The 56,936-nt window shown below is 59.0% G+C and carries 53 protein-coding genes, 1 tRNA gene and 1 pseudogene (1 of these 55 running past the window's edge); 34 read left to right on the forward strand and 21 right to left on the reverse strand.

The genetic code is table 11. The features are described from left to right. The first annotated feature begins 247 nt into the window (after positions 1–247). The 5 genes from QO005_RS17460 (at position 248) to QO005_RS17480 (ending at position 2,742) form a co-directional block, all read left to right on the forward strand. A complete protein-coding gene (locus QO005_RS17460; RefSeq protein ID WP_307159349.1) occupies positions 248–466 on the forward strand; it encodes a toxin-activating lysine-acyltransferase in 219 nt (72 codons plus the stop codon). Between the two features lie 336 nt (positions 467–802). Then, the gene (locus QO005_RS17465) at positions 803–1,450 is read left to right on the forward strand and encodes a hypothetical protein (protein WP_307159351.1); all 648 of its coding nucleotides are present in this window, start codon (positions 803–805) and stop codon (positions 1,448–1,450) included. Beyond that, positions 1,447–1,728, forward strand: coding sequence for a hypothetical protein (locus tag QO005_RS17470; RefSeq protein WP_307159352.1), 282 nt, complete (start codon positions 1,447–1,449; stop codon positions 1,726–1,728). Before QO005_RS17465 ends, QO005_RS17470 begins: the two co-directional genes overlap by 4 nt. A 193-nt stretch (positions 1,729–1,921) precedes the next feature. Then, positions 1,922–2,569 (forward strand): hypothetical protein, encoded by a 648-nt coding sequence (locus tag QO005_RS17475; protein ID WP_307159353.1) that lies wholly within the window; start codon positions 1,922–1,924, stop codon positions 2,567–2,569. Continuing rightward, entirely contained in the window at positions 2,566–2,742 is a 177-nt protein-coding gene (locus QO005_RS17480) for a hypothetical protein (protein WP_307159354.1), read from the forward strand. Before QO005_RS17475 ends, QO005_RS17480 begins: the two co-directional genes overlap by 4 nt. Before the next feature lie 81 nt (positions 2,743–2,823). On the opposite strand, the pseudogene QO005_RS17485 reads toward QO005_RS17480, so the two are convergent. The 6 genes and pseudogenes from QO005_RS17485 to QO005_RS17510 form a co-directional block, all read right to left on the reverse strand. Next, positions 2,824–3,129 (reverse strand): annotated as a pseudogene (locus QO005_RS17485) (integrase core domain-containing protein); the annotation flags it as partial. 247 nt (positions 3,130–3,376) lie between these two features. After that, positions 3,377–4,138, reverse strand: a complete 762-nt coding sequence (locus QO005_RS17490; protein WP_307159355.1) for an ABC transporter permease — start codon at positions 4,136–4,138, stop codon at positions 3,377–3,379. Next, positions 4,135–5,064 (reverse strand): ABC transporter ATP-binding protein, encoded by a 930-nt coding sequence (locus QO005_RS17495; RefSeq protein ID WP_307159356.1) that lies wholly within the window; start codon positions 5,062–5,064, stop codon positions 4,135–4,137. The genes QO005_RS17490 and QO005_RS17495 overlap by 4 nt, the downstream gene beginning before the upstream one ends. 148 nt (positions 5,065–5,212) lie before the next feature. After that, a complete protein-coding gene (locus QO005_RS17500) occupies positions 5,213–6,583 on the reverse strand; it encodes a GGDEF domain-containing response regulator (protein WP_370878103.1) in 1,371 nt (456 codons plus the stop codon). A gap of 162 nt (positions 6,584–6,745) precedes the next feature. Further along, positions 6,746–7,579, reverse strand: a complete 834-nt coding sequence (locus tag QO005_RS17505; RefSeq protein WP_307159358.1) for a response regulator — start codon at positions 7,577–7,579, stop codon at positions 6,746–6,748. A 141-nt stretch (positions 7,580–7,720) separates the two neighbouring features. Beyond that, positions 7,721–8,470: a helix-turn-helix transcriptional regulator gene (locus QO005_RS17510; RefSeq protein ID WP_307159359.1), complete on the reverse strand. Its 750-nt coding sequence runs from the start codon at positions 8,468–8,470 to the stop codon at positions 7,721–7,723. A gap of 158 nt (positions 8,471–8,628) precedes the next feature. Here QO005_RS17510 and QO005_RS17515 point away from each other — a divergent pair, with 158 nt between their 5' ends. Beyond that, positions 8,629–9,414, forward strand: coding sequence for a class I SAM-dependent methyltransferase (locus QO005_RS17515; protein WP_307159360.1), 786 nt, complete (start codon positions 8,629–8,631; stop codon positions 9,412–9,414). Positions 9,415–9,426: 12 nt separating this feature from the next. Here QO005_RS17515 and QO005_RS17520 read toward each other — a convergent pair whose 3' ends face one another. The 4 genes from QO005_RS17520 to QO005_RS17535 all read right to left on the reverse strand — a co-directional run bounded on the left by QO005_RS17520 (position 9,427) and on the right by QO005_RS17535 (position 13,823). After that, positions 9,427–11,916, reverse strand: coding sequence for a mechanosensitive ion channel domain-containing protein (locus QO005_RS17520; RefSeq protein ID WP_307159488.1), 2,490 nt, complete (start codon positions 11,914–11,916; stop codon positions 9,427–9,429). 218 nt (positions 11,917–12,134) lie between these two features. Then, positions 12,135–12,836: a retropepsin-like aspartic protease family protein gene (locus tag QO005_RS17525; RefSeq protein ID WP_307159489.1), complete on the reverse strand. Its 702-nt coding sequence runs from the start codon at positions 12,834–12,836 to the stop codon at positions 12,135–12,137. Then, positions 12,833–13,033 (reverse strand): DUF1289 domain-containing protein, encoded by a 201-nt coding sequence (locus QO005_RS17530; RefSeq protein WP_307159361.1) that lies wholly within the window; start codon positions 13,031–13,033, stop codon positions 12,833–12,835. Before QO005_RS17530 ends, QO005_RS17525 begins: the two co-directional genes overlap by 4 nt. Positions 13,034–13,040: 7 nt before the next feature. Beyond that, positions 13,041–13,823 carry an adenosylcobinamide-GDP ribazoletransferase gene (locus QO005_RS17535; RefSeq protein WP_307159362.1) on the reverse strand — a complete coding sequence of 261 codons (783 nt, stop codon included), beginning with the start codon at positions 13,821–13,823 and terminating at the stop codon, positions 13,041–13,043. Between the two features lie 132 nt (positions 13,824–13,955). On the opposite strand from QO005_RS17535, the gene cobT reads away from it, so the two are divergent. Continuing rightward, positions 13,956–14,978 carry a nicotinate-nucleotide--dimethylbenzimidazole phosphoribosyltransferase gene (gene cobT / locus QO005_RS17540; protein WP_307159363.1) on the forward strand — a complete coding sequence of 341 codons (1,023 nt, stop codon included), beginning with the start codon at positions 13,956–13,958 and terminating at the stop codon, positions 14,976–14,978. Positions 14,979–15,181: 203 nt separating this feature from the next. On the opposite strand, the gene QO005_RS17545 is transcribed toward cobT, so the two are convergent. The 3 genes from QO005_RS17545 to QO005_RS17555 all read right to left on the reverse strand — a co-directional run bounded on the left by QO005_RS17545 (position 15,182) and on the right by QO005_RS17555 (position 18,166). After that, positions 15,182–15,421 (reverse strand): DUF378 domain-containing protein, encoded by a 240-nt coding sequence (locus tag QO005_RS17545; protein WP_307159364.1) that lies wholly within the window; start codon positions 15,419–15,421, stop codon positions 15,182–15,184. 277 nt (positions 15,422–15,698) lie between these two features. Further along, positions 15,699–16,256, reverse strand: coding sequence for a sigma-70 family RNA polymerase sigma factor (locus QO005_RS17550; RefSeq protein WP_307159365.1), 558 nt, complete (start codon positions 16,254–16,256; stop codon positions 15,699–15,701). A gap of 842 nt (positions 16,257–17,098) precedes the next feature. Further along, a complete protein-coding gene (locus QO005_RS17555; protein ID WP_307159490.1) occupies positions 17,099–18,166 on the reverse strand; it encodes an aldo/keto reductase in 1,068 nt (355 codons plus the stop codon). Positions 18,167–18,261: 95 nt separating this feature from the next. Between QO005_RS17555 and QO005_RS17560 the strand changes: the two genes are divergently transcribed. After that, the gene (locus QO005_RS17560) at positions 18,262–19,194 is read left to right on the forward strand and encodes an AraC family transcriptional regulator (protein WP_307159366.1); all 933 of its coding nucleotides are present in this window, start codon (positions 18,262–18,264) and stop codon (positions 19,192–19,194) included. A gap of 261 nt (positions 19,195–19,455) precedes the next feature. On the opposite strand, the gene QO005_RS17565 is transcribed toward QO005_RS17560, so the two are convergent. Together QO005_RS17565 and QO005_RS17570 are read right to left on the reverse strand one after the other, a co-directional pair. Beyond that, positions 19,456–19,529: transfer RNA gene (locus tag QO005_RS17565), tRNA-Cys, on the reverse strand. A 163-nt stretch (positions 19,530–19,692) separates the two neighbouring features. Continuing rightward, the gene (locus tag QO005_RS17570; RefSeq protein WP_307159367.1) at positions 19,693–19,956 is read right to left on the reverse strand and encodes a hypothetical protein; all 264 of its coding nucleotides are present in this window, start codon (positions 19,954–19,956) and stop codon (positions 19,693–19,695) included. 177 nt (positions 19,957–20,133) lie between these two features. Between QO005_RS17570 and QO005_RS17575 the strand changes: the two genes are divergently transcribed. The 7 genes from QO005_RS17575 (at position 20,134) to exoR (ending at position 30,249) form a co-directional block, all read left to right on the forward strand. Then, positions 20,134–20,787, forward strand: coding sequence for a protein-L-isoaspartate O-methyltransferase family protein (locus QO005_RS17575; RefSeq protein WP_307159368.1), 654 nt, complete (start codon positions 20,134–20,136; stop codon positions 20,785–20,787). 383 nt (positions 20,788–21,170) lie between these two features. Next, complete coding sequence (locus QO005_RS17580) at positions 21,171–22,586, forward strand: TolC family outer membrane protein (protein WP_370878098.1); 1,416 nt, start codon at positions 21,171–21,173, stop codon at positions 22,584–22,586. A 303-nt stretch (positions 22,587–22,889) separates the two neighbouring features. Continuing rightward, positions 22,890–23,597 carry a PopZ family protein gene (locus QO005_RS17585; RefSeq protein ID WP_307159369.1) on the forward strand — a complete coding sequence of 236 codons (708 nt, stop codon included), beginning with the start codon at positions 22,890–22,892 and terminating at the stop codon, positions 23,595–23,597. A gap of 333 nt (positions 23,598–23,930) precedes the next feature. Then, positions 23,931–26,774, forward strand: a complete 2,844-nt coding sequence (locus QO005_RS17590; protein WP_307159370.1) for a valine--tRNA ligase — start codon at positions 23,931–23,933, stop codon at positions 26,772–26,774. Positions 26,775–27,219: 445 nt separating this feature from the next. Then, entirely contained in the window at positions 27,220–28,464 is a 1,245-nt protein-coding gene (locus tag QO005_RS17595; protein WP_307159371.1) for an outer membrane protein transport protein, read from the forward strand. 710 nt (positions 28,465–29,174) lie between these two features. Beyond that, positions 29,175–29,444 carry a hypothetical protein gene (locus QO005_RS17600; protein ID WP_307159372.1) on the forward strand — a complete coding sequence of 90 codons (270 nt, stop codon included), beginning with the start codon at positions 29,175–29,177 and terminating at the stop codon, positions 29,442–29,444. Beyond that, entirely contained in the window at positions 29,431–30,249 is an 819-nt protein-coding gene (gene exoR / locus QO005_RS17605) for an exopolysaccharide production regulator ExoR (RefSeq protein ID WP_370878099.1), read from the forward strand. The genes QO005_RS17600 and exoR overlap by 14 nt, the downstream gene beginning before the upstream one ends. 17 nt (positions 30,250–30,266) lie before the next feature. Here the strand turns inward: exoR and xth are convergent, their stop codons facing one another. Both xth and erpA read right to left on the reverse strand, forming a co-directional pair. Next, complete coding sequence (xth, locus tag QO005_RS17610) at positions 30,267–31,052, reverse strand: exodeoxyribonuclease III (protein ID WP_307159373.1); 786 nt, start codon at positions 31,050–31,052, stop codon at positions 30,267–30,269. A gap of 159 nt (positions 31,053–31,211) precedes the next feature. Beyond that, a complete protein-coding gene (gene erpA / locus QO005_RS17615) occupies positions 31,212–31,544 on the reverse strand; it encodes an iron-sulfur cluster insertion protein ErpA (protein ID WP_307159374.1) in 333 nt (110 codons plus the stop codon). A 247-nt stretch (positions 31,545–31,791) separates the two neighbouring features. On the opposite strand from erpA, the gene QO005_RS17620 reads away from it, so the two are divergent. The 13 genes from QO005_RS17620 (at position 31,792) to QO005_RS17680 (ending at position 46,958) form a co-directional block, all read left to right on the forward strand. Continuing rightward, positions 31,792–33,009, forward strand: a complete 1,218-nt coding sequence (locus QO005_RS17620; protein WP_307159375.1) for a deoxyguanosinetriphosphate triphosphohydrolase — start codon at positions 31,792–31,794, stop codon at positions 33,007–33,009. A 64-nt stretch (positions 33,010–33,073) separates the two neighbouring features. Beyond that, on the forward strand, positions 33,074–34,831 hold the full coding sequence (gene argS, locus QO005_RS17625; protein ID WP_307159376.1) for an arginine--tRNA ligase: 1,758 nt from the start codon (positions 33,074–33,076) through the stop codon (positions 34,829–34,831). Positions 34,832–34,894: 63 nt separating this feature from the next. Continuing rightward, complete coding sequence (locus tag QO005_RS17630; RefSeq protein WP_307159377.1) at positions 34,895–37,528, forward strand: SPOR domain-containing protein; 2,634 nt, start codon at positions 34,895–34,897, stop codon at positions 37,526–37,528. A gap of 130 nt (positions 37,529–37,658) precedes the next feature. Then, positions 37,659–38,675, forward strand: coding sequence for a beta-N-acetylhexosaminidase (gene nagZ, locus QO005_RS17635; protein ID WP_307159378.1), 1,017 nt, complete (start codon positions 37,659–37,661; stop codon positions 38,673–38,675). Then, positions 38,675–39,535 (forward strand): segregation and condensation protein A, encoded by an 861-nt coding sequence (locus QO005_RS17640; protein ID WP_307159379.1) that lies wholly within the window; start codon positions 38,675–38,677, stop codon positions 39,533–39,535. The genes nagZ and QO005_RS17640 overlap by 1 nt, the downstream gene beginning before the upstream one ends. Beyond that, a complete protein-coding gene (gene scpB, locus QO005_RS17645; protein ID WP_370878100.1) occupies positions 39,532–40,245 on the forward strand; it encodes an SMC-Scp complex subunit ScpB in 714 nt (237 codons plus the stop codon). The genes QO005_RS17640 and scpB overlap by 4 nt, the downstream gene beginning before the upstream one ends. 161 nt (positions 40,246–40,406) lie before the next feature. Continuing rightward, positions 40,407–40,601 carry a twin-arginine translocase TatA/TatE family subunit gene (locus QO005_RS17650; protein WP_307159380.1) on the forward strand — a complete coding sequence of 65 codons (195 nt, stop codon included), beginning with the start codon at positions 40,407–40,409 and terminating at the stop codon, positions 40,599–40,601. 123 nt (positions 40,602–40,724) lie between these two features. Further along, on the forward strand, positions 40,725–41,525 hold the full coding sequence (tatB, locus tag QO005_RS17655; protein ID WP_307159381.1) for a Sec-independent protein translocase protein TatB: 801 nt from the start codon (positions 40,725–40,727) through the stop codon (positions 41,523–41,525). Next, complete coding sequence (gene tatC, locus QO005_RS17660) at positions 41,522–42,343, forward strand: twin-arginine translocase subunit TatC (RefSeq protein ID WP_307159382.1); 822 nt, start codon at positions 41,522–41,524, stop codon at positions 42,341–42,343. Before tatB ends, tatC begins: the two co-directional genes overlap by 4 nt. Before the next feature lie 93 nt (positions 42,344–42,436). Further along, positions 42,437–43,720, forward strand: a complete 1,284-nt coding sequence (gene serS, locus QO005_RS17665; RefSeq protein ID WP_307159383.1) for a serine--tRNA ligase — start codon at positions 42,437–42,439, stop codon at positions 43,718–43,720. A gap of 7 nt (positions 43,721–43,727) precedes the next feature. Next, complete coding sequence (gene surE, locus QO005_RS17670; protein ID WP_307159384.1) at positions 43,728–44,489, forward strand: 5'/3'-nucleotidase SurE; 762 nt, start codon at positions 43,728–43,730, stop codon at positions 44,487–44,489. A gap of 15 nt (positions 44,490–44,504) precedes the next feature. After that, the gene (locus tag QO005_RS17675) at positions 44,505–45,146 is read left to right on the forward strand and encodes a protein-L-isoaspartate(D-aspartate) O-methyltransferase (protein ID WP_370878104.1); all 642 of its coding nucleotides are present in this window, start codon (positions 44,505–44,507) and stop codon (positions 45,144–45,146) included. Between the two features lie 198 nt (positions 45,147–45,344). After that, positions 45,345–46,958 (forward strand): peptidoglycan DD-metalloendopeptidase family protein, encoded by a 1,614-nt coding sequence (locus tag QO005_RS17680; protein ID WP_307159386.1) that lies wholly within the window; start codon positions 45,345–45,347, stop codon positions 46,956–46,958. Positions 46,959–47,053: 95 nt separating this feature from the next. Here QO005_RS17680 and QO005_RS17685 read toward each other — a convergent pair whose 3' ends face one another. Continuing rightward, positions 47,054–47,923, reverse strand: a complete 870-nt coding sequence (locus QO005_RS17685) for an ATP-binding protein (RefSeq protein ID WP_307159387.1) — start codon at positions 47,921–47,923, stop codon at positions 47,054–47,056. Between the two features lie 208 nt (positions 47,924–48,131). Between QO005_RS17685 and yajC the strand changes: the two genes are divergently transcribed. From yajC to QO005_RS17710, 5 genes are all read left to right on the forward strand, one after another. Continuing rightward, positions 48,132–48,476 carry a preprotein translocase subunit YajC gene (gene yajC, locus QO005_RS17690; RefSeq protein ID WP_307159388.1) on the forward strand — a complete coding sequence of 115 codons (345 nt, stop codon included), beginning with the start codon at positions 48,132–48,134 and terminating at the stop codon, positions 48,474–48,476. Between the two features lie 86 nt (positions 48,477–48,562). Next, the gene (gene secDF, locus QO005_RS17695) at positions 48,563–51,112 is read left to right on the forward strand and encodes a protein translocase subunit SecDF (RefSeq protein WP_307159389.1); all 2,550 of its coding nucleotides are present in this window, start codon (positions 48,563–48,565) and stop codon (positions 51,110–51,112) included. Then, positions 51,066–51,500 (forward strand): Mth938-like domain-containing protein, encoded by a 435-nt coding sequence (locus QO005_RS17700; RefSeq protein ID WP_307159390.1) that lies wholly within the window; start codon positions 51,066–51,068, stop codon positions 51,498–51,500. The genes secDF and QO005_RS17700 overlap by 47 nt, the downstream gene beginning before the upstream one ends. Before the next feature lie 2 nt (positions 51,501–51,502). Then, positions 51,503–52,357 carry a phytoene/squalene synthase family protein gene (locus QO005_RS17705; protein ID WP_307159391.1) on the forward strand — a complete coding sequence of 285 codons (855 nt, stop codon included), beginning with the start codon at positions 51,503–51,505 and terminating at the stop codon, positions 52,355–52,357. 305 nt (positions 52,358–52,662) lie between these two features. Beyond that, the gene (locus QO005_RS17710; protein WP_307159392.1) at positions 52,663–53,121 is read left to right on the forward strand and encodes a hypothetical protein; all 459 of its coding nucleotides are present in this window, start codon (positions 52,663–52,665) and stop codon (positions 53,119–53,121) included. A gap of 23 nt (positions 53,122–53,144) precedes the next feature. On the opposite strand, the gene trmFO is transcribed toward QO005_RS17710, so the two are convergent. The 3 genes from trmFO to QO005_RS17725 all read right to left on the reverse strand — a co-directional run bounded on the left by trmFO (position 53,145) and on the right by QO005_RS17725 (position 55,397). Then, on the reverse strand, positions 53,145–54,566 hold the full coding sequence (trmFO, locus tag QO005_RS17715) for a methylenetetrahydrofolate--tRNA-(uracil(54)-C(5))-methyltransferase (FADH(2)-oxidizing) TrmFO (RefSeq protein ID WP_307159494.1): 1,422 nt from the start codon (positions 54,564–54,566) through the stop codon (positions 53,145–53,147). 181 nt (positions 54,567–54,747) lie between these two features. Then, entirely contained in the window at positions 54,748–54,891 is a 144-nt protein-coding gene (locus QO005_RS17720; protein ID WP_307159393.1) for a DUF1127 domain-containing protein, read from the reverse strand. A gap of 356 nt (positions 54,892–55,247) precedes the next feature. Then, positions 55,248–55,397 carry a DUF1127 domain-containing protein gene (locus tag QO005_RS17725; protein WP_307159394.1) on the reverse strand — a complete coding sequence of 50 codons (150 nt, stop codon included), beginning with the start codon at positions 55,395–55,397 and terminating at the stop codon, positions 55,248–55,250. Between the two features lie 609 nt (positions 55,398–56,006). On the opposite strand from QO005_RS17725, the gene QO005_RS17730 reads away from it, so the two are divergent. After that, on the forward strand, positions 56,007–56,936 hold the 5' portion of the coding sequence (locus QO005_RS17730) for a DUF2157 domain-containing protein (RefSeq protein ID WP_307159395.1). 168 nt of this gene lie beyond the right edge of the window; 930 of the gene's 1,098 nt are visible here — the first part of the coding sequence; the start codon lies at positions 56,007–56,009; its stop codon lies beyond the right edge, outside the window.

The following is a 56,936-nucleotide window of genomic DNA, read 5'->3' on the forward strand; positions in this document are numbered from 1 at the left end:
TGTTGATGCCGCGCGTATGGCTTGAATGCCTGACGACAGGTGGCAGGCTGGATTCCTGGCAATTTCCCACGGAGGAATACGCTTCCCCTTCTCGGGGGTGGACGCTTCGACCAATCCAAGGCAGCTCAACGGGGATTTTGCAACGGACCCAAAAATGTTCTGTCTCGCGCATTGGGACTTGACACTTTAACCGTTGTCATTGACTTACTAAGTGTCCGTGGGGGACGGTAGTTCATGTCCGAAATCCGTGTTTACATCTGAGGCACTTGCTACTTGGGCCACCGTCTCAGATGAACTCGAAGCTAAGATTCGTGAACAAATCAAGGCTGCCGTCTTTCCGGTCCGACTGAAATCAGCCGACTGGAGAAGCGGTGACAAGGTCTGGTTACTGGACGTGATTGCACCGTCACGGGAGCTGGCCACGATGGTGCTCAAGAGTTTGAATCATGTCGCGAAGACTGGCTAGGTCAGGATTCAACCTGTTGCTGCGCAGCTGGTCGATCGTGAGGTTCTGAAGCAATTGGTCTCTGTAAACGCACCAAGTTCTGATATTGATCAAGCCAAGACCATAAATTGAGATGCCACTGGGGAGGCAGCGTTTAATGCTGACGGTATCGGTAGCGACGCCAGACCGCATGAAACCCGCTAACTCCGTGACATCTGCACGCGCCGAGTTTCCGGTGAAACGGACTGCTTTCCGCGATGCGGATCAGGATGCAGGGGCAGTGACGTGAGACGGATAAAAATACATCTGCCGCTTGCTCTCGGTCTTCTATCTCTCGGGCTCCTTTCGGGATGCAACATGTTCGGCTTTCACGAATGGCGGTGGCACCAGAAGTTGACGGTCACGATTGATACGCCAGATGGTTTAAAGACCGGCAGCGCCGTTACCAGCGCCCGTTTTTCTGTTTCGCCAGAATGGTGGGGATTGGGAGATTTTGCGGGTAGTGCGAGTAGTAGTTTGTCAGGAGAAGCAGTAACAGTCGATCTCGGTAGGGGCCGTTACTTGTTCGCGCTGCTGCAAGATTACGGTGTCGAGACGGCTCGCAAAAGTTTCCTTCCGAAGGAGGAACAGCCAGGGGATCGCGCCCAACTTATCGAGGTTTATGATCGCCTTGAAAGTATCCGTGGATCGCGTCAACTTTCAAGAGATCTGTATCCGCCGCTGGTGACCTTCGACAACATCAACAGTCCCGCAAGTGTTCACCTAGTAAATCCGGATGATCTGTCGGTTAACTTCGGCCCCGGCTATCGGATCAGTTCGATAACCCTGTCGATCACCGACGAACCTGTGACGCAGGGAGATGTAGAGAGGGCACTGGTGTGGTTTTACCAAGTGCGTCGCTTGATCCCGACTAACCAGAAGCCTCGTCTGGCTAAAGACCGCACCGTAGAACAAACCGTGACAAAACTCGATTTCATTTCCCCTGATCAATGGAGAGATCTATGAGTATTTCATCTGAGCTTTTCATGGCCATTCTCTCCATGGATGCGTACAACAGAGGCTACCATAAGGGTTATTCTGTTCCCGGCAATCAGGTGGGTGATGCCTCGGTAGTTCCTCGAGATACCTACTTCGACGATATTAAATACGCGGCGTGGCAAGCAGCCAGTTTTTATGCCGTGGCTTATGACTGGAATGGCGAGACTGAAGTGCTCCCCGATTATGGGCTAGCGGGAGCTGGAATTTTCCGGAGTTTTGGCTCAGGTCGGCGTGGGTGCCGATGAGCCGTTCTCAGCGAAATCGGCACCTTGTTGCCAATCGCGCTGTGTGGCCGGAACTCGTTATAGTTTCCGCTGGAACGGACTGCTGTCCGCGCGATGCGGACCAGGATGCAGGGGCGGTGACGTGAGATGGATAAAAATACATCTACAGCTTGCGCTCGGTCTTCTATCTGTCGGGCTCCTTTCGGGATGCGACATGTTTGGTTTTCGTGACTGGAACTGGCACCAGAAGCTGACGGTGTCGGTGATGACGCCAGATGGATTGAAAACTGGGAGTGCGGTGAGTGCTGTAGAACTGACCAAATCACCACGCTGGTGGGGTGTCGGTGATAGTGCAGGCGCGAGCACCACCGGCTTATTGGGAGAAGCGGTCACGGTTGATCTGGGCCACGACCGTTTTCTCTTTGTGTTATTGGATAAATACAGTCTCTCTACTGCGCGCATGGCTTTCTTCCCGTCCAAACGGGCAGAAAACCGTGATGAGAACAATGCCATCTATGATCGCCTTGAAGCGCTTCGTGCGACAATAAATGTGCCGCGTGAGAAATACCCGCTGTTTGTGACGTTTGAGGACATCCATAATCCAGCCAGCGTCAAGCGGGTTGATCCAGACAATCTGGAAGCCGCGTTCGGCCCTGGTTTTCACCTGAGCGCCGTTACCATTGCGATTACCGATGAACCCGTGACCAAAGGACGGGTTGAGGAAGTATTGCCTTGGTTGGAAAGAGTTGGCCGGGAACGTCCGACCCTTATTCCGAATCCACCGCGTCTATCAACAGACGCTCGCGATCCCGACATTCAGTACCTGACGCCAAGACGATTTTCGACGGAGCTTTACAAATGAGCATGACGCAAGACCTGTTTATGGCTATTTTGGCGATGGCTTCCTATAATCGCGGTTATAACTCAGGCATGGGAGATGCTGTCTCAGGCCTTGGTACGAATGGGAAAATCGGTGAAGCTGACATTTTAACCTTCGACGATATTGGTTTGGGCGAAGACGTTTGCAACGAATAGCAGTCGTCAGGTTTTTACGCCGTAGCTGACGTGCTCCCCGATTTTGGGCCAGCGGGGGCTGGAATTTTCCGGAGTTTTGGCTCAGATCGGCGTGGGTGCCGATGAGCCGTTCATGAGCGAAATCGGCACTTTGTTGCCGATCGCGCTGTGTGGCCGGAACTCGTTGTAGTCTCTACGCCAATCCTCCATCTTTGCCCGCGCGTCGTCAAGGCTCATGAACCAGTGGGCGTTCAGGCACTCGGCGCGGAACTTGCCATTGAAACTCTCGATGTAGCTGTTGTCGGTCGGCTTGCCTCGTTGTGAGAAGTCGAGCACGGCACCCTTGTGATAGGCCCATAGATCAAGGTCTCGCGAGATGAATTCGCTGCCATTATCGACGCGAATGGTCCCAAGCTTTCTTCTTGCATGACAACCATTGCGCCGTTTCGTTGAAAAAATGTCATCGGTTCTGGTTGTGTTCGCTGTGATTGACGCGTTGTTCTCTTGATGTTCCGAAGTTCCCCCGCAAAATAGCTGTGGATTGCTGTGGATAACGTTTGACCTTCTGGGTCATCGCAAGCGAGGCGTCTGATTCTTTGCAAGAAAAAACCGGCAGAAGGCTCTACCGGTTTTTTATTTTTATTTTTGTCGCCGTTCAGCTCTTCAAACGGTAGCCGGTGCGGAAGATCCAGGTGAGAACGGTGACGCAGACGAGCAGGAACAGGCTGATCATGCCAAGGCTGATCAGCGGGTTGATGTCGGCGGCGCCGAAGAAGCTCCAGCGGAAACCCGCGACCAGGTAGAAGACGGGGTTCAGGTGGCTTATGGCCTGCCAGAAGGGGGGCAGGGCGTTGATGGAGTAGAAGGTGCCGCCGAGGAAGGTCAGGGGCGGCACGACCAGCATGGGCACAAGGCTCAGTTGCTCGAAATTTCGCGCCCAGACACCGATGATGAAGCCGGCGAGGCTGAAGGACAGCGCGGTGAGCGCCATGAAACCCAGCATCAGCACCGGATGGTCGACGCGCAGGTCGACAAACAGTGTCGAGGTTGCCAGGATGATCAGGCCGACGATCATGCCCTTGGTGGCCGCTGCCCCGACATAGCCGATCAGGATCTCCGCCATGTCGATGGGCGCGGAGAGGATTTCATAGATGGTGCCGGTGAATTTCTGGAAATAGATGCCGTTGGCGCCGTTGGAGATGCATTGCGTCACCAGCGCCAGCATGATCAGCCCCGGCGTGATGAAGCCGCCATAGCCGACATTCATGCCGGTATCCATGCGGGAGCCGACGGCTGCACCAAAGACGATGAAATAGAGGGAGGTGGATACCACCGGCGAGATGACGCTTTGCAAAAGCGTGCGGCCCATGCGGTGCATTTCAAAACGGTAGATGGCTGAAATCGCCTGGAGGTTCATGGGGTCTTGTCTCCGATCAGCGACACGAAAATGTCTTCGAGCGAGGTTTGCCGGGTGGAAATGTCGGTGACGGCGATGCCGGAGGTTTCCAGCGCCGTCAGCAGCTTCATCAGCGCGCCCGGATCGGCCTGAGGCGTGTAGTCATAGACAATCTGCCGCCCTTCCTGCGTCAGGGTCAGCTTCCAGTCATCCAGGCGGCCCGGCAGGCTTTTCATCGGCTCGGCCAGATCCAGCAGCATCTGCTTGCCGCCCAGCTTGCGCATCAGCGCCGCCTTTTCCTCCACCAGCAGCAAGGAGCCCTTGTTTATGATGCCGATCCTGTCGGCAATCTCCTCTGCCTCCTCGATATAATGGGTGGTGAGGATGATGGTGACGCCGGTGGCGCGCAGTTCCTTGACGAGCGACCACATATCCCGCCTCAGCGCCACATCGACGCCCGCCGTCGGCTCATCGAGAAACAGAACTTTCGGCTCATGGGAGAGCGCCTTGGCGATCAGCACCCGTCGCTTCATGCCGCCGGAGAGCTCCCGCAGTGTCGAGTTGCGCTTTTCCCAGAGGCTGAGAGCCCGCAATATCCTCTCGATATAGGCGGGGTTGGCCTTGCAGCCGTGCAGGCCGCGGGAAAAGCGCACCGTGTTCAGCACGGTCTCGAACTGGTCCGTCGTCAATTCCTGCGGCACCAGTCCAATCATGCTGCGCGTCTTGCGGAAATCCTTGACGACATCATGGCCGCCGACGCTGACGCTGCCGGACGTGGCGTTGACGATGCCGCAGATGATCGAGATCATCGTTGTCTTGCCCGCACCATTCGGCCCAAGAAGCGCGAGAATCTCGCCTTCCTCGATATCGAGAGTGATGTCCTGAAGGGCGGTAAAGCCCTTGGAATAGGTCTTTCCGAGATTTTTGATGGAGATGATGGGTGTCATTCTATCCGCATAGGCCTGTCCGGTTTCGAAGGCCTATATAGAGCATTTCCCGGAAAAGTGTAATTTTAGCGATGGATCTCGACTGGCACGAAAACAACGCTTTCTCCGTATTGGGTGACGCGGTCGACAGGGGCTCCGCCGAGATGATTCAGCCCGCCGCCTGCTGCTCGGGCAGCACGGAGAGGTCCGAATAGACCTGGTTTCTGCCGAACCGTTTGGCGAGGTAGAGAAACTGGTCGGCGGCATGCAGGTAATTGTCGAAGGATTCCCGTCCTCCGATTTCCGCAAGCCCTATGGAGACGGTGACAGTGGTTTCACCAGCGGGCAGGGGCACCGTCAGAGTGGCAATGTCACCGCGGATGCTGTCACAGAAGCTTAGCGCCTGCCGCAGGCTCATATTTGGCAGGATCATGCCGAACTCCTCGCCGCCCAGACGGCCAAGCAGCGCGCCATGCGGACAGCAGACGCCTTTGAGGTAATCAGCGACGGCTTTCAGCACCACGTCGCCACTGTCATGGCCGAAGCTGTCATTGAGCTTCTTGAAGTGGTCGATATCGAGGATAGCCACGCTGCACGGCTCCACGCGCATCAGGCAGCGTTCCACCAGGGCAGGGCCTTCGCGGAAGAAATAGCGGCGATTGTAAAGTTCGGTCAGATAGTCCTGGAAAGCAGCGGCGCGCAATTGCCGGATCTGCGACAGGGCCTGAACATGCAGATTGATACGGCACTGCAATTCCTCCGCCACATAGGGCCGGTAGACGAAATCGCAGGCGCCCGCCTTCAGGAAACTTGCCGACAGCAGCCGGTCCGAGGAGGAGGAAATGCCGATGATCCGCAACTCGTCGCTGGCAAAGCGCTTGCGGATCAGGCGCGTCAGTTCGTAGCCGTTCATGTCCGGCATGTGGTAATCTGTCAGGATCAGGCAGATATCACGGTCCTGATCCAGCGCTTCCAGCGCCTGCTGGCCCGTGCGGGCCTGAATGACGTTGAAACGTTGCAGGCGCAGAAGCTCTACAAGACCCTGGCGCGCCGATCTGACGTCATCGACCACCAGAACCTTCACCAGCGCATTGTTCAGCAGCCGCTCTACCGATGCCACGACCATGTCCAGTGCCCGGTCATTGTCCTTGATGATGTAATCGGCAACCCCGCGCTCCACCACTTTCTCGCGCAGGTCCAGATCGAAACGGGCGGTGAACACCACGGCGGGAATGCCTTGCGCCACGACGCTGTTCAGGATTTCCCCGTCCGAGGCGCCCGGCAGGTTGAGATCGACAATGGCGACATCAAAGCGGCGGCTTTTGTCAGCCAGCGCTTCATGGCAGGTTTTCGAGGTGAGGCAACAGGTGATCTCCGCATCAAGAGCAACTTGCAATTGATGGGCCAGCGCACGGGATATGGAGCGCGAATCCTCGATCAGGAGGATATGCTGCCTGCCGCCTGACGAAAGGGCGGAGCGGTCCCGCCGCTCATGCTGAGGCGGGAGGGTGGCAGGGGTCTGGGGGGCGGGCAGACTCATGTCATTCATGGGCGTTGCGAGGGTTCCTGTGGGCACATGCCCGTTGAAAATGCTGCTTTCGGTCGCTTGATGGCCGACTTCGCTTTAGCGGCATCCTGTTCGATCAGGTTTGAAGGCGCTGCGATCCCTCACGCTCGCATGCGCCTTTCCGGCTGCGGCAGGTCAGGCGGCGGCCTGGCTCCGGCTTCGTCCGGCGCGGATCTGCACCAGCGTATCCAGGTTCTGGTTCACGCGGCAGTAAAACTCCTCGTCGATGAAGGGCCGCAGCATGAAGTCGTTGCCGCCAACCTTGAGGAAGCGGGCCGACAGCAGGCGGTCGGTGGAGGAGGAAACGCCGATGATGCGCAATTCGTGCGAGCCGCGGACGGCGCGAATGCGGCGGGTCAGTTCGAAGCCGTCGATGTCCGGCATGTTGTAATCGGTCACGACAAGGCCGATATCGGCATTGGCTTTCAGGATTTCCAGCGCCTTGGAGCCGCTTTCGGCCATGCTGACGCGGAAATTGTAGCGCTTCAGGCGGCTGGACAGCAGTGCGCGCGCCGTCGGGCTGTCATCGACGATCAGCACGTGGTGACGATGGTTGGTGAGAAAGCGGCAGACGGATTCGGCCAGCATTTCCACGGCAAACACATTGTCCTTGAGGATATAGTCCACGATGTCCTTCGCCAGCAGTTTTTCGCGCGTCTGCTCATGGAAGGTGCCGGTGAAGACGATGGTGGGAATATTGCAATCGATCAGATATTCCAGCGCTTCGCCATTTTCAGCGCCTGGCAGGTTGATGTTGGAAATGGCAAGCTTGACTGGTTCGTCAGACAGCTCGTTTGCCATCATCAGATCTTCATAGGTACGGCAGATTTCTACGTCGATATTGAAAATTTCCTTGAGCCGCTGACGGATCATCGACGTAAAGACGTTGGAATCCTCAGCGACAATAATACGAACATCAGGAAATGTTTCGCCGGAATACTGCATACCGGAAATACCGAGATAGGTCATGGCTTGCCTTCAAGAAAAAGTGGACTGCCATGACTATAGACATCACCAATTGCTGAAATATTAATCGCGCAAACGTGACTGGTGACCTATGATTAACGAATGTGAAATTTAATTTTTGAATAAAAATGATATTTATTAATTCTATAGTGGAAACAGCAGGACCAGCTTGCAATCCGGCCTGTCGGTCGGGCGGTAGTTGAACTGCCGGAAATTCAGAATGCCGCGTTCGGGGTGGCGAAAGCTGCGCTCGCCGCCGCCGCGCTCCATCACCGAATGTTCCTGCCAGGCGGTGTCAAACAGCGGGCTTTCCTGGCGCAAGGTTTCAACGAGTTCCTTGAACACAGGATCGCGCAGCGAGTGGCTGAAATCGGCTCGAAATTCCGCCAGCATGCTGCGGGTGCGCGCCTGCCAGTCAATCAGGTTTTGGCGGGCGATCGGATGGGTGAAAACGAAGCGGATGGCATTGCGCTCTGTACCTTCTTCTCCCAGCCAGTGCGGGAAAAGGGCGGCGGCGGCCGAATTCCAGGAGCAGGCATTCCAGTAACGGTCCAGCGCATACGCCGGATGAGGCACGGAGGACACGGCGGCAATCAGGGAGGCGGGCGCATCCTCCAGGGGGCCATCATCGCTGTCTTCCGGGTCGCGCCGGTCGGCAAGCTCGAACAGATAAGCGCGCTCGGCCCTGGTCAGTTCCAGCGCATTGGCCAGCCGGGCCAGCGCCTGTGGTGAAGCCTGCACCTGCCGCCCTTGCTCGATCCACGCACACCAGGTGGAACTGATCCCCGCTCGTTCGGCAAGTTCCTCGCGGCGCAGTCCCGGCGTGCGACGGCGCCCGCCGGGCTGTTCGGGGGTGAGTTTTTCGCGATGAGCCCGGACGAATTCTCCAAGCAATCTTCTTTGTTCTAGGTCTAGCATGGCATGAATTATAACAGGATAACTGCTTATCTTGTACTGGTATTATTTTGGGGCATTCTGCCTTGGTCGGGCCTCCCGATCAGGAACATTCGCTTTCCTGGAAATCGTTCTTTTTTATTAGCAGGAATAAATCCATGGTAACACCAACCCCAAATGACAAGGTCCGGGATCACGACCGAAACGTGCAGGCGCAGTTCGGCCCCCGGGCAGAGGCCTATGTGGCCAGTGCCGTTCATGCCTCCGGTGCTGATCTGGACAGGATTGCCGCCCTGGCTTCAGCCGCATCGCCTTTATCCGCACTGGATCTGGGCTGTGGCGGCGGGCATGTGGCCTATGCGCTGGCGCCCCATTCCGGCACTGTCACAGCTGTCGATCTGTCTTGCGAAATGCTGGAGGCCGTGCGGGCGACGGCGGCGGGCAGGGGCTATTCAAATCTTCGTATTGAACAGGCTTCCGCCGAAGCTCTGCCCTTTGCCGCTGAGACTTTCGATTTTCTTGCCAGCCGATTCACGGCCCACCACTGGCATGATGTCGATGCGGGATTGCGTCAGGCGCGCCGGGTGCTGAAGGCGGGAAGCCCAGCGGTATTCGTCGATGTCATCGCGCCGGGCGTGCCTTTGCTCGATACGCATCTCCAGTCGGTCGAACTGTTGCGGGATACCTCGCATGTTCGCAATTACAGCCTGGCGGAGTGGACGGAAAAGCTGACGCGAGCAGGCTTCCGGGTCGAGGCCTGTCGGCATTTCCGCTCCCGCATGGAGTTTGCAAGCTGGACGGCCCGCATGGCGACACCTGAGCCGCTGGTTACGGCAATCCGCGCCTTGCAGCAGGCCGCGCCATCCCCCGTCAAAAGCCATTTTTGCATTGAAGAGGATGGCTCCTTCATGCTCGATATGGTGCTGATCGAAGCGGCGGCTTGAGCCGCCGTCTCGTCAGGAAAGCTTGCTCTTGTCCGGGTTTGCGTCCTCGGGCAGGCTTTTCTCCTCGATCTCTTCCGCCTGCTCTTCGACAGGCGGAGGCGTTTCCTCGCGGATGATCCCTTCCTTCTTGAAGCGTTCGAAAATGCTCAGCCGCAATTCGTTGCGCACCGAAAGGCCGGAGAGAATATCGGCCACATAGACCCGCACTTCGAATTGCAGTTCCGCATCGGTGAAATCCTTGAAGACCACCACCGGTTCGGGATTGCGCAGCACGCCCTGGGTGGAGGAGGCCACGTCCTTCAGCACGGCCACCACATTGCGCGGATCGCAGAAGGATTTGGCCGTGACTGCTACGTCAATGCGCCCGAGCTTGTTGCGGTGGGTCCAGTTGCCCACGGAGGCATTGATCAACTGCGAATTGGGCACGATGATCGATTGGCGCTGGAAGGTTTCGATTTCGGTGGCGCGGACGGAGATGCGGCGCACGAAGCCTTCGCTGGTGCCGGTGGCCACCCAGTCGCCAACCTTGAAGGGACGTTCCATCAAAAGGATCAGCCCTGACACGAAGTTGGAAATGATGTTCTGAAGGCCGAAACCGATACCGACCGACAGGGCACCGGCCACCAGCGCGAGGCTGGACAGGTTGATGCCTGCTGCCGAAAGCCCCATGATGCCCGCGACGATGGCGCCGAAATAGCCGACCGAGGTCTTGACCGAATTGCGCACGCCGGGATCAACCTGGGAGCGGGCCATGACATTGCCGTCCAGCCACTTCTCGAACCAGCGGGTGAAGACGACGCCGATGAGAAAAATGGCGATGCCGCTGATGATCCCGACGATGGAAATGCGGATGCCGCCGATATTGATCTCGATGAAGAGATTGTAGAACCATGTCTGGATATCCGGCGGCTGGAAGCCCCAGGTGATCAGGATGAGCGGGATGCCGAGGACGAGCGCGAAGATGTAGATGAGAAGTCCGGCGGCAATGCCGATCTGGTCCAGCGCCACCGCACCCATATTGTAGCGGCGTTGCAGCGCACGTCCGATAATGGTTTCGGCGAAGCGGTCCCGCTCCGAGACGGCTTTGCCGGAGCGGATGCCGATATACATGGTGGCAATCACGCCGCCCGTCAGGATGATCTGCGTGGCGATGAAGCGGGCAAGGCCGACAAAGCCGGTAAAGCTTGCCAGGATGATGCCGATCCCGAACAGCCGCAGCGCGATCGAGGTGTGGCGGTGCCAGGGACGTCCGCCGCTGGCGCTTGCATCCTTGCCCTTCGGCACCAGAGGCCGGGCAAAGGAAACCGCCAGCAGGATGCAGCCGACGAGGGTGGAGGAAATGAAGCTCTTCAGCACCGTCAGATCGACCGGAGAGCCGAGCGTCTCGGTTACCGATCCCAGCACATAATCCAGGCCGTTGATGACCGACATGGCGATCAGCGCATTCTGCAGATGGCGCGCGCCCTTGTCGGACAACCTGACCAGCCGCCATTTCGGCGCTTCCGGATTGAACAGGGCATGGCCCAGGCATCTGACGAAATAGACGAGGCCTAGAAAGCTGAACAGGCTGCCGATGATCGGCGCGATGTCCGGCCGCATCACATTGAAGGTATCGAGAAAGAAGAAGCTGCTGGCCAGGAAGAAGCTGAAGGCCATGGTCGGCATGATCGTGACCCAGAAGGCCACGGAAAACCGGCTCATATAGGAGGGGTTTTCCTCCAGTCGACCACGCTCGATAATGGGGCCGAAAATGCGTGACAGCGTGATACGCATGCCGAAGGCAAGCGCCAGCGATAGCAGGAAGGCCGAAGCAAGCTGCACCTTCTTGAAGCGCCAGGCAAAGCTGATCCATCCATCGATCAGGTCGGTGAAACGCTGGGTTTCCGGTCCGATGGATTGAACCGCCGAGGTGACGCGGTCGAGCGATATTTCCGTATGCGCCAGCAATTGCCGGGTGAAGAGATCGCGGCGAAGGGCGGTGACCTTGGCGGAGAGATCGCCTGTCGCCTTGGAGAGATCGTCCAACTGGCCGAGCACCGAGGCGATCTGTGTCTTCTGCCCGTTCAACTTGTTGCGCTGCTGCGTGACCTCGGCGGCTTCCGGCGGTTGACCGTCCTTGGGTGGATCGCCGATTTCCTTCAGCCGCGCGGCAATATCGTCGGCGCGCGGGGCAATCGAGGCGCGATAGGCCAGGATTTCGCCGGTCAGGTCGTCCAGCTGGGATTTATAATTGATCAGGTCGCGATCGTTTTCGGTGTTTTTGGAGATTGCAGCGGTAATGCTGTCGATCTGCTTCTGGCCCTTGGCAATCAGTTTCGGCGCCTGATTGATCGGATCGTCGGGCGCAAACAGCGCGTCCTGAGATTGCGCCTGAGTTTGCCCCTGGTCTTTCGCAGGGGCCTGATCCTGAGCAAAAGCGGATTCGGGCGGAAGGGATAAGAGTGAAGACACTCCGGTTACCAGCCCCAAACCGAGCATGATTGTAGCGATAAATCTCTTCATCACGTCCAAGAAGCAGTCCTCATTTATGTTACCCAGCCGCGATGCCTGAGCAATCCGGCCAATACAAGGCGCGCTGATACATGATTCGCCTGTCGCAAGCTGTGCCTTGCCGGATTAGAGCATTTCCAGGAAAAGTGTAGTCACGGTTTTCCGTCCGGAAATGCGTAAAAACAAAAGCTTAGATCACGTCCGGTGAACTCGTGTTCACCGGACGTGATCTAGTCGCGCAGTCGCAACTCGTCGGAGCGGATCTGTACTGTATCGAGGGTGGAGAGGAAACTCATGCCGAGCAGGCTCTGGTCCAGCCGCCCGCGCTCGGCCACCAGCCCGTCGACATTTTCGCGGACGATGGGGCCGATTTCCACGCGCTTCAGCCGCACGGGTGCGGCCATGGCGCGACCATTGGCTGTCAAAACCGGCATGCGGTAATCGAGGTCATCCGGATGGAGGCCCGCCTTGGAGGCATCTTCGGCGCGCAGCACAACGGCGCTGGCGCCGGTGTCCACCATCATGCTGATCGTGGCGCCATTGGTGGTGACATTGGCGACGAAATGGCCGCCGAGGCCCCTTTGCAGCAGCACTTCCGACGTGCCATCGCTGGCTTGCGTGACGATGGCCCGCCCCGGCACCAGCCCGGCCATCACCCGGTTACCGATGGTCGCAAGATCCTGCCGATACTGATAGCCGGTAACGAGCAACAGAGCCAAAAGCACCCATCCCGCCAGAAAGCGCAGATTGGTGCTGAGCCTGCTTCTGTTGGTGAACAGACCAGCCATCAGCAGCAAGGCAAAGGGCAGAAGCGCCAGAAACCGGGCAAAGTCATCGTTTTCCAATCCGAAGGTCTGGCCGGTGTCCCGGTTGACGATGAGAAGGCCGGTGCCGAGCACCAGGATGAGCAGAACCATTACGAAGCCCATCAGCCCGTCTCTCCCATACTGGCTTTTCGCTGTTCCAAGCCTGCCATGATCTTCAGCCTTTGCGTTTCGCTCATCCTGCCCCAGCCCGCGATCTCCGCCAGCGTGCGGCCACAGCCAGCGCAGATGTTCTGCGGCGCTTCGATCCGGCAGACACCGGTGCAGGGGGTGGAAATGAGCTTGGAGGCGGTAAGTTCCGGCATGTCTACCTCAGACCGTCGCTGCAAGCGTGCCGAGGGCAACGATCTCGGCGATCTGCTGCATGGCGCCGATCGTATCCCCGGTTCTGCCGCCCAGCCGCCGTTCGACAAAGGCATTGACGGCATAGGCCGAAAGCGCCGTCGTGACCAGCGCGATGGCAAGCGGGGAGAGCGAGGTGGCTGGTCCGATGGTGATGACTGCCAGCGCCACCCCGAGAAACAAGGCGGCATGGAGTGATTTTTCCGTGGGCTTTCCCAGTGACGCCGCCAGCCCTTCCGGACGCGCCGAGGGCAGCGCCTGCCAGTGCCACACCATCAGCGCCCGGCTGGCCGCGCCCACGCCGATCAGGCACAGCGCCGCATCCATGGGGGAGAGGTGGTTGACCAAGGCTGCGATGGCCGTGGCGCGAAGACCGAGCGAGAGGATGAGCGCCACAACGCCATAGGTGCCGTTGCGGCTGTCCTTCATGATCTGCAGCGCCCGCTCGCGTTGATGGTTGCCGCCAAGGCCGTCGGCGCTGTCGGCCAGCCCGTCCTCATGCAGCGCGCCTGTGAGCATGATTTGCAGCGTCAGCGCCGCGATGGCGGAAAACAGCGCACCGGCATGCGTGGCCGAGACGAGCGCCAATAGGAGCCCCACCGGGGCAAGAAGAACGGCCCCCGCCAGCGGAAAGGCGCGGACCGTGCGGTCCATGCTGCCGTCATGGCCGCGAAAAAACCGTGAAGAGACCGGCAGCCTGCTGAGAAAGGCGATCGAACGGGCTAGATCCACGATCCATTCGTTCTCTTTCATCCGGTTCTCCTCGCCTGTCTGTTTCATGCCCGATCCGATTTTTCAGAAAAGCCGTTCCCACTTTTCGGCGCGATGCTGTAAGAGAGGCCAACCAAAGCCTGATTTGCCCAAAAAGACAAGAAAGCCTTCGTAATGACCGTAACCGGCTTGCCGTTCGATGATTTCCGCACCCTGCTCAAGGAGCTTCCCGGGCCTGATACCCATGCGCTGGCAGCGGCGCGGGCGCGGGACCGGCAGTTGACCAAGCCGCCCGGCGCGCTGGGCCGGCTGGAAGAGATTGCCATGTGGCTGGCTGCCTGGAGCGGACGCTCGCCGCAGGTCAACCGTCCGCTGGTGGCGATCTTTGCCGGTAATCACGGTGTGGCCCGTCACGGCATCACGCCATACCCGCCGTCCGTCACCCAGCAGATGGTGGAGAATTTCGCAGCCGGTGGTGCGGCCATCAACCAGATCTGCGTGACGCATGATCTCGGCCTGAAGATTTTCGATCTGGCGCTGGATTATCCGACAGGTGACATCACCTGCGAACCGGCGCTTTCCGAGCGGGATTGCGCCGCCACCATGGCCTTCGGCATGGAGGCGATTGCCGGCGGCACCGATCTTCTGTGCATCGGGGAAATGGGCATTGGCAACACCACCATTGCCGCCGCCATCAATCTGGCGCTCTATGGGGGCGAAGCCGAGGACTGGGTGGGGCCCGGCACGGGGTCCGATGGCGAGATGCTGAAGCGCAAGATCGAGGCGGTGCGCACGGCGGTCGCTTTCCACCGCGATCATCTCTCCGATCCTCTGGAAGTGCTGCGACGGCTGGGCGGGCGTGAAATCGCCGCCATGGCGGGCGCCATTCTGGCCGCGCGGGTGGAGCGGATTCCAGTGCTGATCGACGGTTATGTCGCAACGGCTGCCGCTGCCATCCTGAAGGCTGCCAACCCTTCGGCGCTCGATCATTGCCTGATCGGTCACGTCTCCGGTGAACCCGGCCACCTCAGGGCCATCGACAAGCTCGGAAAGACACCGCTTCTGGCGCTGGGCATGCGGTTGGGCGAGGGGACGGGCGCTGCATTGGCGGCGGGTATCGTCAAGGCTGCCGCCGCCTGCCATGCAGGCATGGCCACTTTCGAGCAGGCGGGCGTGACCAACAGTTCGACCCATTGATCAGGCGCAATCCCCATAAAGCAGCCCCCGCGACACGGCGGGGGCTGGTCGATCTGATGAGCGCAGAGTTTTGCTGCTCATACCAAGGCCCGAAGATGCTAATACATCCTCGCCTTGAAAGAATTTCGAATATCTCAAATGCATCAAGGGCTTGAGATATTCGAAAGGGGAATACGAAGAGTCATTTTCAATGACTCTTCGTATTACGCGCGGTAGGAGGTGTTGGCCTCGGCAGCGTTTTCGCCGACGGACAGGGCGCGGACGAACGGCATGATCTGCCACAGGGCCGAAAGCCCGACCAGCACGTAAACGACCGTTGCAAGGGCGGCTTCCCGGCCACCGAACAGGGTGGCCACGAGATCAAAGTTGAAAAGGCCGACCAGCAGCCAGTTTACCCCGCCGACAATCACGAGCAGAAGGGTGATCAAATTCACGACACGCATGGCTTTCTCCCTGAATGGTTGCGTAGGGGTCCAACTCGGAAAAGATGTGCGTGTTCCTCGGCTGTTTGGCATTTCCCCCAAAAACTGAAATTATTTCGGGTATTTAGAGCATGTCGCGCAAAAGTGTGCAGCGGTTTTGCGAGAACGACATGCGTTCAAACAAGAACGTAAGGCACGTTGCAGGAGGCTGATAAGCCGCAACGTGCTTCAGAGCATTTCCAGCGAAAATGGAAATCGGTTTCCCGGCCGGAACTGCGCAAAAACAAAGATCTCGATCCTATGCCGAATGGATGGTGGCGTTCGGCCAGTAGCCGCCGACGGTGTTGAGATTTTCATCCTCGGTTTCATTCAGAGCAATCAGCAACTGCCGTCTTGCGCGGTTCAGGCGGCTTTTGACCGTGCCGATCGGGCATCCGCAGATGGCGGCGGCGTCCTCATAGGTTTCGCCCAGCATCAGAACCAGCACCAGAATTTCCCGGTGATGCATGGGCAGACTTTCAAGAGCGCGGCGCACCTCTTTTGCATGCACGGACCATTCCTGCCCGGGCTGCGACACCAGCCGGTCCGCCATTGCATCGTCAATGCCGACACTCTCCCGTTTGTTCTTCTTGGCCTTGGTGCAAAACGTGTTGCGCATGATGGTGAAAAGCCAGGATTTCATGCGGGTGCCCGGCTCGTATTTATCAAGATTGGAAAGCGCCTTGACCAGCGTTTCCTGAACGAGATCGTCAGCTTCTTCCGGCTGGCGGCAAAAGGTGCGGGCAAAGGCTCTGAGGGCTGGTATATATTCCACGACGTCGTCTCGACTGCTGTCGTCTGGACGTTGATAGGACATGAGGGCGGTCCTTCCAGATATAGGATGGGTTAACAAACTGAATGCGGGAGAGGCTGGATTGTTCCTGAAAGGGTATTTTTAGGCCGGAACCTGAAGTGTTTCCGTGCTTCACAGAGGCACGAAATTCATCTAACTCTTTGTTTTTATGCGGTCTGGATGGAAAGCCGGTTTCCACTTTTCCTGGAAATGCCCTAGCGGCCTCTGTGATATCTGCGGGCACTCTATGGCCCGCCAGTACGCCGACTGGCCCGCACTCATTGTTCTGCCGAAGATTTGCAGGCGTTGACCCGTTGTTGGAGACCTTGCTCGAGTTGCCGCGCCAGATCTCGCAGTTGGGCGGATATCGGCACCCGCTCCATATCGTGGAAAAACACGATCAGCCTGCGTTTGAGCTTTCGATATTTCAATAGATAATCCCGCATCCGTCCAAGCGCTGCCGCGGAGCAGGGCTCCCCACGAACATGCTTCCGCTCCATTCATCAAATCAGACCCGGGCCGCCGGGCATGGGTTTCACGCTCCTCTGCATTTCCCGGTTCAAACTCTCTTCATCGCGTTTTGTTCGCGCAGAGGGCTGTACCGGGGGCGCTTTTCGAGCTTGGCGGGAAAATATCCGGTCGGGAGACGGACGATCTTTGTGCAGGTGTCATGCCAAGGGCCTTTGAACGTGACCCTTGGTAACGCATGTTCGGATACCGCAAGCCTTTGAGGCCATTGAGATATTCAAGATGTTTAGAGCATAATCCGACCGGAGTGAAACGAGGATCGACAAGCGCTGTAAGGCGTCGGAGTGATAGTCTTCTTCGCGCTTTTGGTATTTCTTGGCTCGCGATCAGGCGCGAGTTCAGACCGGCCGTTCACCCAAGGACCAGCTTGCTCCGTCGTATTCGTAGCCCTGAGGCACGCGGGCCTTTGCATTGTAGGTTTGAATCCATCCGGGGTAGCGCGCCGGTAAACGGCTGACTTCATCAAGGGCCTTTAAATCGTCATCGGACAATTTGATGTCGAAGGCTTTGAGGTTATCGGCCAACTGTTCGGGTTTCTTGATGCCAACAATCACACTCGTCACCACCGGACGCGATAGCAACCAGGCAAGAGCAATTTGTGCCGCGCTCGCGGAATGCCGGGCTGCGATGGTCTTCAGCGACTCGATAACATCGAATGCCTTCTCTTGATCGACCGGGGGGAACTGAATCTTTGCCCGACGTGAATTTGCATCTGTCGAGCCGCTACGATCGAATTTTCCTGAGAGCAGGCCGCCTGCAAGGGGGCTCCAGCAGAGCAGCCCGAGGCCAGCGTCAGTGATTGCCGGCACGAGTTCATCTTCGATATCGCGACCTGCCAGCGAATAAAAGGATTGTACCGAAACAAAGGAAGAGAGTTTGTCGCGGCTTGAAATCCCAAGGCTCTTCATCAATTGCCATGCGGCCAGATTGGAACATCCGATATAGCGGATCTTGCCCTGCCTGACCGCGTCGTCAAGCGACCGCAGCATTTCTTCCAACGGCGTAAGAGGATCGAGGTTGTGGATCTGGTAAAGATCAATGTGATCCGTCTGGAGACGATGAAGGCTTTCTTCCAGAGACCGCATCATGTGCAGGCGTGATTGGCCCACCTGGTTCGGGCCGGGGCCGGTCCGTCCGCTGAATTTGGTCGCCAGAACCACGTCGTGACGTTTGCCTTTCAAGGCTTGGCCCACCAGCTTTTCGGAATTGCCGCCGCCATAGACATCTGCCGTATCAATGAAATTGATGCCCGCATCCAGAGCCTGACCGACGATGGCATCTGTTTCCGTCTGATCCAGCCGGCCGATGGCGTTTCCCGCGGGATTGTCTGCGCCGCCAAACGTCATTGCGCCCAGGCAGAAGCGGGATACGAAGACGCCCGTATTTCCGAGTTTTGCGTATTGCATCTTGATGCTCCAATTTTTCAGTTCTTCCGATATGGCTTTTTTCGGCTGCTCCATCTATGAGCTAAAAAGCCGATTTCCTTTGCGAGAGTTCAAAATTGGATCCCTTATCCGACATCCTGAGATTGCTAAAAATTGAAAGCGTGCTTTCGTCCCGCATGGAAGTTCGGGGGCGTCACGCGATCCGTTTTCCGGCTTATCGCCATATGAAGTTCGGCACGATTATTGAAGGGGCCAGGTTTGTCCGGGTGGACGATGAACAGCCCATCTATCTTGGAGAGGGTGATTTCTACCTGTTGACCAACGGCAAGTCCTATTGTGTCGGGTCCGATCCGGATCTGGAGCCTGTTGATGGCCTCCGCGTATTCAAAGACCATATGGGTTCCGACGGCATTGTTCGTTATGGCGAGACAGGCGATCTCACTGTCGCCGCGGCAGGCAGATTTTCCTTTGCCGATGATCGCGTGGCGGACCTTCTGAGCTTTCTTCCGTCTCTTGTTCACATTCCAAGGGGAAGTCCTGGAAGTGAGGTCCTTGCCAGTTTGCTGCCTTTGTTGCGTCTGGAAAGCGGGTCGGCCAGTGCTGCAGGTGCCGTGGTTGCTGCTTCAAGCCTCGCCAATCTGGTGCTGGTCCATATTATCCGCGCTTATATGGCCAGGGGAGACTTTGCCCAGGGATGGCTCCCGGCGATGAGTGATCCAAAAATCGCGGCTTCGTTGTCCTTGATGCACGGCGATGTAAGACGACGCTGGACGGTTGATTTGCTGGCTCAAGCGGTAGGCATGTCGCGAACGGCCTACTGCGTAAAGTTCAAGGAGCGGGTGGGCAAGACGCCGCTGGATTACTTGACGCATTGGCGCATGATGCTGGCCGCCGACTCTCTGGAAAATGAGCGGTTATCCATAGCTGAAGTGGCTTATTCGGTCGGTTACAGTTCTGATACGGCCTTCAGCGTGGCATTCAAGCGGATCATGGGGACAAGCCCGTCCAGCTTCCGGTTGCGCTGGGCAAGCCCTGAGTCATCAACCTAGAGCATAATCCGACCGGAGTGATACGAGGACCAATAAGATTATGCTTCAACAAGAGAACCTTACAGCGCCGTGCGTTTTATCAAACGCACAAAGGACGCTGTAACGCTTTAAATCTGCTGCATAATTTTATCCTTAAATCGATTCCGATTTAAGGAATTATGCAGTAGAGGAATAGCCTTCTAGACAAGTGACCGCCATTGATTGCGACACACAGGAGGCAGCAAAAAAATCAAGGAACTACGGCAATCTTCAAGAAGGGAATGGAGGCCTCGCCCGGAATCGAACCGGGGTGCAAGGATTTGCAGTCCTCTGCGTAACCACTCCGCCACGAGGCCATTCCAAAGTTTTAAAGCGTGTGGTGACGGGGCGTTTAGAACGGATCAAATCGAAGCGCAAGCCCCTTCCTACGAAGCGGGCATAATTTTCTCGATCCATTTCCAGCGCAGCCTCCGGGAGGCTGTTGAAAAGGTATTTTGGTGATGATGGCGGCCCCGGAGCCTATAGCAATTGTCCCCAGTTCTCCTGCCAGCGCACCCCCTCCGTCAATTCCACATAGATTGGCGCCTCACCCTCGCTGTGTTCACGGGCGAGGCGGAAGGCCTTTTCCGGCTCCATTTCTTCGCCCGGGAAGATGGTGTCGTCTTCTGCTGCTGCCGCGATTTTGCGCACATAGCCGCGAATCTCGGGCCCGGAGTGGTAAAGTTTCACGACAATGGCCTCGGGGGCGGGTTGATCCGGTCTGTAGCGGTGAAATTCGGACATGAAGGCCTCCTGCTTTTTCTCGCCAAACCCGATGAGGTTTTTGATGTTCCGTTTGTATCGTTCTATGGCTGGAAAGCGCGATATCCTCAGGCTATGGAAGACATCTCTTGAAAGCCGGACCGTCGCCGATTAAACACGATGGTCGAACGCAACCCATGCTTAAGATCGGGTACCGTAATGATCGACTTCGAAGCAGCCCGCGTGAAGATGGTGGATAGCCAGATACGCACGACGGACGTCACCTCTCATTCCGTTCTTTCGGCTTTTCTCTCCGTGCCGCGCGAACTCTTCGTGGCGGATCATCTGAAGCCCGTCGCCTATGTCGATGAGGATCTGGAGATCGCGCCAGGCCGCTACGTGATGGAGCCGTCGCCGCTGGCCAAGCTTCTTCAGCTTGCCGAGATCACCAAGCAGGACCGTGTGCTGGAAATCGGCACGGGCACGGGGTATGTGGCCGCTCTTTTCGCCCGGCTTGCGGGGGAGGTCGTGGCTCTCGAAAGCGATGAGACGCTGGCCGTGGCCGCCAAGGCCAATCTGGCTTCGCTCCACTGTTCCAACGTTTCCGTGGTCACGGGTCCGCTTGAATCGGGCTGGCAGAAAAACAGCCCTTATGATCTGATCTTCATCAATGGTGCGGTGGAAGAGGTTCCCGAAGCGCTGTTTGCCCAGTTGCGGGAAGGCGGCCGTCTTCTGGCCGTGGTGGGCTACGGCCACGCGGCGCGGGCAACGCTTTATGTCAAGGCTGCCGGTTCCGTGGCGGGAAATCCCGCCTTCAATGCATCGGTGCGCCCGCTTCCGGGCTTCCGCAAGGCCGCAGAATTCGTTTTCTGATTCTCACGCCCCGTGGCAAACAAGGCGCCTTGCGGATTGATCCTGCCAAACCCGGCTTTTCATCGGGTTTGGCCTTATTTTTGAAATATGTTCTTTAAATCAGTGCTTTAAATGAAAAGCCGCTGTTGTGTTCAGCGTATCTCCCGCTTGTCAAACTCTCATGCTGCAAGCTTCGCGCAATCTGCGCCCTGCATGGTGATGATGTCTCTCATGTCTGGCTAATGCAGGTGTTGCTGAATTCTGGTGATTACCACAGGTCGTAGGTTTGCCTGCGTTGACAGTACAAGAAGGGCGGAGTTTCAATTCGTAAAGGGCGAGTCTGCGCTACGCAATGAATGCGAGTCGGGCGATCCTGAGATCCACCATGAAGGTTGGAGAAGTCTGTGGCTGGCTTGTTTTTCAAATCTCTTTCCGCAACGCGTCTGCGGCAGTCCTTTTTGGCTGGCTGCGTTGTGCCTATCGCCTTTTTTACACCTTTGGCCGCTCAGGCCGAAACCATTTTCGGGGCCATGGAAAAGGCCTATGTCAACAATCCGGATCTGAATTCCGTCCGCGCTGCCTTGAGGGCCACGGATGAGAATGTCACCATTGCCAAGGCGGGCTACAGGCCGCAGCTGAGTGCTCAGGTCAATGCCACGCAAACCTCCACCGGCAACTTCAAGCCCTATGCTGCCGGTCTCGCCAACGATTATTATCAGGTGGACAATGAGCTTGTTCTGACCCAGATGATTTTCGATGGCTTCCAGACGCTGAACAATGTGCGCTCCGCCGAAGCCAATGTGCTTTCCAGCCGTGAAAGCATGCGCGCCAATGAAATCCAGATCCTGCTGAGTGCTGCCCAGGCCTATGCCGATGTGGCGCGCGACCAGCAGATTCTGGTGATCCGCAAGCAGAACCTGCAATTCTTGCAGGAGCAGTTGCGGGCGGCTCAGGCCAGGTTGCAGGTGGGTGAGGGCACCCGCACCGATGTGGCCCAGGCCGAGGCGCAATTGGCGGGCGCGCAATCATCGCTGGCCTCCGCCATTTCGCAGTTGAAGCAGAGCGAGGCTGCCTATGTGCAGGTGGTGGGCGAAGCGCCGAAGGGCGTGAAGCAGCCGCAGAAGGCCACCAAGGCCATGCCCGCCAATCTCGGCATTGCAGTTGCCACCGGCATGCGCGAGCATCCGACCGTTCTGGCCGCACAGCATGCGGTTTCCTCGGCGCAATATCAGGTGAAATCCGCCGAAGGCTCCATGCTGCCGGGCGTGACCATTCAGGGAACGCTGGACCGCCACGTCACGGATGACCGGCCATCCTCCGACCGTGACTATTCCGCGGCCGCCATTACGGCGCGGCTGACCATTCCGCTTTATCAGGGTGGCGCGGAATATGGCCAGATCCGGAAGGCCAAGGAAAATGTCGGCGCGCAGGAATTGCAGGTGGATGTTGCGCGGCTCAGTGTGCAGAAGCAGGTGACGACCGCTTATGCCCAGATGGATGCCGCCTCGGTGGCCATCGTTTCCTCCCGCAAGCAGGTGGAGGCGGCAAAGCTTGCCCTGCAAGGCGTGATGGAGGAGCGCAATGTCGGCCAGAAGACCACGCTCGACGTGCTGAACGCCCAGCAGGTTGTGCTCGATGCCCAGGAAAGCCTTGTCGGATATCAGCGCAATCAGGTGGTGGCCAGCTATTCGGTTCTGGCGGCCACCGGGCAGTTGACGGTGAAAAGCCAGGGCTTGCAAGTGGCGGAGTATGATGCGGAAGCGCATTATGAGGCCGTCAAGGACAAGTGGTTCGGTCTGCGCACCACCAGCGGCAAGTAACGAGAGCCCCGGCCAGCCGGTGATAAACCTGTGCATTGCGGCTGTTGCTGCGGGAGAAGCGATTTCCTTGCGCCAGCGCCTATCCTACAGTGTCGAATAGACATCTGCATGATGGCAGGTGGATAGAGTGTTTTCCTTGAGAAAAGTGGGAGCCGGTTTTCTCGTCTGGAAACACGTAAAGACAAAGATTGGCCTCAAGCTGCGAACGGTTTGCCGGTCTGCAATGTTTGAGTGAATGAGCCTGAAGCTTGCCGCGCCCGTGAAGAGGAGCGGCAAGCTGTCATTGAGCACACGGGGAATGGAATGGCACAGCCCAATGTATCGCGTGAACCGTCCATGGAGGAAATTCTGGCCTCCATCCGCCGGATCATCGAAAGCAACGAGGCGCCGTCCGGTCGCCCCTATGATGCCGCCTCCGCTTTCGAAAGCGATATGGCCGGTCATGAGACCGATGATTTTGCCTCAACCCCCATGGATCTGCCGGTGCCGGCCAATCAGCCGGGCCCTGCCTTCGGTGCAGAGGCTCAGCCGCACCAGCAACCTCAGCAGAAGAATGTGTCGCTTGCCGATCTGGCGGCGCGCGTTCGGGCTGCCTCCGAGCGCGGTGAAGACGACATGCAGGATCTGCCGCAGCCGCCAGCCTTGAGGCCGGTTTCCGCGCCGTCTCCGGAGCCCTATCAGGCTCGGGAAACAGATTTCGGCGGCGCCCAGCCTTTCAGCCAGCCGCGGTTTGCCGAGCCTCCGGCGCCGCAGCAGGCCGAGGAGCCTATGCCGCAGACGGAGCCTGAAAATCGTGGCCTGTTGTCTTTGCAGGCGGGCGCGCAGGTGGCGCGTTCCTTTGAGGAACTGGCGGCGGCAGTGGATGGCCAGCAGCGGCGCTCTCTCGATGAAATCGCCCAGGAGATGTTGCGGCCTATGCTGCAGGATTGGCTGGATGATAATCTTCCGACGCTGGTTGAGCGTCTGGTGCGCGAAGAGATCGAACGGATCGCCCGCGGCCCGCGTCGCTGATAAGGCCGGGAGTGCGCTTTGCGCCTCTGGCTGTCTCCTGAACATACCCATGCCGCGCTTGTCCGCGCGGCTTTCTTGTTTAGAGCATTTCCGCCCGGAAATGCATCAAAACAGATGCTTGGAGATATGCGATGAACCGGTTTTCACCGGATATGCTCTAAAGCACGTTGAGGCTTATCAGCCTCACTCAACGTGCTTTACCTTCTTCTTTTAACGCATGTCGTTCTCGCAAAACCGCTGCACACTTTTGCACGACATGCTCTAGTGTCCTTGACACTGCCGGATCGCTCCGGTTTACACGGGGACTGATTTCCACGAACGTCTGGTCATAAAATGCTCGATAAGACCTATGATTCCGCTGCCGTCGAACCGAAGATCGCCAAGTCCTGGGACGAGGCGGATGCCTTCCGCGCCGGTGCCAATGCCAAGCCGGGCGCAGACAGCTTCACCATCGTGATTCCGCCACCGAACGTGACCGGCTCACTGCATATGGGCCACGCGCTCAACAATACGCTGCAGGATATCATGGTGCGCTTCGAGCGCATGCGCGGCAAGGATGTGCTGTGGCAGCCGGGCATGGACCATGCGGGCATTGCCACCCAGATGGTGGTCGAGCGCCAGTTGATGGAACGGCAATTGCCGGGCCGTCGCGAGATGGATCGTGATGCCTTCATTGACAAGGTCTGGGAATGGAAGGCCGAATCAGGTGGCATGATCTTCAACCAGTTGAAGCGCCTGGGCGCCTCCTGTGACTGGTCGCGCGAGCGCTTTACCATGGACGAGGGCCTGTCCAAGGCCGTTCTTGAAGTCTTCGTCACGCTCTACAAGCAGGGCCTGATTTATAAGGACAAGCGGCTGGTCAACTGGGACCCGAAGCTCCTGACGGCGATTTCCGATCTGGAAGTCGAGCAGCATGAGATCAACGGCAATCTCTGGCATCTGCGCTACCCCCTGGAAGAGGGTGTCACCTACCAGCATCCGATTGCCTTCGACGAGGATGGCAAGCCGACGGAATGGGAAACGCGCGATTATCTGGTGGTTGCCACCACCCGTCCGGAAACCATGCTGGGCGATACCGGCATTGCCGTTCATCCGGACGATGCACGCTATAAGGACATTGTCGGCAAGCATGTCATCCTGCCCATCGTTGGCCGTCGCATTCCGATCGTTGCCGATGAATATCCCGATCCGACCGCAGGCACCGGCGCGGTGAAGATGACGCCTGCCCATGATTTCAACGATTTCGAGGTGGGCAAGCGCGCTGGCCTCAGGATGATCAACATCCTGAATGTCGACGCGACCGTGACTATTACGGACAATGACGACTTCCTGGAAGGTCTGGCGCCCAGCCGCGAGCAGGAGATGGTCTGGGCCGAGTTGCAGGGCCAGGACCGGTTTTTCGTGCGCAAGAAGATTGTCGAGATTCTGGAAGCGGAAGGCTTGCTGGACAAGATCGAGCCGCACAAGCACATGGTGCCGCATGGCGATCGCGGTGGCGTGCCGATCGAGCCGCGTCTGACCGAGCAATGGTATGTCGATGCCAAGACGCTGGCCGAGCCGGCGATTGCGTCCGTGCGCGAAGGCCGCACCAAATTCGTGCCGAAGAACTGGGAAAAGACCTATTACGAGTGGATGGAAAACATCCAGCCCTGGTGCGTGTCCCGCCAACTGTGGTGGGGGCATCAAATCCCGGCCTGGTATGGTCCGGACGGTCAGGTTTTCGTTGAGAAGACCGAGGAAGAGGCGCTGGATGCAGCCGTTCAGCACTATCTTGCCCATGAAGGTCCGTGGAAAGCCTGGGTGCAGGAAAAGCTGGAAAACTTCGCGCCGGGTGAGATCCTGACTCGCGACGAGGATGTGCTGGACACCTGGTTCTCCTCCGCGCTCTGGCCCTTCTCGACGCTGGGCTGGCCGGACAAGACGCCGGAGCTGGCGCGGTACTACCCGACAGACGTTCTGGTGACAGGTTTCGACATTATCTTCTTCTGGGTGGCCCGGATGATGATGATGAGCCTGCATTTCATGAAGGATGAGGATGGCAATCCCGTCGAGCCCTTCGAGACGGTCTATGTGCATGCGCTGGTGCGGGACAAGAACGGCCAGAAGATGTCGAAGTCCAAGGGCAATGTCATCGACCCCTTGCAGTTGATCGATGAATATGGGGCGGATGCGCTGCGCTTCACGCTGGCGATCATGGCGGCCCAGGGCCGTGACGTAAAGCTAGACCCGGCCCGCATCGCCGGTTATCGCAATTTTGGCACCAAGCTGTGGAACGCTACACGCTTTGCGGAAATGAATGGCGCGCGCCGTGATCCGGCCTTCCTGCCCGAGACCTCCAGCCTCGCCATCAATCGCTGGATTTTGACGGAACTCACCCGCACCCAGCGGGAGGTGACGGAGGCGATTGAGCATTTCCGCTTCAACGATGCGGCAAGCTCGCTCTATCGCTTCGTCTGGAACCAGTTCTGCGACTGGTATCTGGAACTGCTGAAGCCGGTCTACGCCGGGGAAGACGAGGCGGCCAAGCGCGAGGCGCAGGCATGCTCGGCCTATGTGCTGGAAGAGACCTACAAGCTCCTGCATCCCTTCATGCCGTTCATGACGGAAGAGCTTTACGCCCATACGGCGGGCGAGGGGCAGGCGCGGGAAAGCCTGCTTTGCCATGCCGACTGGCCGGAACTGACCTTCTCGGATATTTCCGCCGCCGCTGATATCAATTGGCTGGTGGAGATCGTTTCCGGTATTCGCTCGGCACGGGCCGAGATGAATGTGCCGCCGAGCGCCGTTGCGCCGCTGATCGTGGTCGCGGCCAATAGTATGACGCAGGAGCGTCTGCAGCGCCATGAAGCGGCGATCAAGCGTCTGGCGCGGGTGGAAAGTATCGCCCTTGCCGCAGAAGCCCCGAAAGGCGCTGCCCAGATCGTGGTGGGCGAGGCGACAGCCTGCCTGCCGCTCGGCGCGCTGATCGATGTCTCTGCTGAAAAGGCGCGGCTTGAAAAGGCGGTTGGCAAGGCGGATCAGGAAATGAGCCGTATTTCGGCGAAGCTCGGCAACGAAAAATTCGTGGCAAATGCCAATCCGGACGTGGTCGCCGCCGAGCGTGAGCGCTTTGCCGAACTGGAGGTGCAGATTGCTTCCCTGAGGCTGGCGCTGTCGCGCGTGATGGAGGCGCAGTGAAGATTTTTGCGGCGCACCCTTGAATTGTGCGCCGCGATAGGTTTTTGGAATTTTATTTCCTCGAAACATCCCGGTTCTTTCCGGGATGTTTTTTTTGCAATTTGAGCGATTGCGGGATTGTTTTTACGCTTTATTAGCTTTTGAGCCATTTGCGGGCTGTTTTCTCCGTTTTTTCACAGGGATTTCCCTCTCTTTATGTAAAAATTGATATGTTGTAAGTGGGACACGGTTCTTTTTTGGGTTAGAAATAATTTTCAATACACGGAGATTTGTTCGTCATTTTTGGAAAAAAAGATTTCCCATCGCATTGGCTGTGGGGCGTTCAGCAAAACCTACGTAAATCTGCATTCAACTTGGCGTAGGTTTGGCGGGCAGAGGCCGGATTGTTTTTGCACACGTCAAATATAGAATGATTTCAGAGTGATTTGGAGAGCGGGGAACATCCATGAATACAGGCATGAGGTCAGGCGTCATTGCGCTTTTGGGCATTGCTGCTCTGGCTGGGCAGGCGCAGGCGGGCGGTCTTGAGCGAGGTGGATATAATATCGATCTGCTGTTCGATCCCTCCTCTGTAACAAGTGAGGCTACCGGTGTGTATGTAGCGCCGGAGCGAAAGTTGAAAAACGTCAAGGATAGTGACACATCTTCAGCGGTGTATCCTTATAACGGCACGTCTTCTGGGGCGGGTGGTGGTGATTTAAGTGGTCGCTCGACCAGCGTGACCGACACGAAGGCCTATGAGAACTATAGAGCTGGTATCAAGGTTGGATTTACAAACGGTTTTGATTGCTTGGTTGACTATTCTCAGCCATGGGGAGCGCACACCAAGCCTGGTAGTAACTGGGCGGGTGCCAATGAAAATGTCGAGACCAAAGTTAGTAGCGAAAATTACGCACTGACATGCTCTTACAAATTCGACGTTGGTCCCGGTCAGTTGAGGGTTATCGGCGGTGGCTTCTATCAAAAAGTATGGGGTTTCAAGGAGCGTCTGGTTCAGGATTTCACCGGATATACGGCTGCCCTTTCCGGAATTGGGCGCCTCGATCTTGAAGGTGACGGATGGGGATGGCGCACCGGGGTAGCCTATGAGATTCCTGAGTATGCGATGCGGGCTAGCCTCGTATATAATAGCGAAGTGAAGCTTAGCGATATTACCGGCACTCTAGACCTGACGCAGGTGGGTAGATCTACTTATGAGGTTTATGGCTCGCAGAACATGCCTGACAGTGTCGAGCTGAAGCTGCAGAGCGGGATTGCTCCAGATTGGCTCGCCTTCGGCTCCGTAAAATGGACAGACTGGAGTCAATTCCAGAAGATACCTTTCTATTATAAAGGTACACAAACTCAAGCGACCTCGCTTGATCTTGGCTATAGAGACGGATGGACCATCACAACTGGTATTGGCCATAAGTTTACCGATCAGTGGAGCGGTGCGGTGAGTGTGACCTGGGATCAGGGGACCTCTCAAGGTTATGGTACGCAGACGGATACTTGGGCGCTCGGTCTTGGTGTCTCCTATAATCCAAACAAAAATGTCGAATTGCAACTTGCCGGTCTGGTCGGTATCCTCACTAGTGGCAAGTCGGGTTCTGTGGTTTTGGACGGCGTGTCTTACGGCACTGACGCAAGCTACGAATTCGGCAATGACTTCGTGGGTGCGCTCTCTGCAAAGCTGAAGGTTAAGTTTTAATTTTAGATCCGGTGGCAATAGGTCACCGGATCCGATTTCTTTTGTATTTTTGCGTATTTCTTTTAAGTCGGGTGGACTTCAATCTCGGATATCGCAAAAATCGCAAATGGCGGTGTGTTCTTTGCGAGCACGGTGCAAGAGGTCACTGTTGTTTTAGTGCTTGTCCAAACCGTAAAGTGTGCCTGTTTGAGGTGTAAGGATGTGATCTTGATCCGATTATACAGCCTCCATTTGCACAATTTTCTTTCATGGCTTGAAGTGAGGATATCCTTTCTTCTTAAGGAATAATCATCACCATGGTTCATTCTAGAGCGTTGTGCCGAAAATCGGAATCAACCCAATGCTCCAATTTTTTCGTATCTGACGGAAAACGAGTTCGGGCTATTCGGTCAGATGATTTACATCTTGGCAGCAGTAGCTGACAACGTCTCCTCTCTTGTCTGGCCGGCGTTTCTATGGATAGAGCTGGACTCCCGTTAATTAACTATAGAAACAGCCGCTTTTCACGGAAATTTAAGAATAGGTTCCGTCTTGGTCGCTGGGTTTCTTAAAACGGGTGGCGAATATTGTGTCTTTTCAGCAACTGCCAATACTTCGTTGAAGCGGTGCCTTCATCCTGCCGATTTTGTCCGAATCCCGCCACAAAGGCGGAGCAACTCTACTTTTACGCGGGGTGTTGAGTGTGGCCGCGCTTGATATTCGGGTTTTTCATGCTTGCCTGGAAGTTGAATAAGCAAGGTCTTTCAAGGGGATTGCGGCATTTGCAGTTTGCCGTAAGCTTCAATCCCGCCAAAGAATCCGGGCTTGTGGAAAAGGTCCTAGTCTTGCCTGAAATTCTTTTTATCCTTCCTCTCAAGCTTGTCATGAAAGCGCGCGAAGGCTGCTGGTTTCAGGACGGGGTTTCAGGGGCGATAGGTTGGGTGTTGCAGTCTCCGCGCATGCGTGGAAAGGCCTGTGGTTGTGGTAATGTTGAAGTATAGCGGTGTCGCCGTGAGGCCTGAATGGAAATTGTCGGCTGCCGTTTTCTGTTCGCTGGCGCTTGGCGTCTTCATGTCTGCTGCGCCCGTTCGGGCTTTTGACATCAAATCCGGTGTCAGCAAGGAATCCGGGCCCTTCGATCTTTTCAAGTTCGGTTTCAATGCCCAGAAGAGCGGCAAGACGGAAGATGCCGTAGAGGCCTATCGCTATGCTGCCGAAAAGGGCCATACAGGCTCACGCTGGGCGCTCGCCAATATGTATGCCGATGGCGATGGCGTGGTGAAGAACGATTACGAGGCGTTCAAGATCTATTCCGAAATCGCCAATCAGGGTGTCGAGCCCGGTTCCGAAGATACGGTCTATTTCGTCAATGCGTTGACCTCCCTTGCCAATTACTATCGTGATGGCATTCCGGGCAGTCCCGTCGGCGTTGACCTCAGCCAGGCCCGTCAGCTTTATTTCCAGGCGGCATCCACTTTCGGCTTCGCCGATGCCCAGTTCGAACTGGCCAAGATGCTGCTGGCAGGTGAGGGCGGTAAGAAAAACGTGCTCCAGGCCAAGAAGTGGCTCAACCTTGCCCGCAAGAATGGTCACGCCGGAGCCATGGCGCTGTTTGGCAATGTCATCTTTCAGGAAGGGCAATCAGCGCGCGGTCTGGCTTTCATGACGGCGGCGCTGGACAAATGCGCCCCGAAGGACTGCACCTGGATTCAGGATTTGCAGGAGCGTGCCTTCTCGCTGGCCGATGAAAAAGAGCGCCGCACAGCGGTAGCGCTCGTGCCACAGGTTCAGCAGCAGCCGGAATAAAGTTTTGCTGCAGCCTTTTAGAACCGAAAGTGGCCAATGACCGGCACATGGTCCGAAGGCTTTTCCCAGCTTCTGACGTGCTTTTCGATATCGGTGGAGATCAACCGGTCCGTGGCTTCGGCTGACAGCAGCAGGTGATCGATCCGGATGCCGTTGTTTTTCTGCCAGGCGCCGGCCTGATAATCCCAAAAGGAATAAAGCTTCACAGCATCGCTGGTCGCGCGCACTGCATCTGTCAGCCCCAGATGCTCAAGCCTGCGGAAGGCGGCCCGAGTCGCGGGGAGAAACAGTGCATCCTGAGCCCACACGGCCGGATCGTGGCAGTCATAGGGTTCCGGGATCACGTTATAATCGCCCGCCAGAATAAGCGGTTCCTCCAGCGCCAGCCGGTCTTCGGCGAAGCGGCGCAGCCTTTCCATCCAGGCAAGTTTGTAAGGATATTTCACCGGATCGTCGGCGGGGTTGCCGTTGGGCAAATAAAGTGAGCAGACACGGATAACGCCGCCTTCGACGGAGAAGACGCCCTCGATAAAGCGCGCCTGTTCATCCGTTTCATCGCCCGGAAGGCCGCGATTGACCTCGTCCGGCTTGATTTTCGACAAAAGAGCCACCCCGTTGAAGCCCTTCTGTCCATGGGTTTCGACGTGATAACCCAGCGCCTCGATTTCCGACCGTGGAAAGCCTTCATCCACGGACTTGATTTCCTGAAGGCAGACGATGTCAGGCGCGCAGCTTTCCAGCCATTGGCAGAGATTGGCGATCCGCGCCTTCACGCCGTTGATATTCCAGGTGGCAATCTTCATGTCTGCTCTTCATGTCTCTTGGGAAAAAGTGTGTCATACGAAGAGTCATTGAAAATGGCAGTTCGTATTCCCTTTTCGAATATCTCAAGCCCTTGATGCATTTGAGATATTCGAAATTCTTTCAAGGCGAGGATGCGTTAGCATCTTCGAGCCTTGGTATCAGACGGCAAAACTGGTGCCGCAGCCGCAACTGGCCACCGCATTCGGATTTTTGATCTGGAAGGATTGGCCGAGCAGATTGTCGACAAAATCTACCTCTGACCCGGCCATATAGACCAGCGAAACAGGGTCGATCAAAAGTTTCGCGCCATCGCGCTCCACCACCAGATCGTCCGGCTGCGCGCTCCCGTCCAGATCGAACTTGTAGGAAAAGCCGGAACAGCCGCCGCCTTCCACGGAAATGCGCAGCGCCTGCTTGCCGGCATCGCCGGCCAGGATCTTGTTGATACGCTTGGCTGCCTGTTCCGACAGCGTCACGCTCTGATTCGTCATCTTTGCCTCCTCACGGGGTCAAGGCCCGTAGAAAACTGGAAAAAACTGGAACTGAAACCCGTCTTCCATCCGTTATGACAGGAAATGCCATGAAAATCAGGCGGTTTTACCAGTAGAAAAGGATGGGCGGCCGGGTTTTAAGCTATTCTATCGCTCATCCACGGTGCAATTGCTGCACAGGCTTCGCGACATGGTCTATAGGTATGGATAGACCAATTGGGCGTCAATGGGCGGGAACAGGACGAGTATGACGATAGACAGAAATGCGTTGGGTTTTGGTTTCGGTGAGCGGTCGATTTTTGCGGCTGATCCCTGGTCCACCCGTGGGCGCCTTTATCCGGAAGGCGCAAGCCTGACCCGTTCGGAGTTCCAGCGCGACCGCGACCGCATCGTTCACACCACCGCCTTTCGCCGGCTGAAGCACAAGACGCAAGTGTTCATCGGCCCCGATAGCGATCATTATCGCACGCGGCTGACCCATACCATTGAAGTGGCGCAGATTGCCCGGGCGCTGGCGCGCGCTTTCCGCATCGATGAGGATCTGGCCGAGGGTGTGGCCTTGGTGCATGATTTCGGTCATACGCCTTTTGGCCATACCGGCGAGGATGCGCTGGACGAGGTGCTGAAGCCCTATGGCGGCTTCGATCACAATGCCCAGTCGCTGCGCATTGTCACCAAGCTGGAGCGGCGCTATGCGGAATTTGACGGCCTCAATCTCACCTGGGAAACGCTGGAAGGGCTGGTGAAGCATAACGGCCCGCTGATGACGCCGGACGGTGAGGGCACGCGCGGCCCGGTGCCGCTGCCCATTACGGAATATTGCGCGCTGCAGGATCTCGATCTGGCGAGCTACGCCAGCCTTGAAGCCCAGGCTGCTGCCGTGGCCGATGACATCGCCTACAACACCCATGACATCGATGACGGTATCCGCTCCGGCTATCTGACCTTCGACATGCTGGAAGACGTGCCTTTCCTGGCCGGATTGATGCGTGAGGTGCGGGAGAAATATCCCAATCTGGAGGAGGATCGCTTCACCCACGAGATCATGCGCCGCCAGATCACCCGCATGGTGGAGGATGTGATCGGCGTGGCGCAATCGCGCCTGTCGCGTATCAAGCCGATGTCGGCGGATGACATCCGCCAGGCGGGCGAAACCATCATCACCTTCTCCGAACAGATGGCCGAGACCGACCGCCAGATCAAGAAGCTGCTGTTTTCGCGCATCTACCGCCATCCGGATATCATGCGTATCCGGGCAGGGGCCGCGCAGATCGTCACCGACCTTTTCCACGCCTATATGGAAGAGCCGAGCCTGATGAAAAGCCACTATTGGGTGGAACATATCGCGGGGCTCGAAACGCCTGCCAAGGCCCGCCATGTCGGCGATTATCTGGCCGGCATGACCGACACCTATGCGGTGCGCGTCCACCGCCAGCTGTTTGACCACACACCCGATTTGCGATAGGGCAGCGGGCGAAAAGGGGCGCCGCATCCATGCGGCGCTGCCGCTTTGCTGTGGATTGATTGCGATGAACCTGTTTGCCGATTTCGAAAATCGAATCAAAAATGCCCTCGAAACCCTTGACCTTGTAAAGGAAAAGCGAAGCGAGCTGGCTTTCGACAGGATCGTCGTGGAGCCGCCGCGCGATGCCAGCCATGGCGATGCCGCCACCAATGCCGCGATGGTGCTGGCAAAGCCGCTCGGCACCAATCCGCGTGCGCTGGCCGAGCTTCTGGGCAATGCGCTGAAGCAGGATGCCGATATTGCCGAGGTGTCGGTGGCCGGTCCCGGCTTCCTGAATATCCGGCTTTCCACCGCTTACTGGCAGCGTCTGCTGGCCTCGATGATCGAGGATGGCACACGCTTTGGCCAGACGGGGCTCGGCAATGGCCGCAAGGTCAATGTGGAATATGTGTCGGCCAATCCCACCGGCCCCATGCATGTTGGCCATTGCCGTGGCGCGGTGGTGGGCGATGCCCTTGCCAATCTTCTCGGTTTTGCTGGCTTCAACGTCACCAAGGAATATTACATCAACGATGCCGGCTCGCAGATCGACGTGCTGGCGCGGTCGGTCTTCATCCGTTACCGCGAGGCGCTTGGTGAAAAGGTCGGTGAAATTCCGGCGGGTCTGTACCCGGGCGACTATCTGAAGCCGGTGGGCGAGGCGCTGGCGCAGGAATTCGGCACGCGCCTGCACACCATGCCGGAAGAAGAGTGGATGGCGATTGTCAAGGATCGCGCCATCAATGCCATGATGGCGATGATCAAGGACGATCTGGAAGCCTTGAACGTCAAGCACGACGTGTTCTTTTCCGAACGGCAGCTGCATGCCAATGGCGGCGCGCCGATCCGCACGGCCATCAATGATCTGACCTTCAAGGGGCATGTCTATCGCGGCACGCTGCCGCCGCCCAAGGGGCAATTGCCGGAAGACTGGGAAGACCGCGAGCAGACCCTGTTCCGGTCCACGGAAGTGGGCGACGATATCGACCGTCCGCTGATCAAATCGGATGGGAGCTACACCTATTTTGCCGCCGACGTTGCCTATTTCAAGGATAAGTTCGATCGCGGCTTCGAGCAGATGATCTATGTTCTCGGCGCCGATCACGGCGGCTATGTCAAGCGGCTGGAGGCCGTGGCGCGCGGCGTCTCCGAGGGCAAGTCCAAGCTCACTGTGCTGCTGTGCCAACTGGTCAAGCTGTTCCGGGATGGCGAGCCGGTGAAAATGTCGAAGCGCTCCGGTGACTTCGTGACGCTGCGGGAAGTGGTGGAGGAAGTGGGCCGCGATTCCGTGCGCTTCATGATGCTCTACCGTAAGAACAGCGAGCCGCTGGACTTCGATTTCGCCAAGGTAACCGAACAGTCGAAGGACAATCCGGTCTTCTACGTTCAATACGCCCATGCCCGCTGCATGTCGATTTTCCGGCAGGCGCGCGAGGCTTTTGGCGATCTCGATCTGTCGCCTTCGGTGCTGGCGTCGGCGGTGGACGGTATTACCGATCCGGCGGAAGTACAGCTCATTGCCAAGCTTGCAGAATATCCGCGAATCATAGACTCTGCGGCACAGTCGTTAGAGCCGCATCGCGTTGCTTTTTATCTTTACGATCTGGCCAGCTCCTTCCATGCGCATTGGAACAAGGGTAAGGATCAGCCGGAATTACGATTTGTTAACGATAAAAATAGACAATCAAGTCTTGCCAGACTCGGGCTGGTGCATGCCGTCGCCTCTGTGTTGAAGTCGGGACTTGCCATTACCGGCACCGACGCCCCGGAGGAAATGCGATAGGCATCACCATTTCCCCACATTGCGCTGGCATGTCATTGGTCGCGTAGCGAGTGGATGTCGGGTATGGTGCAAAAACAGGCTGCATATAGTAGGGGGCCGGCTGGCGACGACTTTGCGGATGATGATCCGCTGGCGGAGCTGGCTCGTCTCGTGGGCTATGAGGCGCCTGTCGTGCGCCATGGTGAGCTGAAGGAGGCCCGTCCGGCCTCCCCGGAGCCGCGCCATATTGAAACAGCCCCCATCGAAACCGTTGACCTGCAGGACGAGCTTCTGCAGGAGGTGGATGATTTTCAACTTCCGTCCGAGCCGCATTCAGGTGGTACGGCCCACGCCGCGCCCACCTATACGGCGGAGGTCTATTCACCGGCCTATGAGCCTGTGTCCTTTGGGGGCGGCCAGCCTGCCTATGGCGATGAGCCGCAGGGCCATGGCCATTTCGGTGCTGATCACAGCGACGCAGGCGGCCTTGCCAGTGAGCTGGAATGGTCCGTCGGCGATGTGGCGCCCGAGCCGCAGGCGCAGGCCCGCAGCGGCGGCGCCGATCCCGCCGATGGTTACGGCCGCTATCGCCTGCCGCTTGCGAATTTCAATTCCGTCCGCTCCACCGCCGCGCCTCAGCCGCGGGAAGAGCCGCGTTTCGAACCCGCACCGGCTGCTCAGCCTGAACCTCATGCGCCAGTTCATCATGCTTATGCGCCAGAGCCGGAATTCGTGCCGGAGCCTGCCGCTGAGCCGGAACAGGATTTTGATTTTGGCTTCTCTCCGCAGGATCATCATGCTGCGGAAGCTGCCGCTCCGATCCATCTGGATACCGTTCCCGTTCGTGAGACCTCGGCGCTGGTCTATCCGGAGGCGCCGGTTGCGCCTGTCCGGCGTGAAGTGCCAAGCTTCTTCGAGGAGCTTGCCCGCTCTGAGGCTCCCGAGCCTGTCGCCAGATCGGTCACCATGCCGGCTGCTGCGCCCGCCTATACTGCCCCGCAGGCAGCATCGGCCCCTGCCGCGCAGGACGAAGATCTCGATCTGTTCGGCGATGGATTCGAGCTGGAACTGGATGACATCGAACTTGATTTGTCCGATCTGAATGTGAAGCCGGAAGCCGCTCCGCAGCCCGCACCGGCTGAGCCTGCGCCTGCCGTTCACGCCGCTCCACAGCCGGTGACGCAAGCCGCGCCCGTTGCGGCCCATCATCCGGCACCGGCGGCACCCCATGCGGATCAGCATCTGCCGTTCGATGCAACGGAGATCGCCGATCAGGACGATCACCTGGAAACGCTCGCCCATCTCGAAGTGCCGGAATTGCCGCCTGTCGAGGACGAAGTCGTGCCTGTGAATTTCAATCAGGAATTCGATTTCGATATCGATGCAGAACTGGCCACACTTCTGGACCAGAAGGTGGAACAGGCTCCGCAGCGTTCTCAGCCGGCCCCGGCGGCCGTGCCGCCGCAGGCCGTGGCTGCCACGGCTGCTGCAGCCGGTGTTGCAGCGGCTGCGGTGCCGCCCATGGCGGCCCAGGTTCGCAACATGCCGAGCGAGGATTTCGACGTCTTTGAAAAGGCGCTGGAAGAAGATTTCCGCCGCAGCCTGGATGGTCCGCACAGCTTTGGTGGCCGCCCGCAGGGTGCGGTTGCCGTGCCCGTCGAGGAGATGAAGGCGGACGACGAAGATTATGAGGACGACCAGCCGACGTCGCGTCGCTGGATGGTGGCTGCTGCCGCCGCCGTTCTGGTGGTGGTTGGTGCCGGTGGTGTGCTGGCCTGGAAATATGGTGGTGCCGGTGAGGGGCTTGGTGGCGGGGAGCCGAAGATCGTGATGGCCGACAAGGCTCCGGTCAAGGTCGTTCCGCAGGATCCGGGCGGCAAGTCCGTGCCCAATCAGGACAAGGCGGTTTATGACCGTGTGGCCGGCGCTGCCTCCGACCAGCCGAAGCAGAAGAGCCTGATCTCCTCCGACGAGGAGCCGATGGATGTGGCGCAGCGCACGCTGGAGCCCGATAATCTGCCGATGGAAAATGAGGCGGAAGCCGATGCGAATGCGGCGGACAATCCGCCTGCCGGTGCCGGAAATCCGCAGCAGACGGCGAATGCGCAAAGCGGCCAGCCGGGCGACAATGCCCAGTCCAATCCCGGCCTGCAGCCGCGCAAGGTCAAGACGATGATCGTCCGTCCGGACGGCTCGCTGGTGGCTCAGGATAGCGATGCTCCGGCAACGGCCAACACGACACAGGCTTCGGTGCAGCAACCCGCTGCCCAGCCGCCGCAGCCCGCTTTGTCCGCGCCCTCGGCGCAGCAGCCGGCTCCGGTGAACCAGCCGGTCCCGACCCCGCGTCCGACGGTGCAGACTGCCGCCGCAAAGCCTGCCGCGCAACCGGCGCCCGCCGCTGCAAAACCTGCGGCACCCGCACCGGCTACGGCGCAGCCTCAAGCTGCGGCCACGCAGACCGCATCGGCCTCCGCAGGCGGCTATGTGGTGCAGATCTCCTCGCTGCCGACGGAAGCGGACGCCCGCAAGAGCTATCAGAACCTCTCCGCCAAATATGGTTCGATCATTGGCGGCAAGGGTGTGGATATCAAGGCGGCGGACATTCCCGGCAAGGGCACCTATTACCGCGTTCGCATTCCAGCCGGTGGCAAGGATGCCGCCGTGTCGATGTGCGAACGCTACCGCGCCGCGGGCGGAACCTGCATGGTCACCCGCTGACGATAAAAACGGAAAAAGCCCCCGAGGTTGGAGGTCCAACTTTCGGGGGTCAGTTCACGTCCGGGGCTTTTTCTGTGCATGATAGCTGCCTGCCTCTCGGTTTTTGCCGCATCTGCGCTATTGTCACGGCATGACCCAAGCAAAAGCCATGATTTTGGGCTGTTCCGGCCCTGTCCTTACCCAGGATGAGATCGCTTTTTTTCGCGATCATCAGCCTTGGGGCTTTATTGTTTTTGGCCGCAACTGTGTGGACGGCGCGCAGATTGCCGATCTGGTTGCGGGGCTACGCGATACCGTTGGTGGACGCAATGCGCCGGTGCTGATCGATCAGGAGGGCGGACGGGTGCAGCGTATCCGCGAGCCGATGAGTCCGCGTTATCCTTCGGGGGCCGCCATTGGCGATCTTTACCGCCGCGACCGGCAGAAGGGCCAGCGGGCGGCCTGGATCATGTCTCGCCTGCACGCCTTCGACCTGTCGCGCTATGGTATCAATGTCGATTGCCTGCCGGTGCTGGACGTGCCGGTGGAGGGGGCCAGCAATGTCATTGGTGACCGGGCCTACGGCACCGATCCGCTGATGGTGGCGGACCTTGGCGAGGCGGCGGCGGCGGGTTTGATCGCTGGCGGTGTGCTGCCTGTGGTCAAGCATATCCCCGGCCACGGGCGCGGCATGGCGGATTCGCATCATGAGCTGCCCGTGGTTTCGGCCTCGCGCGAGGAGTTGCATGCCCATGATCTGCCGCCCTTCAAGCGCATGCGGCATGCCTTGATGGCCATGACCGCCCATGTGGTTTACACCGCCTATGATCCGGACCACACGGCATCGACGTCGAAAAAGGTGGTTGAGGAGCTGATCCGCAACGAGATCGGTTTCGGCGGCTTGCTGATGAATGACGATATCTCGATGAATGCGTTGAAAGGCACGATTGCCGAACGTGCCCGCGCGGTGATTGCGGCGGGCAATGACGTGCTGCTGCATTGTCACGGTATCATGGAGGAGATGGCGCAAGTCGCGGCAGAAGCGCCGGAGCTTGATGGCAAATCTCTGGAGCGTGCCAAGGCCGTTGAAGCTGCATTTGGCAAGGTCGATGGCGAGAATGAACAGGCACTGCGCGAGGAATTCGCGGGTCTGATGGCGTCTGCCTGATGGTGATGCCCGGTGCACCTTCAGCCCCCAATCCGGCTGCGTCCTCAGCGACGCCGCTGGAAAAATTGTGGGAGGAAGGACCGGACAGGGCGAGCGGCGATCCGGCCCTGGTGATTGACGTTGCGGGCTTTGAGGGCCCGCTTGATCTGCTGCTGTTTCTGGCGCGCAACCAGAAGGTTGATCTGGCGCGTATTTCCGTGCTGGCGCTGGCCGAGCAATATCTGCATTTCATTGAACAGGCCCGGCGCATTCGCATTGAGTTGGCGGCGGATTATCTGGTGATGGCGGCATGGCTTGCCTATCTGAAATCGCGCCTGCTCATCCCCCAGCCTGCCAAGGATAACGAGCCGAGCGGCGAAGAAATGGCCGCAGCCCTTGCCTTTCGCCTGAAGCGGCTGGAGGCGATGCGCGATGCCGCCGGCCGTCTGATCAACCGCAACCGGCTTGGCCGGGATGTGTTTGCGCGCGGCGCGCCGGAACATGTGCCGCACCACACCACCTCCGCCTATCAGGCCAGCCTTTACGACCTGCTGTCGGCTTACGCCAATCTGCGCCAGCGCACCGCCTTTACCCAGGTGACGATCGAGCGGCGGCGGGTCTGGTCGCTGGTCGATGCCCGCACTCTGCTCAACCAGATGATCGGCGAGATCACGGACTGGACGGCGCTGGACAGCTATCTTCTGCAATATCTCACCGATCCCGCCGAGCGGATCACGGCCATCGCCAGCGCCTTTGCGGCCTCTCTGGAACTTGTGCGGGAGGGCAAGCTGCAAATTCGCCAGGAGGGTGCTTTTCAGCCCATTTACATGCGCGGCGGCCGGGCAGGCGAGGCCATGCCAGCGGAGCAAACGGACCCATGACGCCGCAGGAAGAATATCCGGAACTGTTCACCGCGGCCGAGGACCCGACGGCAGCGATCCGCCACCGGGAAGCCCTGCGCATTGCCGAGGCGCTGGTCTTTGCCTCTTCGGAGCCGGTCTCCGAGGCGTTTCTGGCGGAGCGCCTGCCGAAAGAAACCGACGTTGCGGCCTTGATGCTTGAATTGCAGCAGGATTATGCGCCGCGTGGCGTCAATCTGGTGCGGGTGGAAAATCACTGGGCGTTCCGCACTGCCGCCGATCTTTCCTTCGCGATCCGCAAGGATGACACGGATGTGAAGAAGCTTTCACGCGCCGCGCTGGAGGTGCTGGCGATCATCGCCTATCATCAGCCGGTCACGCGCGCCGAAATCGAGGACATTCGCGGCGTCCAGACCTCGAAAGGCACGATCGACGTGCTGCTGGAGGCAGGCTGGGTGCGGTTCCGTGGCCGTCGCCGCACACCGGGCCGTCCGGTAACCTTCGGGACGACCCGCGATTTCCTCGATCATTTCGGGCTGGAGGAGCTGCGTGACCTGCCGGGGCTGGAGGAGTTGAAAGGGGCAGGCCTGCTCTCCGGTCGTATTCCGCCGAATTTCCATGTGCCGATGCCAACCGGCAGCGATGATCTGACCGAGGATGAAGATCCGATCACGGCGCTGGATATCGAGGAGCTGGGTTTGCTGGCTCCCCGGGATGATGATCCTGCTTGAAGTGGTGCGGCTGATACAAGGCTGGATTGGTCATGCCCACTCTTTTGCTGCCAAACTTCTGGGGACAGCGGTGTTCGGGGTCATGCATTGGAAAATGCTGTTTGAAAAACCTCGGCAAACATCTTAAATCGTTGAGAGCGTGAAATTGAGGAGCTGGACCCATGGGTTCTTTTAGTATGTGGCATTGGCTGATCGTTCTGGTGATCGTGCTGCTGTTGTTTGGCCGCGGCAAGATCCCGGAGCTGATGGGCGATGTCGCCAAGGGCATCAAGAGCTTCAAGAAGGGCATGTCCGATGACGACACGCCGGAGACGCCAGCCAAAACCGTCGATCACAAGGCCGACGAGACCAAGTAAGGCGACGTTGAGAGCGGGCCGTGGGTTTCATGACCCGAGCCCGCGCCTGCGCAGGCATGCCTCATGCCTCCGGTCGGAGGAGGGGTTGCCGTTGGGATATGAGGCCGCTTCGGGAGCCTGATTATGCTGGATATTGGCTGGAGCGAACTGCTGGTCATCGCAGTGGTGCTGATCGTTGTCGTGGGTCCAAAGGACCTGCCGCCGATGTTGCGGGCCTTTGGCAAGATGACCACGCGCCTCAGGCGCACGGCTGGGGAGTTCCGCGCCCAGTTCGAGGAAGCCTTGCGGGAATCCGAGCTTGACGATGTTCATCGCACCATCAGCGATGCCCAGCGCTTCAATCCGGCCAATGCCTTGCGCGAGGCAATCAATCCGCTGCGCGAGATCGGCCAGGAATTGAAAGCCGATCTGGAGCGGTCCACCCAGGCCCCCAGCTTTCCAGTGGATGACGGCCACGAGCCGCCCTCTGCCCTTGCGCAGCCCATGACGGCGGACGATCTGCCGCCACTCGGCGCGCCGGCGGCAGGGGATCCGGTGGTCTCGTCAAAGCCTGCCGACCCGCAGGCGTCAGCCGCGAAACCGGCTGCTGTCACAGCCGTTGGAACGGCTGCCCCTGCTGCGGCCGAGGACGTCAAGGCCAAGCCTGCACGTGCCCGCAAGCCGAAACCCGCCGCCAGCGACGCCGTGTCACCCGTTGCTGTCGAAGAAAAGCCGTTGGCAAAGCGGCGTAAATCTGTAGCCGCCAAGCCTGCCTTGGTCGCGCCTGAACCTGTCGTCGAGGCTGCAAAGCCCCGCAAGCCGCGCGCTGCCAAGCCCAAAGCGGCCCTTGAGCCTGAAAAGACCGTTGTTGTCGAGGGTGAGGTCATCACCCCGAAAAAACGTGTTGCAAAGAAAAAGCCCCTGTCTGGTAAGGACACCGCATGAGCGACGACATCGAGGACAAGCCGCAGCCCCTGGTGGAGCATCTGATGGAGCTGCGTACGCGGCTCATATGGTCGCTTCTGGCTTTTTTCATTGCCTTCATCGTCTGCTTCTTCTTTGCCAAGCATTTGTTCAACCTGCTGGTCATTCCCTATAAATGGGCGGTGATCTGGGCGCATCTCGATGTGGCCAAGGCAGAATTGATCTACACGGCCCCTCAGGAATTCTTCTTCACGCAGGTGAAGGTGGCAATGTTCTCGGCCATGGTGCTCGCCTTTCCGGTAATTGCCGCCCAGCTCTACAAATTCGTGGCGCCGGGGCTCTACAAGAACGAGCGGCAGGCTTTCCTGCCCTTCCTCGTGGCTTCGCCGGTGCTGTTCCTGATGGGGGCGGCGCTTGTCTACTTCTTCTTCACGCCGATGGTGATGTGGTTCTTCCTGGCCATGCAACAGGCGCCGGGCGAGGGGGATGTGGCGATTTCGCTGATGCCGAAGGTGTCGGAATATCTCAGCCTGATCATGTCGCTGGTCTTTGCCTTCGGGCTCGTCTTCCAGCTTCCGGTGGTGACGACGCTTCTTGCCCGCGTCGGCATTCTTGAGGCGAAGTGGCTGGCGGAAAAGCGCAAATATTTCATCGTCATCGCCTTCATCGTCGCCGCCGTGCTGACCCCGCCGGACCCGATGTCGCAGATCGGCCTTGCGCTGCCTACCATCATTCTCTACGAGGTCTCCATCTACGCGGCACGAATCGTGGAGCGCAACCGCGCCAAGGCTTCGAGTGCGGAAGAAGAGACGTCTACCGAGCTTTCCGAGCGTAGCTGATGCTAAACTGATTGATCATGAGGGCTGGCCGGGAAACTGGGCTGGCCCCTTTCTGTTAAAACGATCTGGCTGTTAAAACGATCTGGAACACCCATGCTTGACATCAAATGGATCCGCGACAATCCCGAGGCTTTCGATCAGGCGCTGGCCAAGCGCGGCGCGGATGCGCTCTCCGCCAGCCTGATCGCGCTGGATGAACGCCGCCGCTCCGTGATCCAGTCCATGCAGGACATGCAGTCGCGCCGCAATGCCGCCTCCAAGGAGATCGGCGCGGCCATGGCCCAGAAAAACACCGAGCTTGCCGAAAAGCTGAAGGCCGAAATGGCCGTGCTGAAGGAAAGCCTGCCGGCGGCGGAAGAAGAACAGCGCAAGCTCACCGCCGAACTCAACGATGCCCTGTCGCGCATTCCGAATGTGCCGCTGGACGATGTGCCGGTGGGCAAGGACGAGCAGGACAATGCCGTGGCCCGTGTCGTTGGCCAGAAGCCCGGCTGGAACCACGAGCCGAAGGAGCATTACGAAATCGGTGAAGCCCTGGGCTACATGGATTTCGAACGCGCCGCCAAGCTTTCCGGCGCAAGGTTTACGGTGCTGACAGGACCGCTGGCGCGGCTGGAGCGGGCGCTCGGCCAGTTCATGATCGACCTGCACACCGGCGAGCATGGCTATACGGAAGTGTCGTCGCCGCTGATGGTGCGCGACGATGCCATGTTCGGCACCGGTCAGCTGCCGAAATTCTCAGAAGACCTGTTCAAGACCACCGATGGCCGCTGGCTCATTCCGACGGCGGAAGTCACGCTGACCAATCTCGTTTCCGGGGAAATTCTGGAGCAGGACAAGCTGCCGCTGCGCTTTACCGCGCTTACCCCGTCCTTCCGGTCGGAAGCAGGCTCGGCAGGCCGCGATACGCGCGGCATGCTGCGCCAGCATCAGTTCTGGAAGTGTGAGCTGGTGTCGATCACCGACGCCGAAAGCTCGATTGCCGAGCATGAGCGGATGACGGCTTGCGCCGAGGAGGTGCTGAAGCGTCTCGGCCTGCATTTCCGCACCATGACGCTTTGCACGGGCGATATGGGCTTTGGCGCGCGCAAGACCTATGACCTTGAAGTCTGGCTGCCGGGTCAAAAGACCTATCGCGAGATTTCGTCCTGCTCGGTCTGCGGCGATTTCCAGGCGCGACGCATGAATGCCCGCTACCGCAACAAGGACGGCAAGGGTACCAGCTTCGTTCATACGCTGAACGGTTCCGGCACGGCGGTCGGCCGCTGCCTGATCGCGGTTCTGGAAAACTATCTCAATGAAGACGGCTCCGTCACTATTCCCGACGTGCTCCTGCCCTATATGGGCGGCTTGAAGAGGATCGAGAAGGCAGCCTGAGGACGAGATGCGCATTCTGCTGACCAATGACGATGGTATCCATGCCGAAGGCCTCGCCGTTTTGGAGCGGATTGCGCAGACACTCTCCGATGATGTCTGGGTGGTGGCGCCCGAACATGACCAGAGCGGCCTTGCCCATTCCTTGACCCTGTCGGAGCCACTCAGGCTTCGGCAGATTTCGCAAAAGCGCTTTGCGCTGCGCGGGACGCCGACCGATTGCGTGATCATGGGCATTCGCAACATCCTGCCCGATAAGCCCGATCTCGTGCTCTCCGGTGTCAATGCCGGGGCCAATCTGGCCGATGACGTGACGTATTCCGGAACCGTGGCGGGCGCGATTGAAGGCACGGTGCATGGTGTGCGTTCCTTTGCGCTGAGCCAGGCCTATCATTACGAGGGTGAGCGCATCATTCCCTGGGAGGTGGCGGAAACGCTGGCGCCGGATCTGATCCGCAAGCTGATGGTGATGGATATGCCGCAGGGCAGTTTCCTCAATCTGAACTTCCCCGATTGCGCTCCTGCTGACGTGCGCGGCGTGGAGGTGACCGCGCAGGGCAAGCTGGAGTTTGGCCTGAGCGTGGAAGAGCGCAAGGATGCCCGGGGCTTTCCCTATTTCTGGCTGCGTTTCGGCGACCGCAGGGGCGCTTTTCATCCCGGCAGCGATATCCGCGCGGTGCGTGACAAGCATGTGTCCGTGACGCCGTTGAAGCTTGATATGACCGATTACAGCCTGCAAACTGGGCTGAGAGCGATTTTGCAGCCGGAGTGAGTCTTGAAGACAGCCATGCTGGAACGGGAGGGCTTTGCCGCCTTGGTGCTCAGATTGCGCGCCGAGGGCATTTCCGACCTCGATCTTCTGACGGCTGTCGAGCAGACGCCGCGCTCTCGCTTCGTGGCGCCGCATCTGGCGGAACATGCCTATTCCAGCCGCACCATTCCCATTGAATGCGGCGCCTTCATGGAAGGCGCCGATCTTGCCGTGCGGCTGATCGAGCGGCTGCGGGTCAAGCCCGGCCACCGTGTGCTGGAAGTGGGCACCGGCAGCGGTTTCATGACCGCCGTGCTGGGGCGGCTTTCCGAGCGTGTCGTTTCCATAGAGCGCTATCGCACCCTCGTGACGGATGCGCAGGCGCGCCTCGACAGTTTCGGTTTGCGCAACGTGATTCTCCGTCATGGTGATGGCGCGGGCGGTTTGCCGGGTGAGGGGACCTTCGATCGAATCATCGTGACCGCCGCTTTCCCGGCCATGCCGCGCGCCTTTACCGAGCAACTCGTGCATAATGGCGTGCTGCTTGCCCCGATCATGATCGATGAAGATCGTTGCATTATGGTGCGCCTGACGCGCACCGGCAGCCGATTCGAGCGGGAAGATCTGTTCGAGGTGCCTTACCTGCCGCTGACGCCGCGGGTTGCAGCATTTTTATAGGGCGGTTCAAGCCTTCCCGCCTGGGGAAGCATTAACTTTCCAAAAGCCCGGTTTCCCAGCGTTTCGCAGCTGCGAAACGGCTTATTTCATATTTGATTTACCGAAAATGTTCATCGCAAATTCATCGGGTTAACCGGTCGGTAACACTAACGCGCTTTAATCATCCCACAAATGGTTGCGTCGTGAGTGGATCGTTTCATGCGTCAGCGTCAGTCTCAAAAATCAGGCATGCCGATTGCCCATATGGTCTGGGTCGGCCTCATGGCCAGCGTCGCGACCGGTTGCAGTTCGGATTCCAGCCGCTTTGCCGGCGTCTTTTCCAATACCGATTCCATGCAGACGGCCTCTACCGGTTCGGCAGGCAGCCTCAATACGCCGCCGCCCGTGCCGGAAGCCGATGTGGATGGCGGTAATGGCGGCGGTTACGGCGGCGGTGGTTATAATGCAGCACCGGCCTCGGGTGGTTATAACAGCCGTCCGCAGGCAGCCGCCCAGCCCTATCCGTCGCAGCAGACCTATTCGCCCGCGCGGCGCGCCTCCTCGCCGCTGTCGGTGCAGAAGTCCGAACTCGCGCCGCCTTCTGGCGCAAGCGCCACATCCGGCCCCATTTCCAGCCGCGGCAAGCAGGTGGCTTCCGTTCAGCCCAGCGCCCAGGCGTTCCCGGCGCATGCGGCTCCGCAGCCGGCTTTGGCCGATGAAGATGGTGGCATGGCAGCCGCTCCTCAGGCGCAGCCGCCGATGAAATCCAGCAATGGCTGGAGCACGGCGAACGCGCCGCGCGTCGTGCTGAAGCCGGGCGAAAGCATTGCGACGCTGTCGCAACGTTATGGCGTGCCGGAAAAGGAAATCGTCAAGGCCAACAATCTGTCTTCCGCCGGGGCGGCCCGTCCGGGCCAGTCCATTCTCATTCCAACCTTCGGTGCGCGCAGCACCCCGGCCCGTACGGCTGCCGCCGAAGGGTCGCTTCTGCCGCCCGGCCAGTCTCCCACCCTGCCGCATCAGCAGGAAGAAAAGCTGGCCGTTCTGCCGAACAATCCGAAGCTGCGTGACAAGGCGGGCTCCGATCTTGCCGTGGCCAATGCAAAGAACGCCGCCGGTGACGGTAAGACTCCGCCCACTGGCGGTTATGTGGTCAAGCCCGGCGATTCGCTTGCGAAGATCGCCAAGGCCCATGGCGTTTCCGTCGATCAGTTGAAGGCGGCAAACGGCCTGAACGGCCAGTCTGTCCGCGTTGGCCAGACGCTTTCCATTCCGGCTGGTGGACAGGCAGAGCCGGTCAGCACCGCTGCCGCCCCGGTCAAGGCCGAACCCGCCAAGGTGGCTGCTGCGGCACCGGCTGCCCAGGCTCCGGCCCCGGCGGCCCAAGCTCAGGCCACCAAGTCGGTCACGGAAGTCGCCTCCGCCGATCCCGGTGCGGCTGCTCCGGAAGCCACGGGCATCGGCAAATATCGCTGGCCGGTGCGCGGTGCGGTGGTCGCTGGTTTCGGCGCCAATGTCGCGGGCAAGCGCAATGACGGTATCGACATTTCCGTTCCCACCGGCACGCCGGTCAAGGCAGCGGAAAACGGCGTCGTCATCTATGCCGGCAATGGCTTGAAGGAACTCGGCAACACGGTGCTGGTCCGCCATGACGATGGAACCGTCACCGTCTATGGCCATGCCGATGCTATTTCCGTGCAGCGCGGCCAGAAGGTGCAGCGCGGTCAGCAGCTTGCAACATCGGGCATGAGCGGCAACGCCTCGCAGCCCACCCTGCATTTCGAGGTGCGCAAGGACGCCACCCCGGTTAACCCCATGACATTCCTTGAATAAGGTAGTGCGTTTCAAGGATGATCGAAAAAGGCCCGGCTTGCGCCGGGCCTTTTTTGTTTCAGCTCAGGATAAGGAGGCTCCCATCATCCGCCGGTTCATGTCCGGTCCATGGCGACCCTCAGACGGCCAGCTACATCCTGGATATATTGCCAGGCGACGCGGCCGGAGCGGCTGCCGCGGGTCGTGGCCCATTCCAGCGCCTGCCGATGCAACTCTTCCTGGGCCAGTGGCAGCTTGAAATGCGCGGCATAGCCGTCGATCATCGCCAGATAATCCTCCTGGCTGCATTTGTGAAAGCCGAGCCAGAGGCCGAAGCGGTCGGAGAGGGACACTTTTTCCTCCACCGCCTCCGAAGGGTTGATTGCCGTGGATTGCTCGTTTTCCATCATGTGCCGGGGCAGAAGATGCCGCCGGTTGGAGGTGGCGTAGAACAGCACATTGTCCGGCCGTCCCTCGATGCCGCCATCCAGCGCGGCCTTGAGCGATTTATAGGCGGTATCGTCATGGTCGAAGGAGAGGTCATCGCAGAAGAGGATGACACGCTGGCTGCTGTCCTTGAGGATTTCCATCAGGCCAGGCAGGGTGTCGATATCCTCGCGGTGGACTTCCACCAGTTTCAGCGCCGTGCCGGTGTGCGCCCGGACATCCGCGTGAACGGCCTTGACCAGCGAGGATTTGCCCATGCCGCGCGCGCCCCAGAGCAGGACGTTGTTGGCCGGAAAGCCCTCCGCGAAGCGCAGCGTGTTTTCGTGCAGGATATCGCGCACATGATCCACACCGCGAATGAGCGAGAGCTGAACGCGATTGGGGCGCGGCACCGGCTGCAAGTCCAGGCTTTCCGGCGCCCAGACAAAACAGTCTGCGGCCTGCCAGTCGATCAGGGCGGGCTTCGGTCCTGCCAGCCGTTCCATCGCATCGGCAAGGCGCCGCACCTCGTCGAGAAGCAGTGTCAGTGTATCGCTCATCCGGCTCTCCATGCTTGTCGAAATGGGTGAAATCCGCCATCACAAGCGGGCTAACATAGTTAAAACCCGGGCTGAAAGGTTAAATACAGGGGATTCGGTACGGGCGCCTCCTGTTTTTGTTGCAATCAGCCCGGCCCTTACTATATTCCGGCCTCCAAAACCCAGGGGCTGAAGGTGCGCCATTGCCCCGTTTCCGAAGGAGTTTTTCATGTTGATCACGCAGGCCTTTGCCCAGGATGCAGGCACCGCCACCGCGACGGGACTGGGCTCCGGTTTCGAGATGCTCATTCTCTTCGTGCCCCTGATGGTTATCTGGTATTTCCTGCTCATCCGCCCGCAGCGGGCGCAGATGAAGAAGCGGGAGGAAACGCTTTCCGCCATTCGTCGCGGCGACCAGATCGTTCTGGGCGGCGGCCTGATCGGCAAGGTCACCAAGGTGATCGACGAGAAGGAAGTCGAAGTCGAAATTGCCGACGGCGTGAAGGTGCGGGCCTTGAAGAGCCTGGTGGCCGAAGTGCGCGTCAAGGGCGAACCGGTCAAGGCCGACAGTTGATCGCATGACCGGGGTCATCTCTCGGTGACCCCGTTTTCTCCGGCGTAACCGCCACCCGCCTTTCTCCTCCTCATCGCGGACCCCCGATGCTCTACTTTTCTCGCTGGAAAACCATCGCCATCTGGCTCGTCGTTCTGGGCAGCATCGTCATTGCCATGCCCAATCTTTTCAGCAAGGAGCAGCTGGAGCATCTGCCGCGCTGGTTCCCGTCCTCGCATGTGACGCTTGGCCTCGACCTGCAGGGCGGCTCGCACATCATGCTGAAGATCGAGCGCGGCGATATCGTCAAGGAGCGGCTTGAGGCAACGGTTGGCGATATTCGCAATGCCCTGCGCAATGCCAATATCCGCTATAGCGGGCTGACCGGCACGGGACAGGTGGTGCAATTGCGCGTGACCGATCCTGCCCAGGTGGAGGCCGCCAAGACGGCGCTGCAAAGTCTGACCGCACCGGTCAGTGACGGAGCCTTTTCCAGCGGCTCCATTCAGGAAGCGACGCTGGAAGATGCGGGCAATGGCCTGCTGAAGGTGACGCTCTCCGATGCCGGTATCGACTATCGCGTCTCGTCAGCGCTCACTCAGTCCATCGAAGTCGTGCGCCGTCGCGTCGATGAGCTTGGCAATACCGAGCCGCTGATCCAGCGCCAGGGCAAAGACCGTATCATCGTTCAGGTGCCGGGGCTCAGCGATCCGCAACGCCTGAAGGCTCTGTTGAACCAGACCGCGAAGCTGACCTTCCGTCTGGTCGATACCTCCATGCCCGCCAGCGAAGCCATCAACGGCCGTCCGCCTGCGACCTCCGAGGTGCTTTACAGCCAGGACGACCCGGCTGTGCCCTATCTGGTAGAAAAGCGTGTGCTGGTGTCTGGCGAGGAGCTCGTGGATGCACAGGCGAGCTTCAACCAGCAGACCAACGAACCGGTGGTAACCTTCCGGTTCGACAGCCGGGGCGCCCAACGTTTCGCCCAGGCCACGCAGCAGAATGTCGGGCGGCCCTTCGCCATCATTCTCGACAATCAGGTGATTTCGGCGCCGGTCATCCGCGAGCCGATCGTCGGCGGATCGGGTCAGATTTCCGGCAATTTCTCCGTGGAAGGCGCAAACGATCTGGCCGTGCTGCTGCGCGCGGGTGCACTGCCCGCCACACTGACGGTGGTGGAAGAACGCACCGTCGGCCCGAGCCTTGGCGCCGACTCGATCCGTGCCGGGATTTCCGCCGGTATCATCGGTGCGCTGCTGGTGGTGGCGCTGATGATCGGCCTCTATGGTTTCTTCGGCGTTTTGGCCGTGGTGGCACTGGTGGCCAATATCATCCTGATCATCGCGGTTCTGAGCCTGATTGGCTCGACGCTCACCCTGCCGGGCATTGCCGGTATCGTGTTGACCATCGGCATGGCGGTGGATTCCAACGTGCTGATCTATGAACGCATCCGGGAAGAGTACAAGAGCGGGCGCTCGCTGCTGCAATCCATCGAGACCGGCTTTTCCAAGGCCATGGGCACCATTGTCGATGCCAATGTCACGACGCTGATCGCCGCCTTCGTGCTGTTCTTCCTTGGCTCCGGTCCCGTGCGTGGCTTCTCGGTGACGCTCGCCATCGGTATCATCACGACCGTGTTCACAGCCTTCACGCTGACGCGCTGGCTGTTTGCCGAATGGGTGCGCCGCCGCCGTCCGAAGGTGCTGCCCAAGGGAGTACGGACCGGGATTTTCGATGGCACCAACATTCCGTTCATGGGGCTGCGCCGCTATACCTTCGGGGTTTCCGTGGCGCTGTCGCTGGCCGCCCTGACAGGGTTCGGCACGGTTGGGATGAAACTCGGCATCGATTTCACCGGCGGTTCGATCGTGGAATTGCGCGCTCGCCAGGGCAATGCCGATATTGCCGATATTCGTCAAAGGCTGAGCGGGCTCAATGTTGGCGATGTGCAGGTGCAGGGTTTCGGCGATCCGCAAAGCGTGCTGGTGCGCTTGCAGGCGCAGGAATCGGGCGAAAATGGCGAGCAATCGGCTGTCGCCAAGGTGCGCTCCGAGCTTGAGGAACAGTATGAATTCCGCCGCACCGAAGTGGTCGGTCCTTCTGTTTCCGGCGAGTTGACGAAATCCGCCACCATTGGCGTGCTGATCTCGCTGGCGGCCATCCTCGTCTATATCTGGGTACGGTTCGAATGGCAGTTTGCTGTCGGCGCGATCATCGCCACCCTGCATGACGTGATCCTGACGCTTGGCCTGTATGTCATTACCGGCGTCGAATTCGACTTGAGCAGTATCGCGGCCATTTTGACCATCGTCGGCTATTCGCTGAACGATACGGTCGTGGTCTATGACCGCATGCGTGAAAACCTGCGCCGCTTCAAGAAGATGCCGCTGGACGTGCTGATCGACAGCTCGATCAACCAGACCCTGTCACGCACGATCCTTACCTCCGTCACCACGCTCCTGGCGCTCCTTGCACTGTTCCTGTTTGGCGGCGAGGTCATTCGCTCCTTCACCTTTGCCATGCTGTTTGGTGTTGTCGTCGGCACGTTCTCCTCTATCTACATTGCAGCGCCCGTGTTGATTGCCTTCCGCCTGCGGTCGAGTGGCAAGGATGAGGGCGACAAGACCGAGGCCGCTCAGGCCAAGGCAGGAGCATAAGGTGTCCAAGGGCCTGGTGATACGTGAGGCGCATTTTCCCGGACGGGCCGCCATCGATGCCTATGGCAATGGTGGCTTCCGGTTTGCGGATATGTCGCATCGCGGCTCGCTGCTGATGCTCCCCTCCGGCATTTACGGCTGGGAGGTCAGTGAAGCGGCGGGTGTGACGGTAGAATCGTTGAAGCGCGTGCTGGAAGAAGCCGAAGGCATCGAATTTCTGCTGATCGGCATGGGCGATGCGCTGCAGCCCATACCTGCGCCGGTCAAACAGGCTCTGAAAGACGCAGGGATCGGTTCCGATCCCATGAGCACCGGCGCTGCCGTGCGCACCTATAATGTCATGCTGGCGGAAGAGCGGGCCGTTGCAGCCGCGCTGATCGCGGTCTGACGATGGCTGGCGACGAAGTGCAAGGCGGCGATCACATTCTCACTTTGCTGCGGGAGAGTGATCGTGACCGTTATCTCGCCTGTCTGCTATCTCCTGCCGGGCATCAACCGGCCTTGGCGGCGCTTTATGCCTTCAATGCAGAGCTGGCGCGGGTGCGGGATCTGGTGCGGGAAGCCTTGCCGGGTGAAATCCGCCTGCAATATTGGCGCGACCTTCTGGCGGGTCAGGCCCATGGGGAAACTGGTGGCAATCCGCTGGCCGCAGCTCTGCTCAAGACCATCGCCGATTATCGACTGCCGGTGCAGCCGTTTCAGAACATGATCGATGCCCGTGTCACCGATCTCTATGACGACCCGATTGGGCCGCGCAGCGCCCTGGAAGGCTATGCCGGAGAAACGGCCTCGGCACTGATTCAGCTCGCAAGCCTTGTGCTGGATGCGCAGGCTGCCGCCGCCCATGCCGAGGTGGCTGGTCATGCGGGCGTGGCGCAGGCCATTGCCGGGCTGCTGCTGTTGATGCCGCAGCATCGCGCGCGCGGCCAGCTTTACGTTCCGGATGAAATTCTCGCTGCCACCGGTCTCGACCGCGACAGTTTTCTGGCCGGTGAGGACAAGGCCCGCATTGGCGCGGCCATAGAGGCCTTTGCAGGGCTTGGCCTCGATCATCTTGCCAAGGCTCGCTCTCGCACGCCTATGCCGGCGGCGCTGATGCCTGCCTATCTGCCGGTAGCGCTGGCCGGTCCTGTCTTGCGGAAAGCCCGGCGAGCCGGGGCAGGGCTTTTCGAAGAAAATGTACGGCCAGCCCAATGGCGGCGCCAGATTTTGCTTCTCAAGGCACAGGTGACAAGACGTTTCTGAAAAAGCTGCAGCGTTTTCCCTTCGTCCTCTTAGAGCATTTCCAGAAAAAGTGGGAACCGGTTTTCCGTCCGGAAATGCGTAAAAACAAAGTGTTACAGCGCTGTGCGTTTGATAAAACGTACAGCGCTGTAATGGATTCCAAACTCACGCAAGGCTCAGGGCGTAAAGCGAGCAAGGACAGGCTGGAGAGCGGCCTGACAGCGCCTGTCGGTCGCGTCTGCGCCGGACAGGGAAACACTCGAAACGAATTTCGGGCCAGTTTCGCGCTTGGTGCGACGAGACGGTCCTGACGTGGAGGAAGCTGCGTGGGCTTTGCGATCTGGGCAATCGTTTTTTTCGGTATTCTCGCTGCCGCCTGGTATGCATCCAGAATGGCCGAGCGGAACGGCAACGATACGCTGAGTGACATGGGCCTTGCGATCATGGAGTTCAATCGCGCCTTTCCGCAGGAGGCTATACGCAGCCTGCATGCGACGGCGGATGGCAGGGCGGTGTTCGTGCGGCTGCATGACAACCGCGCCGGCTTCATGCGCAATATGCGCCATCATTACGCCTGCCATCTGATCGAGCCGGGCCGCGTGCGGGTGATTGCCACCGAGGCCCGGAAGGGTTTTCGCGTCGAGTTTGCCGATGCGCCGCAGCACAATGGCGATTACGCTTTCCCCACTTCCGCCGAGGCGGCGGAAGTCTCTCTTTGGTTGCTCGGCAATTACGTGGCGGCGAAGGATGCCGAAATCCTGCCCGGTTCCGCCGACGCGGTGTGAGCCTCCATCACACACCGAGCCCTTTATAAGCCGAGCCAAGTGCGGCAATCCGCCAGCGCGCGGGCGGAGAGAAGCTGGCGCTTCATGATGGTCTTGTCCTTGCCGCGAAAGCGCTTCACGCCTTCCGGCTTGACGATGGAGCCGGGCGCGAGCTCCGGAAACAGGCCGAAATTGATGTTCATCGGCTGGAACGAGCGTTTCCCCGGCTCATCCTCCGAGACGATATGGCCGCCGGTGATGTGGTTGAGCAGGGCGCCGAGTGCCGTGGTGGCAGGCGGCAGCGACGGGGCTTGCCCCTTCTTCTCGGCGGCGGCGAATCGTCCGGCCAGAAGACCGATGGATGCGCTTTCCACATAGCCTTCGCAGCCGGTGATCTGCCCTGCGAATCTGAGCGCAGGACGGCTCTTTAGTCGCAGCGAAGAATCCAGCAGGACCGGCGAGTGAATATAGGTGTTGCGGTGCAGGCCGCCCAGCCGGGCAAATTCCGCATTCTGCAGCCCGGGAATCATCCGGAAGATTTCCGCCTGCGCGCCGTAGCGCAGCTTGGTCTGGAAGCCTACCATGTTGTAGAGCGTGCCGAGCGCGTTGTCCTGCCGCAATTGCACGACGGCATAGGGCTTGACGGTCGGATTATGCGCATTGGTCAGGCCCATCGGCTTCATCGGACCATGACGCAGTGTTTCCCGTCCGCGCTCGGCCATGACTTCAATCGGCAGGCAGCCATCGAAATAGGGGGTGCCTTCCCATTCCTTGAAGCCGACGGTGTCACCGGCGATCAGCGCATCGACAAAGGCGTTGTACTGCGCCTGGTCCAGCGGGCAATTGATGTAATCCTTGCCGGTTCCGCCCGGCCCCACCTTATCATAGCGCGATTGATACCAGCAGATCGACATGTCGATGCTTTCGCGATGGACGATGGGGGCAATGGCGTCAAAAAAGGCAAGCGCATCTTCCCCGGTCTCGGCGCGCAGCGCCTCCGCGAGGCTCGCCGAGGTCAGGGGGCCGGTGGCAATGATGGTTTGCCCCCAATCTTCCGGCGGCAAGCCCTGCACTTCCTCCCGCACCACGGTGATCAGCGGATGCTTTTCCAAGGCTTCGGTCACGGCCTCGGAGAAACCGTCTCGATCCACGGCCAGCGCTCCACCGGCTGGAACCTGATGCTTGTCGGCTGCGGCCATGATCAGCGAACCGGCCAGCCGCATTTCTGCGTGAATCACACCAACGGCATTGGCTGTCGCATCATCGGAGCGGAAGGAGTTGGAGCAGACCAGCTCGGCCAGGCCATCGGTCTTGTGGGCATCCGTGCCGCGCACGCCGCGCATTTCGTGAAGGATAACGGGCACGCCAGCCTGCGCCGCCTGCCAGGCGGCTTCCGAGCCTGCAAGCCCGCCGCCGACAATGTGAAGAGGGGAGTTTTCGAGGTTCTGTGTCATGGCGGCGTCCATATCACGGAGGAAGGGCGCTTCCAATCCGCCGCGCGTGTCCTGGCCTTATTTCCAGAGCAGGGCGGAAATTTTTTATTGTGCTGTAAGGCAAAGAGCATACAGCAAAAAGGCGCCGCTCGGGCGCCTCACTTGCAATGCCGCGTCAGCCTCTCAGGGCGCCACAGCCGTAGGATACAGACGCTCAGCGGAAGGAGCGGGCTGCGATGTTACGGATGTCGTAGCGGGTGATGCCGATGTCGCTGAGAGCCTGGTTGGAAAGGCTGCCGAGTTCGGCAATCGTGCGGCGGTAGCTGATGTAGTTCTTAGCAATGCGGATCGGGTTCATGGTGTTTTCCTCGGATATCGGCTTGTCAGGCCTGCTTGGCCCCAGCCGTTGTGTGTCTTCTACTCCCGCAGCGCAACAGAGAACAGTGCAAAAAATGAGCGACTGCCATGCATTTGTGCAGATTCTTGCGCTTTATTTGGGCAGTGCAGCTCTTCTGAGCAAATGCGGAAAAACGCCTGTTTCAGCCGCGAAACATCGGTTTTGATTATGAGGGGGCAGCATATGAAATCGCAGACAACAAAAAAGCCCCCCTTGCGGGAGGCTTTTCGTGCAATTCTTGATCAGCGGGGCGTTAGCTTTTTGCTTTAACGCATTCCCGGTCGGAAAACCGGTTTCCGCTTTTCCTTAAAAAGATCTTAGCGACCGTTAACAGCGTGGCGTGCAACGCGGCGGATGTCGCCACGGCCGATGCCCAGATCGTTCAGTTCGCGGTCCGACATGCGGTCCAGCTCGGTTACGGTCTGACGGAACTTGCGCCAGTTGCTGATGGTGCGGGTCAGGTTCATTGGTCTAGCCTCTCGTGTGTTGCTGGCCACCGAGCCAGCCCTTCGCTCTGATGAGTTGAATATAGGTGTTTTCCGGGATTCACAGAAGAGCTAATGCTGCGAAGCACCTATGTGTTTGCTGCATGGCGGCGGTCTCCATGCTTAACAAATGGCTAACTTATGGGCAAAGGGCTGTCTGGCTCGGATACAGCCGCGAAACAGACGTTTTGCGGCTGCGAAGCGAACGATACCAGATATTTTCAGGGAGTTTTAAAGGCTTAAAGCAGCAACGCCCACCGGGGGAGGAGATCCGGTGGGCGTCGACTGAAAGTGGCTGACAATTGGGAGGAGGAGGGTTGTCAGCCCGTCCGGTACCGCATTGGGAGGAGGAGTATGCGGTACCGAAATCCTGCTTGCTGGGCTGTTTGCCGCCCCGCTTGCTGTTGATTCATATCTAATCGATTTTAGGTTTTTTGTGCAGTGCGAAGTTCTCATGGAAGGTATGCGTCTGGTGCAGAAGTCCAGACGTACTGCGGCCGTGCTGCCCGCTTTCCCCTTGCCGATTTTGCGCCTGCGCCCAACATGGACTACACAAGAATGAAACTGGCCCGACAATGAGGTGTTGGCGGAATGTATCGCGCACGCTTGAAGAAGGATCTGGCGCGCTGGGTGTCCCAAGGCCTGATCACAGCCGATACGGCTGAGGCCATGCTGGCCGATCAGCGCGACCAGCCGGCTGTCATCACCACCGGTGGCGTATTGATGATGCTGTCTGCCGTATTGATCTCGGCCGCGCTGTTGCTGCTGGTGGCTGCCAATTGGCAGGCCATTCCCCGGCTGGTGAAGGTAGGGGGCATATTGACGCTGATCTGGATCTTCCATCTCGGGGGCGCGCTCCTCATGGCCCGGGGCAGGGTGATCCTGGGCGAGGTTTTGCTTGTGCTTGGCGCCGTCAGCTTCGGTGCGGCGATCTCCCTGGTTGCGCAGCTCTATCATCTTTCCGGCGATGTTCTCGATGCGCTGGCGCTCTGGCTTTGCGGTGCGCTTGCGGCCTGCCTTGCCTTCCGCTCTCAGGCGCTGGGCGGGGTGGTTGTGCTTCTGGCCGCCGCCCTTGTGGTGGCAGGTTACGATCAGAACCAGTGGAACTGGGCGGGTGAAGCCCGCTGGCTGTCGCCTGCCATGGTCGTGCTCATCCTGTTCCCGGCCTGGTGGGTGCGCCGCCCGGCGCTCATCCGGGGTGCGCTTCTCCTTCTCTATACCTGGCTGATCTGGATCTATTCTCTCTCCTCGGACAATCAGCTGGCGGCGGCCTATGTCGTTGCGGGCGTCACGATCTTCGTGCTTTCCGCGCTGGTCGCGCAGCGCGGGCTATTGCGGGAGGCTGGTGTTTACCTCGCCCCCTTTGCCCTGTTGCTCGCCGCCTTCGGCCTGCTGGTGCTCAATATGGAATATGACGAGGGCCTGCCGCTTGCCGGTATTGCCGTCCTCACCCTTGCCGTTGCCATTCTGGCGCTGGCGCTCAAGGGCTCGGAGGATGCAACGATCCGCGCTCTGGCCTAT

Source organism: Allorhizobium paknamense (genome assembly GCF_030815125.1).
Taxonomy (GTDB): Bacteria; Pseudomonadota; Alphaproteobacteria; order Rhizobiales; family Rhizobiaceae; genus Allorhizobium; species Allorhizobium paknamense.

Coding starts and splice junctions, on each gene's coding strand:
- QO005_RS17685 (WP_307159387.1), bottom strand. CDS start 47,923: ATGAGCGATACACTGACACTGCTTCTCGACGAGGTGCGGCGCCTTGCC.
- QO005_RS17675 (WP_370878104.1), top strand. CDS start 44,505: ATGCTGGAACGGGAGGGCTTTGCCGCCTTGGTGCTCAGATTGCGCGCC.
- QO005_RS17490 (WP_307159355.1), bottom strand. CDS start 4,138: ATGAACCTCCAGGCGATTTCAGCCATCTACCGTTTTGAAATGCACCGC.
- surE (WP_307159384.1), top strand. CDS start 43,728: ATGCGCATTCTGCTGACCAATGACGATGGTATCCATGCCGAAGGCCTC.
- erpA (WP_307159374.1), bottom strand. CDS start 31,544: ATGACGAATCAGAGCGTGACGCTGTCGGAACAGGCAGCCAAGCGTATC.
- QO005_RS17515 (WP_307159360.1), top strand. CDS start 8,629: ATGGTAACACCAACCCCAAATGACAAGGTCCGGGATCACGACCGAAAC.
- nagZ (WP_307159378.1), top strand. CDS start 37,659: ATGACCCAAGCAAAAGCCATGATTTTGGGCTGTTCCGGCCCTGTCCTT.
- QO005_RS17495 (WP_307159356.1), bottom strand. CDS start 5,064: ATGACACCCATCATCTCCATCAAAAATCTCGGAAAGACCTATTCCAAG.
- QO005_RS17720 (WP_307159393.1), bottom strand. CDS start 54,891: ATGAACCCGATCCGCATTGCTAAGAACTACATCAGCTACCGCCGCACG.
- QO005_RS17650 (WP_307159380.1), top strand. CDS start 40,407: ATGGGTTCTTTTAGTATGTGGCATTGGCTGATCGTTCTGGTGATCGTG.
- QO005_RS17725 (WP_307159394.1), bottom strand. CDS start 55,397: ATGAACCTGACCCGCACCATCAGCAACTGGCGCAAGTTCCGTCAGACC.
- QO005_RS17470 (WP_307159352.1), top strand. CDS start 1,447: ATGAGTATTTCATCTGAGCTTTTCATGGCCATTCTCTCCATGGATGCG.
- QO005_RS17465 (WP_307159351.1), top strand. CDS start 803: ATGTTCGGCTTTCACGAATGGCGGTGGCACCAGAAGTTGACGGTCACG.
- tatB (WP_307159381.1), top strand. CDS start 40,725: ATGCTGGATATTGGCTGGAGCGAACTGCTGGTCATCGCAGTGGTGCTG.
- xth (WP_307159373.1), bottom strand. CDS start 31,052: ATGAAGATTGCCACCTGGAATATCAACGGCGTGAAGGCGCGGATCGCC.
- QO005_RS17500 (WP_370878103.1), bottom strand. CDS start 6,583: ATGAGTCTGCCCGCCCCCCAGACCCCTGCCACCCTCCCGCCTCAGCAT.
- serS (WP_307159383.1), top strand. CDS start 42,437: ATGCTTGACATCAAATGGATCCGCGACAATCCCGAGGCTTTCGATCAG.
- QO005_RS17600 (WP_307159372.1), top strand. CDS start 29,175: ATGCTTGCCTGGAAGTTGAATAAGCAAGGTCTTTCAAGGGGATTGCGG.
- scpB (WP_370878100.1), top strand. CDS start 39,532: ATGACGCCGCAGGAAGAATATCCGGAACTGTTCACCGCGGCCGAGGAC.
- QO005_RS17550 (WP_307159365.1), bottom strand. CDS start 16,256: ATGTCCTATCAACGTCCAGACGACAGCAGTCGAGACGACGTCGTGGAA.
- tatC (WP_307159382.1), top strand. CDS start 41,522: ATGAGCGACGACATCGAGGACAAGCCGCAGCCCCTGGTGGAGCATCTG.
- QO005_RS17475 (WP_307159353.1), top strand. CDS start 1,922: ATGTTTGGTTTTCGTGACTGGAACTGGCACCAGAAGCTGACGGTGTCG.
- QO005_RS17680 (WP_307159386.1), top strand. CDS start 45,345: ATGCGTCAGCGTCAGTCTCAAAAATCAGGCATGCCGATTGCCCATATG.
- QO005_RS17705 (WP_307159391.1), top strand. CDS start 51,503: ATGGCTGGCGACGAAGTGCAAGGCGGCGATCACATTCTCACTTTGCTG.
- QO005_RS17545 (WP_307159364.1), bottom strand. CDS start 15,421: ATGCGTGTCGTGAATTTGATCACCCTTCTGCTCGTGATTGTCGGCGGG.
- argS (WP_307159376.1), top strand. CDS start 33,074: ATGAACCTGTTTGCCGATTTCGAAAATCGAATCAAAAATGCCCTCGAA.
- QO005_RS17640 (WP_307159379.1), top strand. CDS start 38,675: ATGGTGATGCCCGGTGCACCTTCAGCCCCCAATCCGGCTGCGTCCTCA.
- QO005_RS17590 (WP_307159370.1), top strand. CDS start 23,931: ATGCTCGATAAGACCTATGATTCCGCTGCCGTCGAACCGAAGATCGCC.
- QO005_RS17520 (WP_307159488.1), bottom strand. CDS start 11,916: ATGAAGAGATTTATCGCTACAATCATGCTCGGTTTGGGGCTGGTAACC.
- exoR (WP_370878099.1), top strand. CDS start 29,431: ATGTTGAAGTATAGCGGTGTCGCCGTGAGGCCTGAATGGAAATTGTCG.
- QO005_RS17505 (WP_307159358.1), bottom strand. CDS start 7,579: ATGACCTATCTCGGTATTTCCGGTATGCAGTATTCCGGCGAAACATTT.
- QO005_RS17535 (WP_307159362.1), bottom strand. CDS start 13,823: ATGAAAGAGAACGAATGGATCGTGGATCTAGCCCGTTCGATCGCCTTT.
- QO005_RS17595 (WP_307159371.1), top strand. CDS start 27,220: ATGAATACAGGCATGAGGTCAGGCGTCATTGCGCTTTTGGGCATTGCT.
- QO005_RS17620 (WP_307159375.1), top strand. CDS start 31,792: ATGACGATAGACAGAAATGCGTTGGGTTTTGGTTTCGGTGAGCGGTCG.
- secDF (WP_307159389.1), top strand. CDS start 48,563: ATGCTCTACTTTTCTCGCTGGAAAACCATCGCCATCTGGCTCGTCGTT.
- QO005_RS17570 (WP_307159367.1), bottom strand. CDS start 19,956: ATGTCCGAATTTCACCGCTACAGACCGGATCAACCCGCCCCCGAGGCC.
- QO005_RS17630 (WP_307159377.1), top strand. CDS start 34,895: ATGGTGCAAAAACAGGCTGCATATAGTAGGGGGCCGGCTGGCGACGAC.
- QO005_RS17585 (WP_307159369.1), top strand. CDS start 22,890: ATGGCACAGCCCAATGTATCGCGTGAACCGTCCATGGAGGAAATTCTG.
- trmFO (WP_307159494.1), bottom strand. CDS start 54,566: ATGGACGCCGCCATGACACAGAACCTCGAAAACTCCCCTCTTCACATT.
- QO005_RS17480 (WP_307159354.1), top strand. CDS start 2,566: ATGAGCATGACGCAAGACCTGTTTATGGCTATTTTGGCGATGGCTTCC.
- QO005_RS17575 (WP_307159368.1), top strand. CDS start 20,134: ATGATCGACTTCGAAGCAGCCCGCGTGAAGATGGTGGATAGCCAGATA.
- QO005_RS17555 (WP_307159490.1), bottom strand. CDS start 18,166: ATGCAATACGCAAAACTCGGAAATACGGGCGTCTTCGTATCCCGCTTC.
- QO005_RS17530 (WP_307159361.1), bottom strand. CDS start 13,033: ATGCCGGAACTTACCGCCTCCAAGCTCATTTCCACCCCCTGCACCGGT.
- QO005_RS17700 (WP_307159390.1), top strand. CDS start 51,066: ATGAGGGCGACAAGACCGAGGCCGCTCAGGCCAAGGCAGGAGCATAAG.
- yajC (WP_307159388.1), top strand. CDS start 48,132: ATGTTGATCACGCAGGCCTTTGCCCAGGATGCAGGCACCGCCACCGCG.
- cobT (WP_307159363.1), top strand. CDS start 13,956: ATGACCGTAACCGGCTTGCCGTTCGATGATTTCCGCACCCTGCTCAAG.